Genomic DNA, 57,671 nt, shown 5'->3' with positions numbered 1-57,671 from the left:
ACCGAGGCCACCATTTGGTCAACGTGTAGTGCGCCGCTGGCGGCGGGGCAGCTGGTGAGCATCGGCGCTCCGATCCCGGGGGTATGCGCACTGGTGCTCGACGCGCGGCTGAACCCGGCTCCGACCGGGGTAGTGGGTGAGTTGTATCTGGGCGGGCCGGCGCTGGCGCACGGCTATGTAGGCCGGGTGGCGTTGACCGCGGAACGGTTCGTGGCAAATCCATTTGGGCGTTCCTGGGGCGCCACCGGCACGCGCGTCTACCGCACCGGGGACCTGGTGTGCTGGGGCGCTGATGGGCAGCTGCGTTACGTGGGGCGCGCTGATGAGCAGGTCAAGATCCGCGGGTCTCGCATCGAACTCGGGGAAGTTCAAACGGCTTTGAGTGCGCTGGACGGCGTCCAGCAGGCGGTGGCGGTCGCCCGTGAGGACCGCCCCGGCGACAAGCGCCTGGTCGGTTATGTCACCGGCGCAGCCGACCCGGCCGGGATACGCACCCAACTGGCCGACCGGCTCCCTGCCTACATGATTCCCGCGGCGGTAGTGGTGCTGGATGCTCTGCCGTTGACGCCCAACGGAAAACTCGACACCCGCGCCCTGCCGGCGCCCGAATACACCGCCGGTGAGTATCGCGCACCGGGCAACGCGGTTGAGGAGATTCTGGCCGACATCTACGCCGAGGTGTTGGCACTGGAACGGGTCGGCGTCGACGATTCATTCTTCGAACTGGGCGGGGACAGCATCTCGTCGATGCAGGTGGTGGCGCGTGCCCGCGCCGCGGGCCTGATTTGTCGGCCGCGCGATGTTTTCGTCGAACAGACCGTGGCCCGGTTGGCGGTCGTGGCCGCGGTGTCCGACGGTGAGGTTGGCCCGATCGATGAGGGCATCGGGCAGGTGGTGGCCACTCCGATTATCCGTTGGCTGGAAAGCGTGGATGGTCCGGTCGAGCAGTTCAACCAGACGATGGTGCTGCAGGCCCCCGCCGGAGCCGACGAGGCCGACGTGCTGATTGTGTTGCAGGCCTTGCTGGATCGCCATGCCATGTTGCGGCTGCGCGTCGACCGCGACGAGGCAGGTGGCTGGTCGTTGACGGTGCCTGAAGCGGGGTCGGTGGATGCTCGCAGGTGCCTGCAGGCGGTGCAGGAGTTGTCGGACGCGGCACTGATCGAGGCGCGGTCGCGGTTGAACCCGACCGCCGGGGTGATGCTCAGCGCGCTGTGGGTGGCCCCGGCATACCAGCTGGTGTTGGTCGTTCACCACTTAGCCGTCGATGCGGTGTCGTGGTGGATTCTGCTGGAGGACTTCAACACCGCCTGGGCTCAGCAGCACAGCGGGCAGCCAGTGGTGTTGCCGGCCACCGGCACCTCGTTTGCCCGGTGGGCATCGCTGTTGGCCGAGCACGCACAACGCCCGGATGTCGTAAATCAGGCGGACGCCTGGAAGCAGGTGGCCGCGACCACCACTGCACTGCCGGCCGTGCAGCCCGGAACCGACACGTATGCCAATGCCGGTCATCTGTCGGTATCGCTTGACGCCGCGACCACCCGAATGTTGCTCGGAGAGGTACCTGCTGCGTTTCACGCTGGGATACACGACATTCTGTTGACCGCACTCGGTTTGGCGGTCGTCGAGTTCGTGGGCAACGGCAGTGCCCCAATCGCTATCGACGTCGAGGGCCACGGCCGTCACGAGGAGTTGGACGCCGACATTGACCTGTCGCACACGGTGGGGTGGTTCACCACTAAATACCCGGTGTCGTTGAATCTCGGGAGGCTGTCCTGGGCACAGGTAGTTGCCGGTGAGGCGGCGCTGGGGCCGGTGCTTAAGGACGCCAAAGAGCAGTTCCGGGCGCTCCCGCACCCGCTGACGTATGGGGCGCTGCGGTATCTCAACACCGATGTCAGCCTGGCCGGGTCCGATCCACCGGTCGGGTTCAACTATCTGGGGCGCCTGGGTGTCCCGACAACCGATGCGGCTGATGGTGTTTGGCGGCTCGGGCAGGACAGCTTGGCGGTCACCGGCGCCGCCGCGGCGGTGCCCATACCGTTGGCACACACCGTGGAGCTCAACGCCGTCACGGTCGACACCGAGGCCGGGCCGCACCTGCATGCCAACTGGACCTGGGCGGCCTCGGTGCTCGACGAAGCACAGATCAGCCGGCTGAGCCGGTTGTGGTTCGAGGCCCTGGCCGGTATCTGCGCGCATGTGCGATCTGGTGGTGGCGGGCTGACACCTTCTGATATCGCGCCGGCCCGGCTCAGCCAGCAGCAGATCGACGAGCTGCAGCAGCGCCATGAGATCGCCGACATCTTGCCGTTGACGCCCTTGCAGCAAGGGCTGCTCTTCCACACCAGCACCGCGCAGGCGAGCGACGACATGTATGCCGTACAGCTGGATTTCACCGTCACCGGCCCGCTCGACGCCCGCCGGCTCCGCGATGCGATGCACACGGTGGTCAACCGCCATCCACATCTGGCGGCACGATTTTGCCAACAGTTCGACGAGCCGGTGCAAGTCATCCCGGCCGATCCGGTCGTCGAGTGGCAATACGTAGATCTTGGTGTCGCCGCTGCTGACAACGACGCCAAACCGGACGAGGCGATCGAGCAACTGTGCGCCGCCGAACGTGCCGCGGTCTGCGACTTGGCCGACCAGCCGGCATTTCGGGTTGCCTTGATCCGCACTGCAACAGACCGGCACCGGTTGGTGCTGACCAATCACCACATCGTGCTCGATGGCTGGTCGCTTCCCATCCTGCTGCGGGAATTGTTCGCCAGCTATTACGGGCAGCCGCTGCCCGCCGCCGGGTCCTACCGGACATTCCTTACCTGGCTGGCCGATCGAGACCTCGATACCGCGCGCGCCGCTTGGTGCGAGGTGCTGGCCGGCTTTGAAACCCCCACCCTGGCCGGCCCGAAGGATCGGTTGAGCCTGGGGCGGCGCGGCTTTGAACGAGGCTCTGCATCGTTCAAGGTGCCCGAGCACACCACACAGGCCCTCAGTGACCTGGCGCGCTCCTGCCACACCACCGTCAGCACCGTGTTGCAGGGCGCCTGGGCGCTGCTCCTGACCTCTCTGACCGGTCAGCGTGATGTCGTCTTCGGCACCCCGCGCTCTCGGGTAGGTCAGTTGGAAGTGGCTGGCGCGGAATCAATGGTGGGCCTCTTGATCAACACCGTGCCGGTGCGGGCAAGCATCACAGCGGCAACCACCGCCGCAGAGCTGCTGCGCCAGCTGCAGAACACCCACAACGACACGCTCGAGCACCAACACCTGGCGCTCAGCGAGATACATCGCGCTACCGGTCACGAAAGACTGTTCGACACGCTGTTCGTGTACGAAAACTATCCGATTGACGCCGACGTCCCGTTGGGCGCCGACGGATTGGTCATCACGGGATTCACCAACCGCGAATACAACCACTACCCGCTGACAGTGGAAGCGCTGCCGGGCCGTGAACTGGGTTTTCACGTCGAATACGACACCACCGTGTTCGACCCGGCCGGCATTGATGCGCTCATCGAGCGGTTGCGGCGAGTGCTGGCAGCGATAACCGCCGACCCCTCCCGTCGCCTGTCGTCGGTGGATCTGCTCGACACCAGCGAGCGAGACCTGTTGCTGTCCAAATGGTCTGGTGCCGGCGTAACAGCGCCGGTGAATGTAGCGCCGCAGTCATTGGCGGCGGCGGTGGCTGCCGACCCGGGCGCCGTGGCGGTCATCGACGGTGGCCGGCGGCTGTCGTATCGCGAACTCGATGTGTGGTCGACGCGGTTGGCGCGGGTGCTGATCGAGGCGGGGGTGGGTCCAGAGCGCGCGGTGGGCGTGGCGATGGACCGGTGTGTGGAATTGGTGGTGGCGTGGTGGGCAGTGGTGAAGGCCGGTGGGGTGTATGTGCCGGTGGATCGGGCCCATCCGATCGAGCGGATCGCTGCGGTGTTGGACGCGGCGGGGGCAGTGTGCGTATTAACCTGCGGCGCCGACGATCTCACGGCCGCTGGGCCGCGGCCGGTGCTGCGTGTCGACGGCCTGGACCTCCGCGGTCGCAGCGCGGATTCGATTGCCGACGCTGATCGGCTGGCGCCATTACACGTGGACAACACCGCGTATGTGATCTTCACGTCGGGTTCTACCGGGGTGCCCAAAGGGGTGGTGGTCAGCCACGCCGGTCTGTTGGGCTGGGCTGCGGCGCAACGCGAGAAGTCCCAATTTGGTGACGATGCGCGGGTATTGATGGTGGCCGCGCCGACCTTCGACGCGTCGATCGGCGAAATGTTGTGGGCGGCGGGGTCCGGCGCCGCAGTTGTCGTGGCACCGCCGGGCGTATATGCCGGCGAGGCGCTGACCGCGCTGCTGCAGGAGCAAGAGGTCGACGCGGCGTTTTTGACTCCGTCGGTACTGTCGTCGCTGGACCGGACCCGACTGGACGGGCTGGGCACGCTGATGGCCGGCGGGGAGGCCTGCCCGGCAGAGTTGGTCGGCGCCTGGGCGCCGGGCCGGCGCATGCTCAATGTCTACGGCCCCACCGAAACCACCATCTGGGTCACCGCCAGCGCGCCGCTGTCGCCGGACCAACCGATCAGCATCGGCACCCCGCTGCCCGGGGTCCACGCGCTGGTGCTCGATGCCTGGTTGAAGCCGGCCCCGGTGGGGGTGGTCGGTGAGCTCTATCTGGGCGGGCCCGTGCTGGCGCACGGCTACGTGGGCCGGGTCGAGTTGACCGCCGAACGGTTCGTCGCAAATCCCTTCGGGGCGGCCGGGTCTCGGATGTACCGCACCGGTGACCTGGTGCGCTGGACCTCCGCCGGCACCCTGGACTGCCTGGGGCGCGCCGACACCCAGATCAAACTACGCGGGCAGCGCATCGAACTGGGCGAAATCGAGAACACCTTGCTGACCTGCCCGCAGGTGGCCCAGGCCGCCGTCACCGTGCACGAAGGCGAGACCGGCGCACACCTGGTGGCCTACCTCATTCTCGATCCAGCCGCCACCGCCGACCACGACGTAGAGGTCGTCGACGAGTGGCAACACCTGTATGACGAGTTGTACGGCGCTGAATTGGAGGAGCCGGAATTCGGAATGGATTTCCGAGGCTGGAACAGCAGCTACACCGGTGACCCGATTCCGCTCGAGGAAATGGTGGAGTGGCGTTCGGCCACCGTGGACCGGATCCGCGGATTGAGTCCGGAGCGGGTGTTGGAGATCGGGGTCGGTTCGGGGCTGTTGCTGACGCAGGTGGCCCCGACCTGTGCCGAGTATTGGGCCACCGACTTCTCCGCGCCGACCATCAAGACCCTGCAGGAACAGGTGGCCGCACAGTCATGGGGCGACCGGGTGCGGTTGCGGGTGCAGCCGGCAGATGTGGCAGATGGGTTGCCCGACGGGCATTTCGATGTCGTGGTGCTGAACTCGGTGGTCCAGTACTTCCCGAGCGCGGGCTATCTGCTCGATGTGCTGGCAGCCGCGATGCGATTGCTGGCCCCGGGCGGGGCGGTGTTCATCGGCGATGTGCGCAACCATAGCTTGCAAGGTGCGTTCCAAACCGCGATCGCGCTGGCCCGCACGGACAGCGCCGACGCCGCCGAGATCCGCCAGCGAGTCCAACACGCACTGCGTGGTGAACCCGAATTGCTGCTGGCCCCAGAGTTTTTCACCACATGGGCCGCTGACCACTCGTCGGTGGCCGGCGTCGACGTGCAAGTCAAACGCGGATGGGCCGATAATGAGCTGACCCGGTATCGCTACGACGTCGTCGCCTACAAAACCCCCGCACCGGTGCACTCTTTGGCTACCGCGGTCACATGGACCTGGGCCCAATGCACCGACCTGCCCGGTCTGCAAACCAGGCTGGCAGCCCAACGCCCGGCCACTGTTCGCGTCACCGGTATCCCGCGCACCGGAGTGATCGCCGACGTCCATCTCGACACCACCTTGTCCGCCGGACAATCGCTGGGCGACGCGCTGGCCCAAGCTCCCGCCGACGCGGCTGTCCCGGAGGAACTGCATCGCCTCGGCGAAGCCAGCGGATACCACGTCGCGGTGACGTGGGACGCCCAACCGGGCACCCTGAACGCGGTTTTCATCGCCGCGGTCGGCCCGCATCGCGAGCACACCCCACCCCTGACCGACGTGTACCTGCCGCCCGCGGGGGCTCAGCAACGCGCGACCTACGCCAACGATCCACAGACCAACACCAAAGTCAGCGCGGTCCGTCGGCGGTTGAGCGCATGGTTGCCCGAATACATGGTGCCGCAGCACATTCTGGCCCTCGAGGAGTTCCCGTTGACCTCCTCGGGCAAGCTCGACCGAAAAGCCCTGCCGGCACCCGAGTATCAAGATGCCGATCGTTACCGCGCCCCGGTCGGTGCGGTCGAGGAGATTCTGGCCGGCATCTACGCCCAGGTGCTGGGACTGGAACGCGTTGGCGCGAATGACTCATTCTTCGATCTGGGCGGCGATTCACTCTCGGCGATGCGGTTGATCGCCGCGGTCAACACCACGCTGGACACCGACCTGTCGGTGCGCATTTTGTTCGAGGCGCCAACGGTGGCCGAGTTGGCACCCCGGATCGGCGGAGACGCAGGACGGTTGGAGCCGCTGGTAGCCAGCGAGCGGCCCGCGGCGATTCCGTTGTCCTTTGCCCAGAGTCGGTTGTGGTTCATCGACCAGTTGCAGGGGCCCTCACCGACCTACAACATTGCGGTGGCATTGCGGCTGCGCGGACACCTTGATGCCGAGGCCTTACGTGCTGCCCTAGGCGATGTAGTGGCTCGTCACGAAAGCCTCCGCACACTGTTTGCGGCACCCGAAGGGATCCCTCAGCAGGTGGTCATGCCGGCCGAGCAGGCTGGATTCGGTTGCGAGATCGTCGATGCGGCCGGATGGCCGGAAAGCCGGCTGAGTAAGGCCATCGGTGCGGCAGCACGTTACGCATTTGACTTGGGAACCGAGATCCCTTTGCGCGCACCGCTGTTTCGGGTCTCAGAGGACGAACACGTGTTGGTGGCGGTGGTGCACCACATCGCCGCCGATGGCTGGTCGATCAGGCCGCTGGCCCGCGATCTCGCGGTGGCGTATGCCAGCCGGTGCGCAGGTCAAGCCCCGGACTGCGAGCCGTTGGCCGTGCAGTACGTCGATTACACCTTGTGGCAGCGCACGCAGTTCGGCGATCTCGATGACAGCGACAGCCCGATCGCCGCGCAGGTGGCCTACTGGGAGAAAGCTTTGGCCGGCATGCCCGAGCGCTTGCAGCTGCCCACTGACCGGCCCTATCCGCCAGTGGCCGACCACCGTGGCGCCCGAGTGGCCATCGACTGGCCGGCCGAGTTGCAGCAACAGGTTCGCCGGGTGGCCCGCGAACACAACTCCACCAGTTTCATGGTGATCCAGGCCGCCTTTGCCGCGCTGCTGTCGACCATCACCGGTAGCAGCGATGTGGCGGTGGGCTTCCCGATCGCCGGGCGCCGCCTCCCGGTGCTCGACGAGCTGGTGGGCTTTTTCGTCAATACCTTGGTGTTGCGCGTCGACGTGTCGGGTGACCCCACCTTCGCCGAACTGCTGGCGCAGGTGCGGCGGCGCAGCCTGGCGGCCTACGAGCACCAGGATGTGCCCTTCGAGGTCCTGGTGGAGCGACTCAATCCCCCTCGGAGCCTCACCCATCACCCGCTGATCCAGGTCGTGTTGGGCTGGCAGAACTTCCAGGACCATGACCCCGCTGCCGGACTGGCGCTGGGTGATGTGCACGTCACGCCGGTGTCCGTCGACACCCAAACCGCCCGAATGGATCTGGCGTTTTCGATGTCAGAACGCTGGAGCGAGGCCGGGGTGCCCGCCGGGATCGGCGGGGAAGTTGAATTTCGGACGGACGTGTTCGACGCCGCCGGCATCGGGGCGCTCGTCGGGCGGCTAGAGCGGATGCTGGTGGCGATGACCGCCGACCCCGCACAGCGAGTTTCGTCGGTGAACGTGCTCGATGAGCGCGAGTACGCCCGGCTGGACAACTGGGGTAACCGGGCGGTGTTGACCCAGCCGGCAGCCCCGGTGACGGTACCGGCACTGTTCGCCGCGCAGGTGGCCCGCACCCCCGACGCGGCAGCGGTGACCTTCGAGGGCCGGTCACTGACCTACCAGGAGCTTGACGAGGCGGCTAACCGGTTGGCGCACCGGCTGGCTGCGCATGGCGCAGGCCCGGGTGCCTTTGTGGCGCTGCTGTTTTCCCGCTCCGCCGAGGCGATCACGGCGATCTTGGCGGTGCTCAAGAGCGGGGCGGCCTATCTGCCGATCGACCCTGCGCTGCCGTCGGCGCGTATCGGCTTCATGCTCACCGACGCCGAGCCGATCGCCGTGATCACCACAACGGATCTGGTCGACCGGCTCGACGGCCATGACCTCGTCGTCGTCGACGTCAACGACCCCGCTGTCGCCGCCCAGCCCGGCACTGGGTTGCCGATGCCCGCGCCGGACGACATGGCTCACCTCATCTACACCTCGGGCACCACCGGTGTTCCCAAGGGCGTGGCCGTCACTCACCACAACGTCACTCAGCTGTTCGACTCTCTGGACGCCGGCGTGCAATTGGCGCCGGGACAAGTCTGGACACAGTTCCATTCCTATGCGTTCGACTTCTCGGTGTGGGAGATCTGGGGAGCACTGCTGCACGGCGGGCGGTTGGTAATAGTGCCCGACGTGGTGGCGCGTTCACCGCACGACTTCCACGCCTTGTTGGTTGGTGAGCACGTCAGCGTGCTCACCCAGACCCCTTCGGCAGTAGGCGTGCTCTCACCCGAAGGGCTGGAGTCAGCGGCGTTGGTGATCGGTGCTGAGCCGTGCCCGCCCGAGTTGGTCGACCGGTGGGCGGCCGGGCGGCTGATGGTCAACGTCTACGGTCCGACCGAGACGACAATGTGGGCGTCGAAGAGCACCCCGTTGGCCCCGGGGACGGGGGCCCCGCCGGTCGGCTCGCCGGTGACGGGCGCGGCTTTTTTCGTGCTGGATGCTTGGTTGCGGCCGGTGCCGGCGGGCGTGGTCGGAGAGTTGTATCTGGCCGGCCGCGGTGTGGCGGTGGGGTATTGGCGGCGACCCGGGTTGGCGGCGTCGCGGTTTGTGGCCTGCCCGTTCGGGGGTGCTGGGACGCGCATGTATCGCACCGGGGATCTGGTGTGCTGGGGTCCCGATGGGCAGCTGCGCTACTTGGGCCGCGCCGACGAGCAGGTCAAAATCCGCGGATATCGCATCGAACCCGGTGAAGTGCGCTCGGCCCTGTCCGGGCTACCCGGGGTCGAGCAGGCGGTGGTGATCGCCCGCGAGGACAGACCCGGCGACAACCGACTGGTCGGTTACATCACCGGGACAACCGATCCCGCGGAGGCACGCGCCGCGCTGGCTCAGCGGCTACCGGCCTACATGGTGCCGTCGACGGTGGTCGTGCTGGATGTCCTGCCCATCACGGTCAACGGCAAACTGGACACCCGCGCGCTACCCGCACCGGAGTACCAGGACACCGGTCAGTACCGCGCGCCGGCCAGCCCCACGGAGGAGATCCTGGCCGGCATCTATGCCGAACTACTCGGAATCGAGCGGGTCGGGGCCGACGACTCGTTCTTCGAACTGGGCGGGGATTCGCTGTCCACGATGCGCCTGATCGCGGCGATCAATACCGCGCTGGACGCCGATCTTTCGGTTCGCACCGTCTTCGAAGCGCCCACAGTCGCCCAATTGGCACCGCATATCGGTCAGGGCGCTGGTCGGCTGGAGCTCATGGCGGCTGGCGAACGACCGGCGACAATTCCGTTGTCGTTCGCCCAGAGTCGGTTGTGGTTCATCGACCAGTTGCAAGGCCCGTCACCGATTTACAACATCGCGGCCGCGTTGCGCCTGCGCGGGCCGCTGGATGTCGATGCGCTGCGGGCGGCGTTGGCCGACGTCGTCGAGCGCCACGAAAGCCTGCGCACCCTGTTCCCGGCACCGCAAGGCACACCTGAGCAAGTGGTCATCCCCACCGAGCGGGTTCACCCCGGGTGTGACGTCGTTGACGCCACCGGATGGTCGGGGAGCCGGCTGGATCAGGCCGTTGACGCGGCAGCACGCTACACGTTCGACTTGGCAACTGAAATCCCGTTGCAGGCACGGCTTTTCCGCATCGCCGAGGGCGAGCACGTGCTGCTGATCGTGGTGCACCATATCGCCGCCGACGGCTGGTCGCTGAGGCCATTGGCCGCCGATTTGGGGGTGGCTTATGCCAGCCGGTGCGCCGGGCGCGCCCCGGGGTGGGCTGCGTTGGCGGTGCAGTATGTCGATTACACACTGTGGCAGCGCAGTTGGCTTGGCGACCTCGACGACAGTGACAGCCGCGTCGCTGCCGAGCTCGAGTTCTGGACGCAGGCGCTGGCTGGAATGCCCGAACGCCTCGACCTGCCCACCGATCGGCCTTACCCGCCGGTCGCGGATCATCAGGGCGCCACCGTGGCCGTGGATTGGCCGGCGGAGCTGCAGCAGCAGGTTCAGCGGGTGGCCCGCGAGCACAACGCGACCACCTTCATGGTGATGCAGGCCGCCCTGGCGATACTGCTCTCCAAGCTCAGCGCCAGTTCTGATGTGGCGGTGGGCTTTCCGATCGCCGGGCGCCGTGACCGCGCGCTCGACGAGCTGGTCGGCTTTTTCGTCAACACCTTGGTGCTGCGGATCGATCTGTCCGGTGATCCCAGCTTCGCCCAGCTGCTGGACCAGGTGCGGGCGCGCAGCCTGGAAGCCTACGAGCACCAAGACGTGCCCTTCGAAGTACTGGTGGAGCGGCTCAACCCCACCCGAAGCCTGACCCATCACCCGCTGGTCCAGGTGATGTTGGCCTGGCAGAACCTCCCTTGGCAAGACGATGACCCCGCCGCCGGGCTGACATTGGGCGACCTGGAAGTCACGCCGCTGCCGGTGGAGAGCCACACCGCCCGCATGGATCTGGTCTTTGCACTGGCCGAACGGTGGAGCCAAGCCGGTGAGCCTGCCGGAATCGGCGGCAAAGTGGAATTTCGCACCGACGTGTTCGACGCGGACAGCATCCAGGCGGTCATTGAGCGATTGCAGCGGGTGCTGCTGGCCGCGGCGGCCGATCCGACCCGGCCGCTGTCGTCGGTGGATCTGCTCGATGCGACCGAGCATGTCCGGCTGGATGAGGTGGGGAACCGAGCGGTGTTGACCGGGCCGGTGCCCGCACCGGTGTCGATTCCGACGTTGTTCGCGCAGCAGGTGGCCCGCGCACCGGAGGCAGTGGCGCTGGTAAGCGACGGTCGGTCACTGACCTACCGGGAGCTCGATGAGGCGGCGAATCGGCTGGCGCACTTGCTGGTCGGTCACGGCGCCGGCCCAGGCGAGTGCGTGGCGCTGCTGTTACCGCGGTCGGCTGAGGCGGTCATCGCGATTGTGGCGGTGCTGAAAGCCGCGGCAGCCTACCTGCCGGTCGACCCGGCGGTGCCGTCGGCGCGGATCGAGTTCATGCTTGCCGATGCCGCGCCGGTCGCCGCGATCACCACCGCCGATCTGGCCGATTTGCTCGACGGCAGTGATGTGCTGGTCGTCGACGTCAATGACCGCGCTGTCAGTGCCCAACCCAGCACCGCGCCGGGGGAACCAAGCCCGGCCGATGTCGCCTACCTCATCTACACATCCGGCACCACCGGCACTCCAAAGGGTGTGGCAATCACCCACCACAACGTGACCCAGTTGCTGGCGTCGCTGGCGGCCGGGCTACCGGCGTCGGGGGTCTGGAGCCAGAGTCATTCGCTGGCCTTCGACGTCTCGGTGTGGGAGATCTTCGGTGCGCTGTTACGCGGTGGGCGGCTGGTGGTGGTGCCCGACTCGGTGGTGCGCTCTCCGAAAGACTTGCACGACTTGCTGATCGGTGAACAGATCAGCGTCATGACCCAGACCCCGTCGGCGGTGATGGCGTTATCACCTGAAGGGCTGGAATCAACGGCGTTGGTGATGGCCGGTGAGGCATGCCCGGCCGAGGTGGTGGATCGCTGGGCGTCGGGGCGGGTGATGGTCAACGCCTATGGCCCGACCGAGACCACGATGTGTGTGGCGATCAGCGCGCCGCTGACCCCAGCGCCGGGTGTGGTGCCGATCGGGTCGCCGGTGGCCGGTGCTGCGCTGTTCGTGTTGGACGGCTCGTTGCGCCCAGTGCCTGCGGGCGTGGTCGGGGAGTTGTATGTCGCCGGCACCGGTCTGGGATACGGGTATGTGCGACGCGCGGGGTTGACCGCGTCGCGGTTCGTGGCCTGCCCCTTCGGGGCGCCTGCGACGCGCATGTATCGCACCGGTGATCTGGTGTGTTGGCGCCGCGATGGCCAGCTGCAGTATCTGGGGCGCGCGGATGAGCAGGTCAAAATTCGTGGCCACCGCATCGAACTCGGCGAAGTCCAGGCTGGCCTGAACGCGCTCGACGGGGTGGAGCAGGCGGTGGTAATCGCCCGCGACGACGGTCCCGGCGACAAACGCTTGGTCGGATACGTGACCGGCACCGCCGATCCGGCCGGGCTGCGCGCGGCGCTGGCCGACCGGTTACCGGCCTACATGGTTCCGGCCGCGGTGGTGGTACTCGACGCGCTGCCGCTGACACCCAACGGCAAACTCGACACCCGCGGCCTACCCGCACCCGAGTACGCCACCGGCGAATACCGGCCGCCCAGCACTGCAGTCGAGGAGATCCTGGCCGGCATCTACGCCCAGGTGCTCGACGTCCAGCGCGTCGGAGTCGACGACTCGTTCTTCGATCTGGGCGGAGACAGCATTTCGGCGATGCGTCTGGTCGCGGTGATCAACACGAATTTGAATGCCGCGCTTGCGGTTCGCACTGTTTTCGAGGCGCCCACCGTTGCCCAGTTAGCGCCCCGGATCGGGGAGGTCGCGGATCGGTTCGATCCGCTGACGGCGGGCGAGCGACCGGCGGTGGTCCCACTGTCGTTCGCGCAGAGCCGACTGTGGTTCTTGGATCAGTTGCAGGGGCCCTCGCCGGTTTACAACATGGCGACAGCGTTGCGGTTGGACGGACGGCTTGACGTCGAGGCGTTGGGTGCGGCACTGACGGATGTGGTGAGACGTCACGAGAGCCTGCGCACACTGTTCGTGGCATCCGACGGGATACCTCAGCAGGTGGTGGTGCCCGCCGACCGGGCCGAGCTGGATTGGCAGGTCGTCGATGCCACGGATTGGCCGACGACGCAGCTGGACGAGGCGATCGACACGGCGGCGCGTTACGCGTTTGATCTTGCCGCCGAAATTCCGCTGCGGGCAACTATTTTCCGGGTGGCCGAGCACGACCATGTGTTGGTGGCCGCAGTGCACCACATCGCCGCCGACGGCTCGTCGATCACTCCGCTGGTGCGTGATCTGGGTGTGGCGTACGCCAGCCGCTGCGCCGGGCACGCGCCGGAGTGGGCCGATTTGGCGGTGCAGTATGTCGATTACACGCTGTGGCAGCGTGCGCAGTTGGGGGACCTCGACGACAGCAGCAGTCCCATCGCCGCCCAGCTGGGCTACTGGGAAGAGGCGCTGGCCGAGATGCCCGAGCGGGTGCAACTGCCCACCGACCGGCCCTACCCACTGGTGGCCGACCAGCGCGGCGCCACCGTGACCGTAGATTGGCCCGCCGAACTGCAGCAGCAGGTTGCCCAGCTAGCCCGCGAACACAACGCGACCAGCTTCATGGTGATGCAGGCCGCCTTGGCGGTACTGCTGGCCAAGCTCAGCGCCAGTTCTGATGTGCCGGTGGGCTTCCCGATCGCCGGACGTCGCGATCCGGCACTCGATGAGCTGGTCGGCTTTTTCGTCAACACCTTGGTGCTGCGGGTCGATCTGACCGGTGATCCCAGCTTCACCGAGCTGCTGGCGCAGGTGCGCGCCCGTAGTCTGGCCGCCTACGAGCATCAAGATGTGCCCTTCGAGGTGCTGGTGGAGCGGCTCAACCCGACTCGATCGCTGACTCACCATCCGCTCGTGCAGGTGATGTTGGCCTGGCAGAACCTGCCGGGGCACACCAGCGATCCCGCCGCCGGGCTGGCCTTGGGTGATGTTCACATCGCGCCGATCCCGGTGGACACCCACACCGCCCGCATGGATTTGGTGTTCTCACTGGCCGAACGGTGGAGCGAAAACGGTGAGCCCGCGGGGATCGGCGGAACAGTCGAATTTCGCACCGATGTGTTCGACACCGCCAGCATCGCAACCCTCACCGAGCGGTTGCGCCGGGTCCTGATAGCGATGACGGCAGACCCGGCACGGTCGTTGTCATCGATGGATCTGCTCGACGAGCGCGAGCACGCCACGCTTGACGACCTCGGGAACCGGACTGCGTTAGCCGCGAATTCGCCGCTGTCCGTATCGGTTCCGACGTTGTTCGCACAGCAGGTGGCTCGCACTCCGGAGGCGGTAGCGGTGACCTGCGGGGGCCGGTCACTGACCTACCGAGAGCTGGACGAGGCCGCCAACCGGTTGGCGCAGCTGCTGGCCGGTCACGGAGCGGGCCCGGGGACGTATGTGGCGCTGCTGTTTTCGCGATCGGCTGAAGCGATCGTGGCGATCATGGCGGTACTCAAGAGCGGAGCGGCCTATCTGCCGATCGACCCGGCGCTGCCGGCGACGCGGATCGGGTTCATGCTCGAAGATGCCGCGCCGGTCGCGGTGATCACCACCGCTGACCTCGCGGCACGGCTGTCCGGTAGTGACGTGAGGGTCATTGATGTCCATGACACCGCCGTCGATGCCCAGCCCAACACCGCGCTGCCGGCGCCGGCCGCCGCAGATATCGCCTATCTCATCTACACCTCGGGGACCACCGGAGTTCCCAAAGGCGTTGCGGTTACCCATCACAACGTCACCGGGTTGTTGGCCACACTCGACGCCGGCCTGCCCAGTGTGGCGGTTTGGAGCCAATGGCATTCGTTGGCCTTCGACGTCTCGGTGTGGGAGATCCTCGGTGCGCTGCTGCATGGCGGGCGGCTGGTCGTGGTGCCCGAATCGGTAGCGGGCTCGCCGGAAGACCTGCACGCTTTGCTGGTCGCTGAACAGGTCAGCGTGCTGAGTCAGACCCCGTCGGCGGTGGGGATGCTCTCGGCTGAGGGTTTGGAGTCGACGGCGCTGGTGGTGGCCGGTGAAGCCTGCCCGGCTGAGCTGGTGGACCGCTGGGCGCCGGGGCGGGTGATGATCAACGCCTACGGTCCGACCGAGGCCACCGTGTACGCGGCGATCAGCGCGCCGCTGACGGCAGGATCGGGTGTCGTGCCGATCGGTTCGCCGGTGTCCGGCGCGGCACTGTTCGTGCTCGACGAGTGGTTGCGGCCGGCGCCTCACGGTGTGGTCGGCGAGTTGTACGTCGCCGGTGCCGGGTTGGCGTGCGGGTACGTGCGACGCGCGGGGTTGACTGCGTCGCGGTTTGTGGCCTGCCCGTTCGGCGGGGCCGGCGAACGGATGTATCGGACCGGGGATTCGGCGCGGTGGGGCACCGATGGGCAGCTGCAGTATCTGGGACGCACCGATGCGCAGGTCAAGATCCGCGGCTACCGCATCGAACTCGGCGAAGTTCAAACGGCATTGAGTGCGCTCGACGGCGTACGGCAGGCGGTGGTGATCGCCCGCGAAGACCGCCCTGGCGACAAACGGCTGGTGGGCTATGTGACCGGGACCGCCGATCCGGTCCAGGTTCGCTCCCGGCTGGCCGACCGATTGCCGGCCTATATGGTCCCGGCGGCGGTGGTGGTGCTGCAGGAGCTGCCCCTGACGCCCAACGGCAAACTCGACACCCGCGCCCTGCCGGCACCGGAATACGCCGCCGGTGAGTACCGTGCCCCGGGCACCGCGATCGAGGAGATCCTGGCCGGCATCTACGCGCAGGTACTGGGGTTGGAGCAAGTCGGAATCGACGACTCATTCTTCGACTCGGGCGGGGACAGCATCTTGGCGATGCAGGTGGTGGCGCGGGCCCGCGCCGCGGGCCTGACGTGTCGGCCGCGCGACGTCTTCGTCGAGCAGACCGTTGCCCGGCTGGCCCGAGTGGCCGAAGTGGCCGACAGCCACATCGACGACGGTGACGACGGCGTCGGCGAGGTGGTGGCCACCCCGATCCTCCGTTGGCTGGAAAGCGTGGACGGTCCGGTGGACCAGTTCAACCAGACGATGGTGCTGCAGGCGCCCGCCGGGGCCGACGAGGCCGACGTACTGATTGTGTTGCAGGCCTTGCTCGATCGCCACGCCATGTTGCGGCTGCGCGTCGACCACGACGACGCCGGTGGCTGGTCGCTGACGGCGCCCGAGCCCGGGACGGTGGCCGCCCGCGAGTGTCTGCGGTCGGTGCAGGAGTTGTCGGATGGGGTGCTGATTGAGGCGCGGTCGCGGTTGAACCCGAGCGCCGGGGTGATGCTCAGCGCACTGTGGGTAGCCGGCAGCGGTCAGCTGGCGTTGATCGTTCACCACCTGGCCGTTGATGCGGTCTCCTGGTGGATTCTGTTGGAAGACCTCAACACCGCTTGGGCTCAGCACCGCGACGGCCGTGAGGTGGTGCTGCCGGCGACCGGCACATCGTTTGCCCGGTGGGCGACGCTCCTGAGTGAACATGCTTGGGCGCCGGAAGTGGTTGAACAGCAGCAGAGTTGGCGGCAGGTGATGGCGGCGCCGGCGGCTTTGCCTGCCGTGCAGCCCGAAACCGACACGTTTGCCACCGCTGGGCATCTGTCGGTGCCGGTGGACGCCGAGATCACCCGCATGCTGCTCGGGGAGGTGCCGGCAGCGTTTCACGCCGCAGCGCACGACATTCTGCTGATCGCGTTCGGGTTGGCGGTAGCCGAGTTCGTCGGCAACGGCAGCGCCCCGATCGGTATCGACGTCGAAGGCCATGGGCGTCACGAGGAGCTGAACCCGAATGCGGACCTGTCCCACACTGTGGGCTGGTTCACCACCAAATATCCCGTCGCGCTCACCCTTGGCGGGCTGTCCTGGGCGCAGGTCGTCACAGGCGAGGCGGCGCTGGGGGCGGTGATCAAACACGCCAAAGAGCAGCTTCGCGCGCTGCCCGACAGCCTGACGTACGGTCTGTTGCGGTACCTGAACACCGACGTTGATCTTGGCGAGTACGAGCCGCCGATCGGATTCAATTATCTGGGCCGCGTGGGTATCCCGGCAGCTGACGCGTCCGGTGAGCTGTGGCGGATCGGCCCGGACGGCCTGTCGGTTGCCGGCGCGGCTACGGCAATACCCATGCCGCTGATGCACACCGTGGAGCTCAACGCTGCCGCCGTCGACACCGAATCCGGACCGCAGCTGCATGCCAATTGGACGTGGGCGCCGTCGGCGCTCGATGAAGCGCAGATCAGCCGGCTCAGCCGGTTGTGGTCCGAGGCGCTGGCCGGGATCTGCGCGCATGTACAAGACGGTGGCGGGGGATTGACGCCGTCCGATATCACTCCGGCCCGGCTCAGCCAGCACCAGATCGACGAGCTGCAGGCGCAATGCCGGATCGCCGACGTGCTACCGCTGACAGCGGTGCAGGAGGGTCTGCTCTTCCACGCAGATACTGTGCGGGGCAACGACGACCTGTACGCCGGGCAATTGGACATCAGCCTCACCGGCGCCCTCGATCCCCACCGGCTGCGCGATGCCATGCATACGGTAGTCAACCGGCACCCCAACCTGGTAGCCCGGTTCTGCCCACAGTTCGACGAGCCAGTACAGGTCATCCCGGCTGATCCGGTATTGGCGTGGCGCTACGTCGAACTCACCGAGGACGACATCGTCCACGATGAGCAGATCCAGCGGCTCTGCGCCGCTGAGCGCGCCGCGGTCTGCGACCTCGCCAAGCAACCGGCGTTTCGGGCCGTCCTGATCCGCACCGCAGCAGACCGCCACCGATTGGTGCTGACTAACCACCACATCGTGCTCGATGGCTGGTCGATGCCCATCCTGTTGGGCGAACTCTTCACCGGCTATTACGGGCAACGACTGCCCGTGGCTGCTGAGTACCGCAGCTTCGTCGCCTGGCTTGCCGCCCGCGACGCCGAGGCCGCCCGCGACGCCTGGCGCGAGGTGTTCGCCGGCTTTGACGCTCCGACGTTGGTCGGGCCTCAGGATCGGTTGGAGCCGGGACCGCGAAGCGTGAAAGCCTTTGGGCTGGCTGCTGAAATCACGCAAGCCGTCTCCGAACTGGCCCGCTCGCGTCATACCACGGTCAACATCGTGTTGCAGGGCGCATGGGCTCAGCTGTTGAGTTCGCTGACCGGCCAACAGGATGTGGCGTTCGGCACCACGGTCTCGGGACGGCCGGCCGACGTCGCCGGTGCGGAATCGATGGTGGGACTGTTGATCAACACGGTGGGAGTGCGCGCGCGCATCACCGCATCGACGACCACCGCCGACCTGCTGGACCAGCTGCAGGGCGCCTACAACAACACGCTTGAGCACCAGCACGTGGCGCTCAGCGAGATCCACCGGATCACCGGTCAGGACACGCTGTTCGACACGCTTTTCGCGTTCGAGAACTACCCGATCGACAGCGGCGCGTTACTGGGTGACCACGAGTTCGCCATCACCGATGTCACCAGCCGCGAATCCACCCACTACCCGTTGACGATGCAAGCCCAGCCGGGCCACGAACTACGCCTACGCGTCGAATACGACGCCGATGTGTTCGACGCCGCCAGTATCGAGGCATTGGCCGGGCGGTTGCAGCGAGTGTTGGTGGCGATGATTGCCGATCCGGCACAGCCGTTGTCGTCGATGGATCTGCTCGACGAGCGCGAGCATGCCCGGCTTGATGCGCTCGGCAACCGGGCGGTGTTGACCCGACCGGTGGTGCCGGTGTCGATTCCGGCATTGTTCGCACAGCAGGCGGCCCGCACCCCCGAGGCGGTGGCGGTGACGTGCGAGGGCCGGTCACTGACCTACCGGGAGCTGGACGAGGCAGCCAACAGGTTGGCGCAGCTGCTGGCTGGGCGCGGGGTGGGCCCGGGTGAGTCTGTGGCGCTGCTGTTTTCGCGTTCCGCTGAGGCGATCGTGGCGATTCTGGCGGCGCTGAAGAGCGGGGCGGCCTATCTGCCGGTCGACCCGGCCCTGCCGGCGGCCCGGATCGAATTCATGCTCGCCGACGCGGCGCCGATCGCAGCGATCACCACCGCTGAGTTGGCTGATCGGTTCGACGGGCACGAGCTGGAGATCATCGATGTCCATGACCCCGCCGTCGCCATCCAACCCAGCACGGCGCCGTCGGCGCCGAACCCGGACGACATCGCCTACTTCATCTACACCTCCGGTACCACGGGAGTCCCCAAAGGCGTGGCGGTCACCCATCACAACGTGACACGGCTGTTCGACTCACTGGAGGCGGGGCCAGAACTCGGGCCGGGACAGGTGTGGACGCAGTGCCACTCCTACGCCTTCGACTACTCGGTGTGGGAGATCTGGGGTGCACTGCTGCACGGCGGCCGGCTGGTGGTCGTTCCCGAAACGGTGGCCCGCTCCCCGGAGAACCTCCACGATCTGCTGGTCGCCGAACAGGTCACCGTGTTGAGTCAAACCCCTTCTGCGATAGGCATGTTGTCGCCCGAGGGACTGGATTCGGCGGCGCTGGTGATCGCCGCGGAGGCGTGCCCGACCGAGTTGGTGGACCGGTGGGCGCCCGGTCGGGTGATGATCAACGGCTATGGCCCGACCGAGACGACGGTGTATGCGTCGGTCAGCTCGTTGACCGCGGGGTCGGGTGTGGTGCCGATCGGTTCGCCGGTGCCGGGGGCGGCGTTGTTCGTGTTGGACGGCTGGTTGCGCCCGGTACCCCCCGGGGTGGCCGGTGAGTTGTATGTGGCCGGCGCCGGGGTGGCATGTGGGTACGTGCGCCGCGGGGGATTGACCGCGTCGCGCTTTGTGGCCTGTCCGTTCGGGGATGCCGCAGCGCCGGGGACCCGCATGTATCGCACCGGCGATCTGGTGTGTTGGGCCACTGATGGGCAGTTGCTGTATCTGGGCCGCGCCGATGAGCAAGTCAAGATTCGTGGCTACCGCATCGAACTCGGCGAAGTCCAGGCAGCCCTGAATGCTCTCGACGGCGTGGATCAGGCGGTGGTGATCGCCCGCGAGGACCGCCCCGGTGACAAACGCCTGGTCGGTTATCTCACCGGCACCGCCGACCCGGCCGAGGCGCGCGGCCACCTAGCGCAGCGGCTCCCGGCCTATATGGTGCCGGTCGCGGTAGTGGCGTTAGACGCACTGCCGTTGACGGTCAACGGCAAACTCGACACCAGGGCCCTACCGGCGCCGGAATACCGGGGCACCGATCATTACCGCGCCCCGGCCAACCCCACCGAGGAGACGCTGGCCGGCATCTATGCCGAGGTACTCGGACTCAACCGCGTTGGGGTCGACGACTCGTTCTTCGATCTGGGCGGGGACAGCATTTCGGCGATGCGCCTGATCGCGGCGATCAATGCCGCTCTGGACGGCGATCTTTCGGTACGTGCCGTGTTCGAGGCGCCCACGGTCGCCCTGTTGGCGCGCAGCGTCGGTGAGGGCGCGGGGCGGCTGCCGCACATAGCTGCGGGTGAGCGTCCCGCGGTGGTCCCGTTGTCGTTTGCCCAAACCCGGTTGTGGCTCCTAGACCAGTTGCAGGGGCCCTCACCGGTGTACAACATCCCGGTGTCATTGCGGCTGCGCGGCCAGCTTGATGCCCAGGCGTTGCGTGCGGCATTGGCCGATGTGGTCGGCCGTCACGAAAGCCTGCGAACGCTGTTCCCAGCGCCGCAGGGTACGCCTCAGCAGGTGGTTATCCCGGTTGAGCGGGCCGACTTCGGCTGGCAGCACGTCGATGCCAGCACGTGGACGGCCAGCCGGCTGGCTGAGGCCATCAGCGAGACGGCACGTCACACGTTTGACCTGGCCACTGAGATTCCGTTGCGGGCCAGGCTTTTCCAGATAGCCGACGACGAACATGTGCTGGCGGCAGTAGTCCACCACATCGCCGCCGACGGCTCGTCGATCACTCCGCTGGTGCGTGATCTGGGTGTGGCGTACGCCAGTCGGTGTGCGGGCCAAGCCCCGGGCTGGGCCGATTTGGCGGTGCAGTATGTCGATTACACGCTGTGGCAGCGCGCCCAGCTTGGCGAACTCGATGACAGCAGCAGTCCCATTGCCGCCCAGCTGGGCTACTGGGAAGAGGCATTGGCCGGGATGCCCGAACGGCTGCAGTTGCCCACCGACCGGCCCTACCCATTGGTGGCTGATCAGCGCGGCGCGACTGTGGCGGTGGATTGGCCGGCGGAGTTGCAGCAGAATGTTGCTCGGGTGGCCCGTGAGCATAACGCCACCAGCTTCATGGTGATGCAGGCTGCTTTGGCGGCGCTGTTGTCCAACGTCAGCATGAATTCTGATGTGGCGGTTGGCTTCCCGATCGCTGGCCGTCGTGATCCGGCACTCGATGAGCTGGTGGGCTTTTTCGTCAATACGTTGGTGCTGCGGGTCGATGTGACCGGTGATCCCAGCTTCGCCGAGCTGCTGGCGCAGGTGCGGTCGCGCAGTCTGGCCGCCTACGAGCATCAAGACGTGCCCTTCGAGGTGCTGGTGGAGCGGCTCAACCCGACTCGGTCCCTGGCCCATCATCCGCTCGTGCAGGTGATGTTGGCCTGGCAGAACTTCGGCGGGCGCAGCGATGATGCCGCCGCCGCGCCGGCCCTGGGCGACCTGCGCGTCACGTCGATGCCGACCGATACCCAGTCGGCTCGCATGGATTTGGTGTTTTCACTGGCCGAGCGGTGGAGCGAGGCCGGTGAGCCCGCCGGGATCGGCGGCAGGGTGGAATTCCGCACCGATGTGTTCGACGCTCCCAGCATCGAGATGCTCGCGGAGCGGTTGCGCCGTGTGTTGATGGCCATGACGGCCGATCCGACACGGTCGTTGTCGTCGATGGACCTGCTCGACCAGGCTGAGCATGCCCGGCTTGACGACCTCGGGAACCGGGCTGCGTTGACCGCGAATTCGCCGGCACCGGTGTCGATTCCGATGTTGTTCGCACAGCAGGTGGCTCGGGCTCCGGAGGCGGTGGCGGTGACGTGCCAGGGCCGGTCATTGACGTACCGCGAACTCGATGAGGCCGCCAGCCGGTTAGCGCAGCTGTTGGTCGGTCACGGAGCCGGTCCGGGACAGTGCGTGGCGCTGCTGTTTTCGCGTTCGGCTGAGGCGATCGTGGCGATCATGGCGGTGCTGAAGAGCGGGGCGGCCTACCTGCCGATCGACTCGGCGCTGCCGGCGGCGCGGATCGGGTTCATGCTCGAGGATGCCGCGCCGGTCGCTGCGGTTACCACCGCTGAACTTGCTGGGCGATTCGATGGGTTCGTTGACATTGCGGTGATCGATGTCGATGAGCTCGCTATCGACGCCCAGCTCAACACAGCACTACCGGTGCCGGACCCACGGGACATCGCCTACATCATCTACACCTCAGGCACTACCGGGGTGCCCAAAGGGGTCGCGATCGCTCACCACAACGTCGTCCAACTGTTGGCGACGCTGGACGCCGGCCTGCCGGTGACCGGTGTGTGGTCGCAGTGTCATTCGCTGGTCTTCGACGTTTCGGCATGGGAGATCTTCGGCGCACTTTTACACGGCGGGCGCCTCGTGGTGGCGCCCGAGGAGGTGGCACGCTCACCGAAAGACCTCTCCGAGTTACTGGTTGCCGAGCAGGTCACCATGATCACCCAAACCCCTTCTGCCGTAGGAATGTTGGCGCCTGATGGGCTGGACGCGGCGACGCTCATGGTGGCCGGGGAGCCCTGCCCGGCCGAGGTGGTGGAACGGTGGGCGCCGGGCCGGGTGATGGTCAACGCCTACGGCCCGACCGAGACGACGATGTGCGTGGCGATCAGTGCGCCGTTGACCGCGGGGTCGGCGGTGGTGCCGATCGGTTCACCGGTGCCGGGCGCCGCCTTGTTTGTGTTGGACAACTGGTTGCGGCCAGTGGCCTCCGGTGTGGTCGGCGAGTTGTATGTGGCCGGTGCGGGGGTCGGCTGCGGGTACGTGCGGCGGGGTCCGTTGACGGCGTCGCGCTTTGTGGCCTGCCCGTTCGGGGAGTCCGGCGAACGGATGTATCGCACCGGGGATTTGGCGCGGTGGGGCAGCGATGGGCAGCTGCAGTATTTGGGGCGCGCCGACGAGCAGGTCAAGGTTCGCGGCTACCGCATCGAACTCGGCGAAGTCCAGGCAGCCTTGTACGCGGTAGACGGCGTGCAGCAGGCGGTGGTGATCGCGCGCGAGGACCGGCCCGGCGACAAGCGCCTGGTGGGTTATGTGACCGGGGCTGCCGACCCGGCCCAGGCGCGCCGTGCGCTGGCGCAGCGGTTGCCGGCCTACATGGTGCCGGTCGCTGTGGTGGTGTTGGATGCTCTGCCGTTGACGCCCAACGGCAAACTCGACGCCCGCGCGCTGCCCGCCCCGGAGTATCGCGACGTTGACCGGTATCGCGCTCCGGGCAATGCAATTGAGGAGATTCTGGCCGGCATCTACGCCCAGGTGTTGGGGCTGGAGCGAGTCGGCGTCGACGACTCGTTCTTCGAGCTGGGTGGGGACAGCATTTTGTCGATGCAGGTGGTGACGCTGGCCCGCGCCGCAGGCCTGACGTGTCGGCCGCGCGATGTTTTCGTCGAGCAAACGGTGGCAAGGCTGGCGGTAGTGGCCGCGGTGTCCGACGGCGGCATTGACGACGGTGATGACGGCGTCGGCGAGGTGGCGGCCACTCCGATCATCCGGTGGCTGGAAAGCGTGGATGGTCCCGTCGAGCAGTTCAACCAGACGATGGCGCTGCTGGCTCCCGCCGGCGTCGACGAGGCCGACGTACTGATTGCGTTGCAGGTCTTGCTGGATCGCCATGCCATGTTGCGGCTGCGCGTCGACCGCGACGAGGCCGGTCGCTGGTCACTGACGGTGCCTGAGCCCGGGGCGGTCGATGCTCGCAGCTGCCTGCAGTCGGTGCAGGAGCTGTCGGATGCGGCAGTGATTGACGCGCGGTCGCGGTTGAACCCGACCGCCGGGGTGATGCTCAGCGCGCTGTGGGTAGCCGACAGCGGTCAGCTGGTGTTGACTGTTCACCACTTGGCCGTCGATGCGGTGTCGTGGTGGATCCTGTTGGAGGACCTCAATATCGCCTGGGCTCAGCAGCACAGCGGACAGCCGGTGGCATTGCGGGCGACCGGCACATCGTTTGCCCGGTGGGCGGCGATTCTGCGTGAGTACGCTCGGACACCGAAAGTAGTGGCCGCAGAGCAGATGTGGCGGCAGGTGGCGGCGACGCCGACAGTCTTGCCCGCTGTGCGGCCCGAAACCGACACGTATGCCACCGCGGGGCACCTGTCGGTGTCGCTGGATGACGTTGAGACCACCAGGATGCTGCTGGCCGAGGTGCCCGTGGCGTTTCGCGCCGGGATACACGACATTCTGCTGATTGCGTTCGGGTTGGCGGTGGCCGAGTTTTCCGGCAGCGGCAACGCCCCGATCGGTATTGACGTCGAGAGTCACGGCCGCCGTGAGGAATTGGGCTCCAATATCGACTTGTCTCACACGGTGGGGTGGTTCACCGCGAAATATCCGGTGTCGCTGGCCCTTGGCGGGCTGTCCTGGGCACAGGTGGTCGCCGGCGAAGCGGCGCTGGGAGCGGTGATCAAAGACGCCAAAGAGCAGCTTCGCGCCCTGCCCGACGGACTGACTTACGGTGTGCTGCGCTATGTGAACGCCGATGTCGATCTGGGCGGCTCCGACCCGCTGATCGGGTTCAACTACTTCGGGCGTTCGGGTGCGGCGGCCGGCGAGACTGGGGACGGCTGGCGAATCTGTCCGGACGGCTCCTCGATCACCGGCGCCGCGACGGCGACATCGATGCCGCTGATGCACACGGTGGAACTCAACGCCGGCACCGTCGACACCCAGGCGGGTCCGCATCTCCACGCCGACTGGGCATGGGCGGTCTCGGCGCTCGATGAAGCGCAGATCAGCCGGTTGAGCCAACTGTGGTTTGAGGCTTTGACCGGTATCTGCGCGCATGTGCGAGCCGGTGGCGGCGGGCTGACCCCGTCGGATATCGCGCCGGCGCGGCTCAGCCAACGCGAGATCGACGAGTTGCAACACAACTATGACGTCGCCGATATCTTGCCGTTGACACCGTTGCAGCAGGGCCTGCTGTTCCATGCCACCGCACAGGACAGTGAGGACGACCTCTATGCGGTACAGCTGAACGTCGCGCTGAGCGGTCGGCTCGACAGCAACCGTCTACGCGATGCGATGGACACCGCGGCTAAGCGGCACCCGAACCTGGTGGCCCGGTTCTGCCGACACTTCGACGCGCCGGTGCAGATCCTCCCGGATGATCCCGCGGTGGGGTGGCGCTACGTCGAACTCGACGACGAGGACCTCGACGGCGATGAGCAGATCCAACAGCTTTGCGCCGCAGAGCGTGCCGCGGTTTACGACCTCGCCGACCAACCGGCCATGCGCGCGGCTGTGATTCGCACCGCAGCCAACCGGCACCGATTGGTGCTGACAATTCACCACGTCGTGCTCGACGGCTGGTCGCTGCCGATCCTGTTGGGCGAGATATTCGCGAGCTTCACCGGGCAGCCGCTGCCTGCGACGGTCTCGTATCGGACATTCCTTACCTGGCTGGCCGGCCGGGACCTCGATGCCGCCCGCACCGCCTGGGCCGAGGCGTTCGCCGGCTTTGACGCCCCCACATTGGTCGGCCCCCCGCACCCACGGCGACTGGGTGCCCGCGGCGTCATCGCCGGTCGGGTGTCCGCCGAGACCACCCACGCGCTCAGCGAGTTGGCGCGGTCGCGTCAAACCACTGTCAACGTCGTACTGCAGAGCGCCTGGGCGCTGCTGCTCGCGTCATTGACCGGTCAGCACGATGTCGCGTTCGGCACCACGGTCTCGGGTCGGCCGGCCGAGTTGGCCGGTGTCGAATCGATGGTCGGGTTGTTGATCAACACGGTGCCGGTACGGGCTCGCATCACGTCGACAACGACCACCGCAGATCTGCTGGATCAGTTGCAAGGCGCGTACAACGACACGTTCGAGCATCATCATCTGGCGCTCAGCGAGATCCACCGCGTCACCGGTCAGGAGAAGCTGTTCGACACGCTTTTCGCCTACGAGAACTATCCGATCGACACCGGTGCGTTGTTGGGCGACAGCGAGTTAGCCGTCACCGACTCCACCATCTCCGAATACAACCATTACCCGTTGACGGTGCAGGCCCAGCCGGGTCGGGAACTGGGGCTGCGCGTCGAATACGACACCGAGGTGTTCGACGCCTCCGGCATCGACGCGTTGATCGGGCGGTTGCAGCGGGTGTTGACGGCCATGACGGCCGATCCGACCCGCCCGTTGGCGTCGGTGGATGTACTCGATGCGGCCGAGCATGCCCGGCTGGATGAGATCGGGAACCGGGCGGTGTTGGCTCACTCGACGAGCGCGCCGATGTCGATTCCGGAGTTGTTGGCCGAGCAGCTGGCCCGCACCGCCGATGCGGTCGCAGTGACGTGCCAGGGGGAGTCGATCACGTATCGAAAGCTCGCCGAGGCGTCGAACCGGCTGGCGCACGTGTTGGCCAGTCGCGGCGCGGGCCCGGGAGAGTGCGTGGGGTTGCTGTTGTCGCGCTCAGTCGACGCGATCGTGGCGATGTTGGCGGTGCTCGAAAGCGGGGCGGCGTATCTGCCGATCGATCCGACGCTGCCCGCGGCGCGGGTCGGGTTCATGCTCGGCGATGCTGCGCCGGTGGCGGTGATCACCACCGCCGAGTTGGCTGACCGACTCGACGAATTCGGCGTCGTGGTCGTGGATGTCGATGATGCTGTTGACACCCCGCCGGGCACGGCATTGCCGGTGCCGGACCCTGATGACGCCGCGTATGTGATCTACACCTCGGGCACCACCGGGGTGCCCAAGGGCGTCGCGGTCACCCATCGCAATGTGATGCAACTGTTGGCGTCGTTGGATGCCGGCTTGCCGGCGGCCAGGGTGTGGTCGCAGTGTCATTCGCTGGCCTTCGATGTTTCGGTGTGGGAGATCTTCGGTGCGCTGTTGGGTGGCGGGCGGCTGGTGATCGTGCCCGACGCGGTAGCGCGCTCGCCGCACGAGTTGCACGATGTGCTGGTTGCCGAGCATGTCAGTGTGCTGACCCAGACTCCGTCGGCGGTTGCGGCGTTGCCGCAGCAGGGACTGGACTCCACGGCGCTGGTGATGGCCGGTGAGCCCTGTCCGGTCGAGGTGGTGGATCAGTGGGCGCCGGGCCGGGTGATGGTCAATGCTTACGGCCCCACCGAGACCACGATGTGTGTGGCGATCAGCGCGCCGTTGACCGCGGGGTTGGACATGGTGCCGATCGGTTCGCCGGTGCCGGAGGCGGCGTTGTTTGTCTTGGATGGGTGGTTGCGGCCGGTGCCGGCCGGTGTGGTCGGCGAGTTGTATGTGGCCGGCGCCGGGGTGGCGCGCGGCTACGTGGGCCGGAATTCGTTGACCGCGAATCGGTTTGTGGCGTGCCCGTTCGGGGAGTCCGGGGAACGGATGTATCGCACCGGGGATCTGGTGCGTTGGGGTGCGGATAGGCAGCTGCAGTATGCGGGGCGTGCCGACGAGCAGGTCAAGGTCCGCGGCTACCGCATCGAACTCGGCGAAGTCCAAGCGGCCCTCAACGCACTCGATGGGGTGGATCAGGCGGTGGTGGTCGCCCGTGAGGACCGCCCCGGCGACAAACGGCTGGTCGGTTATGTGACCGGCAACGCCGACCCGGCCGAGGCGCGCGGTCAACTGTCGCAACGGCTACCGGCCTACATGGTGCCGGCGGCGGTGGTGGCGTTGCAGGCGCTGCCGCTGACCCCGAACGGCAAACTCGACAGCCGTGCGCTGCCGGCACCCGAATACACCGCGACGACGTATCGCGCTCCGGCTAACCGGACCGAAGAAATCCTGGCCGCCACCTATGCCCAGGTACTCGGCCTCGAGCGGGTCGGGGTCGACGACTCATTCTTCGACCTGGGTGGCGACAGCATTTCAGCGATGCGCCTGATCGCGGCGATCAATCTTGCGCTGGATACCGACGTCGCGGTGCGCATGTTGTTCGACGCGCCCTCGGTGAGAAGTTTGAGCCGGCAGATGGGCAGCCGGGCCAGGTCGGTGGAAGTGGCACCAGTTCAGATCCTCCGGAAAGGTACCGGCGTTCCGCTGTGCTGTATCCATGACGGTCTCGGGCTGAGCTGGCGGTATCGGGCGCTGGGCGATTATCTGGACTGCCCGATCATCGGCATTCAACAAGCCCAGCAAAATGGCGAGCCTGATGCCGGATCGATTCGTGAGATGGCGCAAAACTATGCCGACCGGCTCCAAGCGGTTTATCCGACCGGGCCCTATAACATCCTCGGCTGGTCTTTTGGCGGCGTGGTCGCCCACGAGCTTGCCATCGAGCTCCGTCGACGCGGATGCGTAGTCCGACGTCTTGTCCTGCTCGATGCCGCATCGAACGGGAGCGGAAAAGCCACCAGCAATGGGGCCGTAGACGAGAGTCGCCTGCTGGACCGCATCTTGCGGAGCAATCGGATACCTATTCCGGCCCAGCCTGAACCGCTGACCTATCGACAAGTAGAGGAATTAATTCACCAACAGGAAGTGGCTGAATATCCTCTTCCGCCCAGACCGCTGCTGAAGTTCATCGTCGAAAGTGCTAACGCCAACCGGATGCATCTGTTGGAGCATGTGCCTGCCGTGTTTGACGGCGATATGTTCCTCTTTTCCGCTTCCCGAAACGGAAATGGGAACGGTTCATCCAAGCTGCAAAGCTGGCGCCCGTATGTGGCCGGGGACATCACCGAGCAGTCGGTTGACTGTGCGCATCACGAGATGTTGGATAGCGAACCGCTCAACGCGTATGCCAAACGACTCAAGCTGTTGCTGCAAACCTAACTAACTCATCTATCTGGGTCCCGCGGCGCTAGAACCGGAACGACGGCGTCGGGAAGTTGAAGTGTGGCATCGCGGGCATCCGCGGGAATTGCGGAGCGGGCATCCGAGGAAATTGCGGAGCGGGCAGGGTGGGCAGCCGGGGCGCCTGCGGAGCCGGCATCCGAGGGAATTGCGGTGCCTGTGGAAACGGCAAGCGCATCGGCGGCTCTGGCGCAGGCATGTTCACCGGCGCCGTCGGCAGGTGTATCGGGGGCGCAGGGTTGTCCTGCAGGGGCGGCGTCGGTAGTTGCCACCGCGGCGGCGTCGGTACCTGCGCGGGCGGTTTCGGAAATTGGATGGGCAGGGTGGGTGCCTGCGCTGGTGGCGTCGGAATGTGTACCGGCGGTGTCGGCGGGTTGGCGGGCGGTGTGGGCAGATGTAGCGGGGGTGTCGGCAGATGGACAGGTGGTAGCGGCGCCTTGACCGGTGGCTGGGCAATCGGCGCCTGGATCGGCCGCGGAACCGCCACGTGAATCGGCGGCGCGGGTAGCGGGACCCGGACCGGTACCGGCACCGGCACCGGGACCGGAGCGGGAACCGGCACGGGCGCGGCGTCCGGAAGTGGCGGAGGCGCAGGCGCCGGCACCGCGAGCGGTTGCGGCGCGACGACGGGATCAACCGGAGCGGGTGGTGCCGCCGGAGCGGGCGGTGCGGTCATGTGAACCGCCTGCGGTTGCGGCTGCGTAGCCGTCGGCGCGGGCGGCGCAGGTGGCTGCTCGGTGGGCACAATGAGTTGTTGCACCGGGTTGGGCAGTAGCGCGACGGTCGGCCGGATGCCAAGTGCCAGCGCGACTTCGAGCGCCAAGGCCGCGATAACGAAGACGACGGCCAATCCGCTACCGACCAGCAGCAGCGGCCGCCGCCCCGACCGGGGTTCGTCGAGACCGCCGTCCTCGGGCAGCACAGTGGTATCGGCATCGCCGTCGTCGTCGGCCACCGCACTGTAGGCAATGTCCTCTTCGCCGAGCTCGGCACCGGGCCGGGCAACCGGCAGGTCGAGGTAACCGGGGGCGACGGCGTAGGGGTCCACCCGGCCAGTACCGGGATCCTGCGCATACGCCAAAGCCGCGGTCGACGACGCGAACAACGGCGCGTTGGCAGACGCCAGCGCCGCCCCGCGGGCCAGCGCCGTGCCGGGCTCCTCGGGTGCGCTTACCGGAAGCCAGGTCGCCGTCTCCAACACCGGTTTGATCGGTGCGATGTCGACGCCACAGCCCACCACGAACAGGCCCTCCGGACGGGTCGCCGATCCGTCCAGATCGGCGACCATTGCCGCGAGCTCGCCGGCCATGTCGGTGCTACGCAGCGGCCGCCGGTACACGTCGGTGACCGAACCGTCGGAGGCATCAACAACGGCCAGCGTCGCGGTCTGCGGTTCGACGAACAGCATCGCGGTGTGCTGGTAACCGATCGCCTGGCCGACCGTTTGAGTCAGTGCGGCCGCGGCCAGAAACGCCGAGACCAACATGACGTTTTCGATCTTGCGAGCGGCCAGTGCCTCGCGCAGTGCGGCCGCGTCGACAGGGTTGGTCCAGGTGACGCCCGTCGAGGTCAACTGGTAACCGCCTGCGGTCGCGGCCTCGCGCGTGCCCAGAATGGCCGAGATCACCTGGTCAGAGCTGCTGAGCGTGGCGGCGGCCGCGACATCGAAGTGGTCTTCCTCGACCGTGACACCGTCGGCATTGTCACCCTCGACCAGCACCATGCGGATTGTGCTGGGTGCCATCGATACCCCGAGGACAATGTCCACTTCTCCTCCAAATTCTTCGCCACCGAGCCACGGTCTGGGCGGAGGAGCGCACCGCACGGGCCGCCATCTACATACTTTGTCGAACTAACAACGTGTGACGTTACGCCGCCCAGATGAGTGCAAGCTGTGAACTGGCTATGAGCCGGAAGGCTGAACCCCGGCGGGTGTCAGGCCACGCGGTACTGCTGCAGGTCGGCCTCTTTGACGGTCAACCCGTGGCCGGGGGCAGTCCGGTCCGGATGTAGGGCCCCGTCCGGCTCAGGGTCGATCGTGCCGTCGAACGCCATGCCTTCGATCCGCACATGATCGTGGAAGTACTCCAGATGCCGCAGGTGCCATATCGCCGTTCCGACGTGGGCGCTGATCTGCGGCGCGCAATGCAGCGACAGGTCCATGCCGCGTGCGTCGCACAGCGCGGCGACCTTGAGCACGCCGGTGATTCCCAGCGCGCGCGTGACGTCGGCCTGTAAACAGTCCACGGCGCCCGCTGCCAGCATCTGGTGGAAATACGGCAGGTGGTAGCCGTATTCGCCGGCGGTGATGTCCATACCGCCGGGGCCCTGCTCACAGAGCTGCCGCAGGCCGTCGAGATCATCGGAGGTCAGCGGCTCTTCGAACCAGCGCACGTCGTATTCGGCGAAGCGTTGCGCCCACAGCAGTGCTTGCTTGCGGTTGTAGGCCCCGTTGGCGTCGACAAAAAGTTCCGCCGAGTCGCCGATCGCCGAGCGGGCCGCGGCCACCCTGCCGGTGTCGGCGCCTGGGTCGCGGCCGACCTTCATCTTGACCCGCGGTATTCCGGCGTCGACCCATCCGGACAGCTGCTCGCGAAGGGTGTCGTTGTCGTAGGAGGTGAATCCGCCGCTGCCGTAGACCGGCGTGGCGTCGTGCACGGCGCCGAGCGCCACCGCGAGTGGCTCGTCGAGTAGCCGGGACCGCAAGTCCCACAGCGCGACGTCGACCGCTGAGATGGCCCCGGCGACCACGCCCGGTTTACCCAAATTGCGCACCGCGTGCTGCATCTCGGCCCACCGGGCCGGCGGCTGCAGCGCGTCTCCGCCCTTGACGACATCGGCCAGCTTGGACTGGACCACGGTCACCACGGCTGTGCCGCCGTAGGTGTAGCCGGTGCCGACTTGGCCGCCGGCCCGCACTGTCACCAGTACGAAAGTCGTCGAATCCCACCTCAGGGTGCCATCCGATTCCGGGGCGTCGGTGGGAATCGAGTAGGCCGCGACGTCGACAGACTCGACAGGGATTGCTGAACCGGCTCGCGAAGGCATGCCCGGTGACTACCCCCAACGCAAACCGGGTATGCCCGACGTGGCGAAATGAAAAGGAACCATGGCAAACAAACCACTACTGGCTGAACAGCTTGCGCCGCATGTACTTCGGGAATACGCGTTGCTGGCCGACGGAGAACGCGGGATTGTTGTCGGGCCGCGCGGTGATTGTTGCTGGATGTGTCTGCCGCGCTGGGACAGTCCCGCGGTGTTCAGCTCATTGCTGGGCGGTGACGGCGTCTACGCTGTCTCGCCGGATCACCCACGCTACGTCTGGGGCGGACGCTACGAGCACCGTTCGTTGATCTGGCGGTCACGTTGGGTGACCACGGATGGAATCGTCGAATGCCGCGAGGCGCTGGCATTTCCCGGCGACCCGCACACCGCGGTGGTACTTCGGCGCATTCGCGCCCTCGACAAGCCCATGCGGATGCGGATCAGGCTCGATCTGCGCGCGGAGTTCGGCGCAAAGGGCATCAGCGACTTGTCCTGTAGCGACGGAGTATGGACCGGTCGATCGGGGCCGCACCGCTTCCGCTGGGTTGGTGCCGCTGGCGCCCGGCGCAGCGACGACGGGGCGCTGGAGGCGGTGGTCGAAGCCAGTCCCGGTACGGACCACGACCTGGTGCTGGAACTGTCCGACCAGGAGTTGCCATCCGATGTGGTGCGGCCCAACGACGCCTGGCACGATACCGAACACGCCTGGATGCAAGCCGTTCCGGAGTTTTCCGGCACCATCGCCGACCTCGACACCCGCACCGCGTACGCGGTGCTGCGCGGCATGACCGGCAGCGGGGGAGGGATGGTCGCCGCGGCGACGATGTCGCTGCCCGAGCGAGCTGAACACGGCCGCAACTATGACTACCGCTATTGCTGGATCCGCGATCAGTGCTACGCGGGGCAGGCCGTCGCCGCCGCCGGCGGCTACCAGTTGCTCGATGACGCCGTTCGATTCGTCAGCGAGCGCATCCTTGACGACGGCCCAGGGTTGAAGCCGGCCTATTGCATCACCGGTGACGCCGTGCCGCGGGAGCAGGACCTCGACCTGCCGGGATACCCGGGTGCGGCAGTCAAGTCCGGCAATTGGGTGACCGATCAATTTCAGCTGGACGCTTACGGCGAAGCGTTACTCCTCTTGGCTGCTGCCGCACGTCTGGACCGGCTGGACAAGGGGCATTGGCGCGCCGTGCACACCATGGTCGAGGCCATCGAAAAGCGTTGGCGTGAGGCCGATGCTGGAATCTGGGAAATTGACGACCGGCGGTGGGCGCACTCGCGGCTGATCTGTGCGGCCGGCTTGCGACGGGCCGGCGAAGTCGCACCGAGACAGCAGGGCTCCGAGTGGCAGCGGCTGGCCGATCTGTTGATCGCCGATGCCGATTCGGACTGTCTGCACCCGTCGGGTAGATGGCAACGGGCGCCGGATGATTCGCGGGTCGACTCGGCATTGCTGCTTCCGGCGATCCGCGGGGCGATACCGCCCCACGACCCGCGCAGCGTTGCCACCCTCGACGCAGTGCGCAACGACCTGGGCCGGCACGGGTTCGTGTACCGCTTCAAACCTGACGAGCGTCCGCTCGGCGAGGCCGAAGGGGCCTTTTTGCTCTGCGGATTCCTGATGGCACTGGCCGATCACCAGCAAGGCAACGACTTGGCGGCGGCGCGATGGTTCGAGCGCAATCGCACCGCCTGCGGACCACCGGGCTTACTCACCGAGGAGTTCGACGTCGACCAACGCCAGCTGCGGGGCAACCTTCCGCAGGCGTTTGTGCATGCACTGTTGTTCGAGTCCTCGCACCGGCTTGCCGATTCGGTAGGGCCGTCGGTCGGCACCGGAACAGGCAGGTAGCGATGGTTTGCCGTCAATCGTCGCGGGGTACGCAGCCGCCGTGGGTCTTGTCGTGCGCGTTTTGCAGCGCAGTCGGCTGTACCGGATGTTGCGACTGGGTGGCTATGTCGCTTTCGACCTGCCGCGCACGGTGACGGCACTGGGTGGAGTGCTGATGCTGGGCATTGTCGCGGCCCACATCTATGCCCTGACCCGAGAGACGTCGCCGCCGGTCTACTTCATCATCTACGCCGCCGTGCTGATTGCCGGCTGTCTACTGACCGCTGGTGTCATGTGGCTGGGGCTGAATCCCCGTCTGCCGCAGCTGGGTTGGTTGCTGGGCGACCTGGTGTCGGTGGTGTTTCTCGGCCTGTATCTGGCCAGCCGGGCGGCCAGCCTGCCGGGGCTGGTGGCGTTGACCGGCCGTTGGGATGTCGCACCCGGCACGTGGGCGCTGGTTTGCGCGGGCGGCTTCATCGCGGTTCACATGACGGTGCTCTTGGGCATCAACGTGGCCTACCCGCAACGACAGAATTGGCACGACTGATGACCTTCGACTACCCGGTGTGGCTCCGGATCGACCACTGGCTCAACGTGCTTTTCCTGACGTTGCTGTTGCGCAGCGGGATCGAGATCCTCGGCACCCATCCCAAGTTGTATTGGCGCGAGGACAGCAGACCCGGCACCGAGTGGGCGCGCTTCACCACCAAGGAAATGCCGACCAATAAGTTGTACGACACGCTCGACGAGGAGGAGTCCTACAGCTCGATCGTCGCGTTGCCCGGCCACAAGAAACTCGGCCTCGGCCGCCACTGGCACTTCTTCGCGGTGATCGGGTGGATTCTGGTCGGTCTGTCCTACTACATCCTGCTGTTCGCCACCGGGCAGTGGCATCGGTACTGGCCCTATTCGTGGTCGATATTTTCCGAGGCCTGGAACGACATTGTCGCCTACATGACGTTCAACTTGCCGTCGCTGTTGCCCAGCGAACCGCTGGATGCCATCCAGAAATTGGCGTACGCCGGCGTCATCTTCGTTCTTGCCCCGTTCCAGATCCTGACCGGCGCGGCGCAGTCACCGGCGGTCGAGGCGCGCTTCCCGTGGTACGTCCGGTTGTGGGGCGGCCGGCAACGGGCGCGCAGTCTGCACTTCTTTGGTCTGGTCGCGTTTTTGGTCTTCATCGTGATCCACCTGTCGATGATCTTCTTCTGGGGCTGGGGCCAGCTCACCGCGGCGATGATCTTCGGCGCGGTGCGCAACATCAACTGGGCGACGTTCTGGTCGTTCGTGATCATCGGCGCGATCGTCGCCGTGCACGTCGCCGCGACGACATGGAGTCTTCGCCGGCCAACACAGGTCCACAAAATCTTGGGCGTGATCAATACCCGCGCCAAACTCATGTTGTTGCGGCCGCTGAACTCGCGGCAGGACTACCCGGTGCACAAGCTCTCCAAAGAGCACCGAGTCAACGGCAAGCCGCCATGCTCGAGCGAGTACAAGGTGATGGCGGTGCACAACTTCGTCGACTGGCGACTGCGGGTCGGCGGCCTGGTCGAGAACCCGGTGACCCTCGACTTGGCGGGGCTACGCGCGTTGGGCGAACCGGAAACGCAGCGGGTGCTGCACAACTGCGTGCAGGGTTGGACGAGCATCGGTCAATGGAGCGGGATTCATCTGAGCCGGCTGCTCGAAGAAGTCAAGCCGCTGCCACAGGCCCGCTACATCTGCTTTTTGACCATGCAGGACAACAGCCGCGACGAGCCCAGCTCCGACGGGTTGGGCCAGTTCTATGAGGTGATGGATATGGAACTGGCTTACAAGCCGCAAACCATCCTGGCCTACGAGATGAACGGCCAGCCGTTGCCGATCAAACATGGTGCGCCGCTGCGGTTACGGGTCGAGACCCAAGTCGGCTTCAAGATGGCCAAGTGGATCAACCAGATCGAGTTCGTCGACGACCACCGCGGTATCGGCATGGGCTTGGGCGGTTGGCGCGAGGACAACATCCATTACGACAAGGATGTGGAGATCTGATGCGCGCCGGCGACGATGCAGAGCAAGAGAGCGATGCGGGGGCACCTCCCGCTTGCGGGGGAGAGGAGCGGCGCCAGATGACGGAAGTGCGTCCCGAGTTGGTCAGCTTGAATCTGACCGAGTGCGAGCGGGTGCTGGACCAGGTCAAGGCCAAAGGAGGGCACTGCGACGGCTGTGGCGCAACCGAATTCGATGTCGGCGATGCGCTCTACCTGGGTTTCCTGTTTCTCGACGAGGACCAGGATGCCTACATGGTGGCGTTGACGTGCCGCAACTCGGAGTGCACGCAGCCGAGAACCGGAATCACCTTGCGGGAGAATGACTTCCTCACCCGCGATGCAAACGGGGCCCGCGCCGCGAGCTGGTCCGTCGAGGTCCCCGATGCCGTTTAGCGGTGGCGGGGGCGGGAGCGGTGAACACCGGCGCAGCCAGCTCGAATCGATCGATCAGCTCGGATAGGCCGCGCAACTCCTCGCACAGCGATTGGAATCGGGCCTCGTCGGCCGCACTGAGGATGCCTTCGGAGCTGTAGAGCACCAGCCGTCGCAGCCGCCCAGCCAGTGCAGCGCCCCATCGGATGCTGAAGTCGTAGCGTTCACCGTCGGCGAGTTCTTGCTTTTGCCCGAGTTCCTTTAGGGCAGCAATCTGCTCGTTGATCAACTCGAAATCGTCGTCGATGCCGATCGGCGCAGTCACCGGTTCTCCTTCAGTCATAAATGCGGCTTCGCGACGCCGACCACATACGGTGCTCCGCGCAGCGTGAGAAACACCTGGTGTGGACCAACCGCCATGCCGGACAGCGGCGCTGACTTCGCCTGTGCGGCGGGCAGACTCGAGCGGTAATCGACGACGTGGATCACATGCATGGCGTAGTTCGGATAACCGCCGTAGTCGGCGATCTGGAGGGTCACCAGTTGCCGGTCGGTTGCCGCGTAGATCCGGGTGTCGTCGGTCCCGAGGTAGCGGATCGGCGACGATGGCAGTTCCGCACGGCCGACCACTTCCAATCCCTCGCCGCCGCGGCGGGAGTCGACGGCGTAGAGGACGCTGTGATCGCGGTCGGCGACATAGGTACGGGTCACCTTCGCGCTGTTGCCTGCCGACACCGCGACGTTTATGGCCAGCGCGCCGCGTTCTTTCGGTGGCGAGGAGGGGCCTTTGTAGTAGCGGATTCCCGACGGCGCGTACACGTGATAGTCGATCGCACGCCCGCGGTTGGAACCGTCAATGGAATCCGCGCGATCGCCGGTGATCGTGGCAGCCGGCAGTTTGCGGTAGCCGTATTGATCCACCGGCGTCACGGTCGTTCCATCAGCGGACAGCGCGAGCAATATCCGCATGCCGGCGTCTTCGGAGAGGTAGTTAGGAGCCGGACCGGCATCGAACTGGCCGACCGACTTTAGGCTGCCGATGTCGACGATGCCCACGGACCCGCGCTGCGGTTGCGGCACGAAGACGTTGCGGTCGTCCATCTGGCTGATCTGAAGGTTGCGGCCGGCGCCGAGCGGCTCCGACAGCGTGGTTCGTGCGGTCTCCGGCTTCTCGGCGCCGCTGACCTTCGCCAGCCGACGGTCATCGGTGAGTCCGAGCAGAGTGTGCGTGCCGTATGACCACACCGGGCTGTGCAGCGCCGCGTCGACATGCACCAGCGTCACTTCGGGTGAGCTCTCCGGCTGTTGAGGCGACGAACACCCCGCGACGATGAGAGCGCCGGCGGCTGCGGCGATAAACCAGCGCCAAAATGCGGTACGCATGTTCGCTCGCCAACCTTTCGCATGTTTCGACCAAGCAGTACCCGGGCGGGGGCCTGACTACACCTCACGCATTTGCCGATTGCAGATATCCAGACGCCGGACAAGTGTCCGTGACGATGCTGACCGCCTAGCACATCGGTTCTCGAGTATGACCAGACTTCAACGGATTTCCTCACCGCTGGGAGGCGACTTGGGGCCGCTCGGGTCCGGGCCATCCTGCTGTGGTGGCGCCGTGCGGCGCGGTTCGGCTTTCGCGAAAACCGAGACTGTTCCTTTGGACTCGAACAACGCCAGATCGACCTCCGTGGCTGTTCGGAGGCCGTGTTCGCGCAGGATCGCATCCAGGTCCGCACAGGTTAGCCTGCACCGTTTCAGGCTCGCGTGCTGCAACTGCCCATCTCGGATCAGCACTCGCACCGGTGGATCGACCAGGCGGCGTATCCACGGGATGAAGCGCAATCGCGCGACGACCGCGTGCGCGGCGATCAGTGTCGACAGCGCGGCGGTCCCGGTCAGCCACGATGTGTCCGCTGCCGTGGCAGTGCGCCCAATGATGGCGCCGACGGCGACCGCGGTGACCCAGTCGAACGGTGTGAACTCGGAGATGGTACGGCGTAGTGTCACCCGGAAAGCCGTTGCAGCAGTGAGGAATAGAGCAAACGCCTTGAGGGCCGCGTACGCTGCGGGTTGCCAGCCGTCGACCAGCTGCGGCAGCACTGCGCTCATAACGGGCACCGTCCTACCAGGATCGGTTGAGACTTGGGAGGCGTCACCGCCGGCACCTTGCCGTTCACAATCATCACCACCTGTCCGTTCCGTTGGAACTTTGGTCGATATCGGGAATTCGCAACGTCACGTCACACCCTGTTCACAGACCGCTGGTTTCGGCGGCGGGGACCGGTGCACTGATAGCCTTCACGACCGCCGAGATCGTGTCAGTCGGCTATCCGGCATAGTCGGGCAATGCGATGTCGTCGCGAAATTCGCGTCGAATCACCCAGTCCGCCAGCTGCGGGATGCCGAGCAGTTTAGTCGCGCGATTGCGGGTCCACAGGCCCAGCGACGTTTTCGGCGCAAACATCGAAGCAAACGCGCGTGCCCCCCGCTGCCTGGTCTCGACGACCGGACGTAGCCGACGCTCGTAGCGCCGAAACGCGTCGCGGTGATCTCCAGCTGTACGGCTCAGTTCGCCAGCCAGTACATACGCCTGTACCATCGCCAGGCCCGCTCCTTCGCCCGCGAGCAACGAAACCGCCGCGGCCGCATCGCCGATGAGCACTGCCCGCCCCTGCGACCAACTGTCCATGACGATTTGGCTCGCGCGGTCGAAGTAGACGTCGCACACAGTGTCGAGTTCGCTTAGGATCGTCGGGCATTCCCACCCGGCGTCACCGAAGACCTGACGCAAAGTGATCTTGGCTTCCGCCGCGGTCTGCGGATCGGGTCCGCTCATCTGGTCGGCGGTGAAAACGAAGAGAAACAGCGTCCGGTCGTCGCGCATGGCGAATCGCGATACCATCCGCCCGGGAGTGGTGTAGGCGAGGTAGACGAGTTCATCGCGTGGTTGATAGCCATCGGCTTGGAACGCGGCGACTCGGTAGCCGAGATCGGTCGCGAATCGACCTTCGGGCCCGAACACCAGGCCGCGCACCGGTGAATGGATCCCACCGGCACCAATGACCAAGTCGAACAGGCGCGGCCGTGCATGTTCGAAGGTGAGCTGGACGCCCGAGTCATGTTGTGCGATGGCCGAAACGCTCTCACCGAATAAGGTTTCGACACGGTTGTCGATGGAGCGGTAGATCATGGCCGCCAGATCACCGCGCGGCAGGGTGACGAACCGGCCGTCGACGTTCCGCCTGAATACCTCTGCGGAAAAGCCGCCTACTGGCCGTGTGCTCCGGTCCACCAGTCGCACCTCCTGAACTGCATACCCGGTGGCGTGCAATTCGGCGGTGAGTCCCATTCGCTGGGCGACGGCATATCCGCCACCCCAGAAGTCGATGACGTGGCCACCGGTGCGGAGTTGTGGTGCTTTCTCTATCAGTGTCGGCACGTGACCGTAGCGCTGTAGCCAGTACGCCAGCGTCGGACCGGCGATACCAGCACCGACGATTGCGACCTTCATGCGCATACCTCCTGCGCGTGGCGCCCAACCATATCCTAGCGTTAGGCGATAGTTGCCCTAGGTACGGAATTGGGGATTCCGTCTGGTCTCGCATCAAATGTGCGTTGCTAACATCCGAAAAGTGAGCGCGGCGACAAATTGCGGTACAGAAGACTCCGGTGGAAGGCTGGGGGCATTCATCCGGAACTCCGACTACGTGCGTAAGTGGCTCTTCCTGGGTATCGCCATTGGCGTCATCGCCGGCGTGGGGGCAGTGGTCTTTTACCTGTTGCTGAAATATGCCGGCGAGTTGCTGCTGGGCGAATTGGCCGGCTACCACATCCCCACTCCGGTTGGCGAGGGCAGCGGTCATGCATCCTCCGGCTTCCGCCGACCGTGGGTGATCCCGCTGGTGACGATGGGCGGTGCATTGTTGTCAGCAGTCATCGTCGCCTGGCTTGCCCCGGAAGCCGAAGGTCACGGCACCGACGAGGCGATCGAAGCGGTTCACAGCTATCCCCGCAACATCCGCAGCCGAGTGGTGCTGGTGAAGATGGTGGCAAGCGCACTGACCATTGGCTCTGGCGGATCGGGTGGTCGTGAGGGTCCCACGGCGCAGATTTCGGCAGGCTTCGGATCGCTGCTGACCCGTAAGCTCGACCTGTCTGACGAGGACGGCAGGATCGCCGTTGCCGTGGGAATCGGCTCCGGCATCGGCGCCATTTTCGGCGCACCGCTGGGCGGGGCGGTACTGGCCACATCGATCATCTACCGCGAAGACCTTGAATACCGCTCACTGGTGCCCGGTTTCATCGCTTCAGCGACGGCCTACGCAGTGCTCGGTTCGATTTTGGGTTTTGAGCCGCTGTTCGGCTTCGTCGACGCGGAATACCGCTTCGAGGCAGCCTGGCCTTTGCTGTGGTTCGCGGTAATCGGTGTTGCCGCCGCCGCGATCGGCGATCTATACGCCCGCACCTTCTACTGGACTGTGGCGCTGAGCGATCGACTGCCCGGCGGGGTGCTCAAACCCGCGATCGGCGGACTGCTGGTCGGGCTGCTGGGATTGCTGATTCCTCAGATCCTCAGCAGCGGTTACGGCTGGATTCAAGAATCCATCACCAGGCAAACGCTGCTCACGATTCCGTTGTGGATCGTCATCGTTCTGCCAATCGCCAAAATCCTCGCCACCTCACTGTCGATCGGCACTGGCGGATCGGGGGGAATCTTCGGGCCCGGGATTGTCATTGGCGCGTTTGTCGGGGCAGCGATTTGGCGGGTGGCCGATCTCTTCAGCCTCCCCGGAGTGCCTGACGACCCCGGCATCTTCGTGGTGGTGGGGATGATGACGTGCTTCGGCAGCGTCGGGCACGCACCGCTGGCCATCATGATCATGGTCGCCGAGATGACTGGATCATTCTCGGCGATACCGGGAGCGATAATCGCGGTCGGTATCGCGTCACTGCTGATGTCCCGCAGCGATGTAAGCATCTACCGCTCGCAGCGCCTTAATCGCGAGGCCGCCGAAGCCGAACGTGCGCAGGCCGCGATGGGCGATCGCCTTACTCCCGGCTTCCCAAGCCATTGAATCTCCAATTCTCCTAGCGCGTCCGCTTCACCGCTTGCGGGCGGTGGGGACCAGATATCCCCACTCCATCACGCCGTCGATTAGGTGTCGCCGGGCCAGTTCGACGAGCTGGTTGTCCAATGCAGCGGCCAGCACACCGTTGCGGCCGATCTGGCGGTAGGCATTGATCGTCGGGCCGTAGTGATTCTTGAAGTACTCGTGCGCCACCTCGGCGCTCTCAAACTGGTTGACCGGCAACGTGCTTCGCCGCGTGCTGATATCGCCGACCCGGTCACCCAGCAGTCCGGCGACATAACCCTCGCGCCCCCACAACGCCGCGGGAGGCACACCCGGCGCCAGCGTCGGCCGATACGGTCGAATGGCGGCCAGCAGCTGGCCGAAGAAACCATCCGGCGTCCAGCTGACGAGGCCTACCGTGCCGCCGGATCGGCAGACTCGAACCAGCTCGTCGGCCGCCCGCTGATGATGCGGCGCGCCGCTCCAGCAGCTCCGGTGTCAGGTCACTCGAAACCACGTTGGCACCCACCTGGGCAGCGGGGATCGAAACGTTGCCGGATCCGGCGGCGACGTCGAGCACACGTTCGCCCGGCCCGATACCGGCGGAGCTGACCAGCACCGGGCCGAGCGGGGCCATTACCTGCTCAGCCATCCGGGCGTAGTCGCCCATCGCCCACACTGCCCGGGGTGTGGTTGCCACCTGGCCCGTTGCGGTCAGGATCTTGATGCTCATAAAAATCTCCTGACGAGTAACCGGGAAGAGTTTGGGACGCCGTCGTCCCGGTCCGCACACCGTGGCCCCCGATAATGCGTTACGGTTACAGTCTTACCTGGAAACAGTTTGCGTCCGCCATAGTAGCTAGCTGCTAAGCTACTGGACGATAGCTGTGGGGATCGCGACTGCTGCTCCACCACAAAGACGAACGAGATCGGTCGGAGTGGAGACGCTGAACAATGGCTACTAAACGCGGTACGGCAACGCCGGAGTCGGTGGATGCGATCACTGCTGCGTTGCTGACCGCATCGCGTTTGCTGGTGGCGATCTCGGCCCACTCGATCGCACTGGTCGACGAGTCCATCACTATTCCGCAATTTCGAACCCTGGTGATCTTGTTTCACCGGGGCCCGATCAATCTCGCCACCCTGGCAGCTCAGTTGGGCGTGAAACCTTCCGCCGCCGGGCGGATGGTCGACCGGCTCGCCAGCACCGGACTGATCGACCGCAAACCGCACCCGACCTCACGCCGTGAACTTTTGGCCGCGTTGACCGTGCGCGGACGAAAGGTGGTCGGGCAAGTCACCTCGCATCGGCGCACCGAAATCGCCCGCATCGTCGAAAAAATGCCACCGACCGAACGCCACGGCTTGGTGCGCGCATTGACCGCGTTTACCAGCGCCGGGGGAGAGCCGGCCGGCTACCTCGACGACGACGTCTGAGAGTCGACCGGCAAGCGTGGTTGTTGCTCGTTTGGTGGACGAATCGACCGGGTAGGCGTGCAATGCACGCAAACGACGGCCCGACGCGTGCCTAATTCCCGTATTTTGGGAGGGAATCCATGGTTGCCACCCCGCCATCGGCCGATGTCGTCGAATTCCTCGTCGCCCGGCACGAAACGGTTGGCGCGCAGACCGCCCACCAGTCGTGGCCGGACGAGGTGGCGCAGCCACTGTCCACGTCATTGCCATGGGGGCCGGGCCCCAAGCCGTACATCGACGGTATCGGCGCGGGGTATGCCGAGGTCGACATCCAGCAGATCGGTCCGGAACGAGACCGGTTCTTTCACCTGTGGATGTCGAAGATCGCGCTCGAGTTCGCGGCCTGATGGCCGCACCGGCCGGGGCGGCACGCTATCTGCCCGAGGATCGCAGCTTGGCTTCGCTCGAGGCCGCCGCAAGTGTTTGTCACGGCTGCACGCTGTATCAGAATGCGTCGCAAACCGTCTTCGGGCACGGCCACCCGGACGCGCCGATCATGCTCGTGGGCGAGCAGCCCGGCGATCGCGAAGACATCGAAGGTCTGCCGTTCGTCGGTCCTGCCGGCCGGTTGCTGGCGCGTGCGCTCGGCGATGCGGGCATCGATCCGGATCTGACGTATCAAACCAATGCGGTCAAGCATTTCAAATTCACGCGCAAGAATGGCAAACGACGGATCCACCAGAAACCCAGCCGAACCGAAGTCGTCGCCTGCCGACCATGGCTGATCGCCGAAATCGAGGCTCTGCAACCGGAATTGATCGTTTTGCTCGGTGCGACCGCGGCCCAGGCGTTGATGGGCAAGGCATTCCGAGTCTCCGCGCAGCGTGGTGAGCTGTTACAGCTGCCCGAGGACTTCACGTTACGAGCCGACCCGGACCCACAGCTGGTGGCTACCGTGCACCCCTCGGCGGTACTTCGTGACCGCACCGATCGCGAGCGGGCCTTCGCGTCGTTCGTCGATGATCTGCGAAACGCACGCTGCGGCTTGTCGACTGATGGCGCTCATCGGCGGTCAGCGCCAAGCCGGGGTGGCGCGGAGGTCTGAGCGAATGACTCAAATCGTGCCCGCCCGTCCCGGTCCCCGGACCAACGCTGTGAATGTCGCCGGTTTGGAGAGCCAATTACGCCGGCACGTCAGCGGTGAGGTGCGATTCGACCCGGCCACCAAGGCGATGTACGCCAACGACGCGTCGAACTTCCGCCAGGTGCCCATCGGTGTGGTTGTGCCCAAGACGATCGACGACGTCGTCCAGACCGTGCGGGCCTGTCACACCTACGGTGCCCCGGTACTGTGCCGGGGCGGTGGGACCAGTTTGTCCGGTGAGACGGTGAATGTGGCCGTCGTGATCGACTTTTCGAAGTACCTCACCGACATTCTCGACATCGACGCGCAGCACCGACTGGCGACCGTGCAAACCGGGGTGATCAACGAGCAGCTCAACAGGGCCACCGGCGAGTACGGACTAGTGTTCGGCCCGGACCCGTCGTCACACTCGAGATGCACATTGGGCGGCAATATCGGCAACAACTCCTGCGGGGTGCACTCGATCCAGTCGCATCTCTACGGGCCGGGGCCGCGGACATCCGACAACACACATTCAATGGACGTCATCACCTACGACGGCGCGCGGTTCACCGTCGGCGTCAATGAGGAGAAGGATCTCGACGCCATCATCGCCGCCGGCGGACGCAAGGGTGAAATCTATGCCGCCCTGCGGGATTTGCGCGACGAGTATGCCGACGACATCCGCACGGGATATCCATCGGTGGACGAGCTGCCGCGGCGGGTGTCCGGATACAACCTCGACGAATTGCTCCCGGAGAAGGGTTTCAACGTAGCCCGCGCGCTCGTCGGCACCGAGAGCACCTGCGCGGTGGCGCTGACCGCGACAGTGATGCTGACACCGGCGATGATTCACCGCACGCTGGTGGTGATTCAATACGACTCGCTGGGCGAGGCCGGCGACGCGGTACGGGACCTGATGGCCTGGAAACCAATTGGTCTGGAGGCCGTCGACCACCTGCTGGTCCACGACCAGGAACTGACCGGAACCAATGCGGCCGGCCGGGCGGCGCTGCCCCGGCCCGAATCCAGCGGTGCCTGGCTGTTCATGCAGTTTGGATCCGACGAGCCCGGCGAATCACTGCGCCGGGCTGAGGAATTCGTCCAGTGGCTCCGGAAGAGGAAGGACTACGACGACGACCGCATCGTGCTGGCCCGCAGTAAGCAGGACGGCGGCAACAGCGACCAGTTGTGGTCGATTCGCGAGGCCGGGCTGGGATCGACGGCGTTTCCGGCAGACAGTGGCGATCACTGGCCGGGCTGGGAAGATTCGGCTGTGCCGCCGGCGCGAGTTGGCGACTACTTGCGGGATCTGCAGCAGCTCTACGCCGACCACAGTCTGCACGGTGCCATGTATGGCCACCTGGGCGAAGGCTGCATCCATTCCCGGATCAATTTCGACCTGCGTCACCGCGACGGGTTGGCCACCTACCGGCACTTCATGGAGGCGGCCGGCGACCTGGTGGCGCGCTACAACGGCTCGATGTCCGGCGAGCACGGCGACGGGCAGCAGCGCGCCGAACTGCTCGGCAAGCAGTACGGTCCCCGCCTGCTCGAAGCGATGCGCAAGTTCAAGCTGATCTGGGATCCGGAGTGGAAGATGAACCCCGGCAAGGTCATCGACCCATATCGCTTCGACGAGAATCTCAAGCTGGGCACTGACTACAACCCACTGCGGCCGAAGGTGAAGTTCGCCTACCCGGACGACGGCGGGGATTTCTCGCACGCGGCGTTGCGCTGCGTCGGTGTCGGCAAATGCCGGGTGCCCGATGCGCAGACCACGATGTGCCCGAGCTATCAGGTGACCAAGGAGGAGAAGCACTCCACCCGCGGGCGTGCACGGCTGCTGTTCGAGATGCTGCGCGGTGAAGTGATCACCGACGGCTGGCAGTCGGCCGAGGTGGCCGATGCGCTGGATCTGTGCCTGGCGTGCAAGGGCTGCACCAGCGACTGCCCGGTCGACGTGGATATCCCGACCTACAAAGCGGAGTTCTTGTACCACCATTTCAAGTCGGTGCGCCGGTGGCGACCGCGCTTTGCCTACGCGTTCGGGTTCATCGACCAGGCGGCCCGGTTGGCGAGTGCCATCCCCGAGCTGGCGAACTTCGCGATCCAGACACCTGGCCTGGCGCGAATCGCCAAGGCGGTAGGTGGGATCGATCGGCACCGGCCGCTACCGACGTTTGCGCCGATGACACTGCAACAGTGGTTTTCGGGGCGCCCGGTGGTCAATGACGGCGGGCCGCGCGTCATCCTGTTTCCGGATACGTTCAACAACCGGCTGCACACTGAGGTCGGGGTGGCCTGCGTGGAGGCGATCGAGGCGGCCGGCTGGCAGGTGGTGATGCCGACCAAGCACATCTGTTGTGGCCGACCGCTGTACGACTACGGCTTCCTGGATATGGCCGAGCGCTACCTGCAGGATGTGCTGTCCCAGTTGCGTGACGACGTCCGGGCCGGCACACCGATCGTGGGGATGGAGCCCAGCTGTCTGGCCGTGTTCAAAGGCGAGCTGCCCAAGCTCTTGCCGCATGACGACGACGCAGACCGCCTGGTACGCAACAGCTATCACTTTGCCGAGTTCTTCACGAAGTTCGACGTCGAGCTTCCGAAAGTGTCCGGGGCGCGGGCGCTGCTGTGGGGGCACTGCCACCAGCGGGCAACCGGCGGAGTGGATGCGGATCAGCAGGTCTTGGAGAAGATGGGACTCGACGTGGAACCGGTGTCCGGCGGCTGCTGCGGATTGGCCGGTTCCTGGGGTTTCGAGCAAGGCAAGTACCAACTTTCGATGGACTGTGGCGAGCAAGCACTATTGCCGAAGATTCGCGACAACCCCGACACCCTGGTGGTGGCCGACGGATTCTCCTGCCAGACCCAGATCAGGGATGCGGGCGCAGCGACGCCGCTGCATCTGGCGCAGGTAATGGTCGGCGGTCGGCCGACTCGCCCGGAGCCTTCGACACGCGTTCGAGCGGCCCGGGTGGCTGGTCCACTGGCCGCGATCGCGGTGGCGGGCGCCGGGGTGTCCTGGGCGCTGGCAGCTGCGCTCCGTAAGCGTTGAGCCGCTAGGGCACCTCGTCGTCGTCTGCTCGGAGCAGGCGTTCGGGGTGGTGGTAGTTGTTGGTTCTTGGTTGGCCGTGGTCGAGGTGTGGGGGTGGGATCCATTGGGTGTCGCCATTGTTGAGCTTGCGGGTTTTCCAGCCGCCGGAGGTGACCAGTTTGTGGTGCGGCCCGCAGCCCAGGGTGAGCTCGTCGATGTCGGTTTCGCGGCATTGGGCGTAGTCGGTGACGTGATGGACCTCGGTGAGGTAGCCGGGCACATCGCAGTTGGGGAACGTACAGCCGCGGTCCTTGGCGTAGAGCACGATGCGCTGCCCGGGGCAGGCCAGCCGCTTGGTGTGGTAGAGCCCGATGGCTTTGCCGTGGTCGAAAATCGACAGGTAATGATGGGCGTGGGAGGCCAGCCGGATCACATCGGTCATGGGTAGCAGGGTGCCGCCGCCGGTCAGCGCTTTGCCGGTGCCGGCTTCGAGTTCGGCCAGGGTGGTGGAGACGATGATGGTGGCCGGTAGGCCGTTGTGCTGACCCAACTTTTCGGAGGCGAGCAGGGCGCGAAGCGCGGCGTTGAGCGCGTCGTGGTTGCGTTGGCCGGTGCTGCGGGGGTCGCCCTGGGCGGTGGGCTGCGATGGTGTGCCATCGAGGCAGGGGGTCAGGTCCTCGGGGTTGCACATGCCCGGGGCGGCCAGCTTGGCCAGCACGGCGTCGAGGGTGGCGCGGGCTTCGGGCGTCAGCAGCCCGCTGATCTTTGACATGCCGTCGAGGTCTTGTTTGCCCAGGATCAGGCTGCGCCGCCGGGCGCGATCGTTGTCGGTGAAATCACCGTCGGGGTTGAGACAGTCGGTGAGTCGATCGGCCAGTTTGGCCAGTTGGTCGGGGCGAAACTGGCCGCCGTCGCGGGCCAGTTGGGCTTCGGCGTGCGCGGCGGTGTCGATGTCGACGGCGTCGGGCAGCCGGTGATAGAAATTGCGGATCACGCTCACGTGGCCGGGCCCGATGGTCCCGGCGCGTTGCGCGGCAGCCGTGGCGCCCAACAGCGGCTCGAGCGGCTCGCCGCTCATCGCCCGGCGCGCCCCGAGGTCGGCGGCCTCCCCGATGCGCCGGGCGGCCTCGGCGCGGGTGATGCGCAACCGCTCGGCCAACGCAAACGAGAGCGTGCCGCCCAGCTCGGTGTCGGTGGCCTGCTCGGCGAGCTGGTTGATCAGCGGGTGCTCGACGGCAGGCAGCTGGCGGCGCAGCGTTTCGCAGCACTCCAGCATCGCCAGGCGCTCAGGGGTGGTCAACACCTCGAACGACAGATCCAAGACGCGCTTCATGTCGGTCTTGAGCGCATCGACGACCTCGACGATCTCTTCCCGACTGCTAGAACGCATGTTCGAAAGGATATCGGCCGGGTACGACAGCAACGGCCCGCCGTGAGACTAGCGAAGCGGATGTGGCAGAAGTGATTTCAGCGAAGCTGGCGCTGACCCCAACTCGATGCGGCCAGCAAGCTTGCCATTAGTCCGGCGCCGAGCAACGAACGTCGATGCCGGGTGGCCCAGAATTGCGGACTGTGGCCGTGGGCCTGGTCGTCGAACACACCATGCGCGCCGTGATCTTTACCCCCCGGCCCGTCGACGGGCTCCCAGAGATTGGCCGGCCGATCCGGCCCGACTTTCTGATCGGTTTGTTGCGAGTCATATCCAGTCCGGGCCAGATAGCGGTCGAGCAGCGCAGGCGCGAACCGTTGTCCGATGATCGTTCCGACCGTGCTCGCCCCGACCCAGTACTGCTTGCGGCGTGGATGGTCGAGCGCATGCAGGACGCCGCGCGCGGCGACTTCGGGTTGGTATATCGGCGGCACCGGCTGCGGGTGCCGATCCAAACGCGAAAGCACCCAGGAGAACTGCGGGGTGTTGACCGCAGGCATCTGCACGACGGTGATCCGCACCTTGCTCTTCTCATGCATCAATTCGGTTCGTAGCGATTCGGTAAAGCCGTTGATGGCATGTTTGGCGCCGCAGTACGCCGACTGAAGCGGAATTGCGCGGGCGCCCAGTGCAGATCCCACTTGCACGATGACTCCGGAGTTCCGCGGACGCATCCGCTGCAACGCGACCATGGTGCCGTACACGAAGCCGAGGTAGCTGATCTCGGTGACCCGGCGGAATTCCTCCGGCTTGATCTCGGCGAAGGGCGCGAAGACCGAGCTGAAGGCGACATTGATCCAGGCATCGATGGGGCCGAACCGTTCCTCGACGCGTTGCGCGGCCTGTTGCACCGCGTCGTAGTCGGACACGTCGGTCGGGATCGCCAGCGCCTCACCGCCTTCCGCGCGCACCTCGGATGCCGCGCCGTCCAGCCCGGCCTCACCCCGTGCCAGCAGTCCGATGCGTGCTCCTCGCTTCGCGAGCAGTTGCACAGTCGCTCGGCCGATACCGGCGCTCGCGCCGGTCACCACGACGACGGGTGAGTTTTTGATTCCCATGGTCTTACGCTGTTCCGATCTTGTAGGACGAATCGTCTCCACAAGCACGCTTACCCCGGCCCGGGATCGGTAAACCAACTAAGGTCGTACTGCAATGACCGACGTGAGCACAATGCAGATGGCGTGCGAGGAACGCGACGAATTCGCCGACCTGCTCGCGGGGCTATCGCCGACGCAATGGGAGCAACCCAGCTTGTGCGCTCAATGGCGGGTCCGTGAGGTCGTTGCCCACGTGCTCAGCTATGACGAGCTGAATCGCTGGGAGTTGTTGCGGCGCTTCGTCAAAGGCCGCCTGCTGGTCAACCGCATCAACGCGATCGGCGTCGCTGAGTATGCGCGCCGCTCGCCCGAACAGCTCACCGAATTGATGCGCGCCTGCATCCCGCCGCGGGGCTTCACGTCGATGTTCGGTGGCATGGTCGCGCTCGTTGACGGCATGATCCATCAGCAGGACATCCGCCGGCCACTCGGTATCGCGCGCGCCATCGATTCCACGCGGATGCAAGCCGTGTTGGACTACGCCTTGCGCGCTCCCGCTACTCGTGGTGTGTGGCGGGCCCGAGGAATCCGGCTGGCCGCCACCGACCTGGACTGGTCGCACGGCAGCGGGGCTGAGGTAAAAGGCCCAGGCGAAGCTCTGCTGATGGCGATGGCCGCCCGCCCGGATGCCCTCGATCAACTAGCCGGACCAGGAAAAGAGCTGCTCGCTCAGCGCATACGTCGCTGACTCGCCCAGTGGTTTACCAGTCGGAGGACTCGCCAGGCGAGTTCGCCAGTGCCGTGTCCACGCTCTCGTCGACGGCTATCAGTTCGCCGAGCCCGCAGGCGACGACCAGTCGCGCAACCACTGGCTGGTTGCTGACCAGGCGGATCTCGACGCCACGCTCCCGGCTGCGCTCCGCTTCCTCGGCCAGCACTGCGAACGCGCAGCAGCCCATGAAGTCCAGGCCGCTGGTGTCGACCACAAGAGCACCTGGAGAACTGGCAGCAGCCGCCGCCTCGTTCAGCAGGTGCCGCCAGGTGTCTTCGTTGGAGGCGTCGACTTCGCCTCCGGCATGGACAATCACCGCGGATCCGCTGCGTTCGCTGGTGGTCCGCAATGTGCTCCGTGCACCGGCCAGTTCCGAGACCAGACGGCTGCTCAACATCAAATGACTGGACGATGCTTCTGCCGTGGCAAAACTCATGGTGAACTCCTCAAATCGGCGCTTCGCGCCGCGAAGGATGCCCGCCCTACGTGCCTGAAGACAGACCTCGTATTTTCTAGATTTCATTTTTATAACAGAGATTGCTCGGCATGTCTATGTGGGGTTGGTAAGAATCGGCTGGATTCGACCTGGATGACCCGACGTTCCGCAAATAAGGATCAATGTCCGGGTTCCCGGACGAATCTCGTCATCCGCGCGCGATGTAAATGTCGATTACATCTGTTACCAACAGCTCTCATTCGATAGCGACCATGCGGGGCGCGGGGCAGCATTGAGCGCCAACGGCCTGTTGCGGCTTGGTAGCAAACTGTCCGCCGGCAAGCTTAGACGCCTGTCACGGCGCAGGTGTCAGCGGCGCTCAGCATTGACAACGGAGTTTGCCAACGGACCGGGCGAAACCGTCGCCTCAAGCCGCCGTCTGGTCCGATTCTCGAGGGTTCTCGGCCTCGAATTCGGCGATTGCCCGGGCAGTGCGTTTGCGGAACAGAATCGCGGCTATGCCGCCAATCACGACCGCGACGACCAGAGCGATCCAGGAAAACCGCTGCAGCCAGCGCTCGGCTGCGACTCCGGCGTAGTAGATCAGCGCGGTGGTACCGCCGGCCCAGCACACGGCACCGGAAACATTGGCGACGAGAAAACGCGGATAGGGCATCTTCAAAGCGCCGGCAAGCGGCCCGGCGAAGATCCGCAATAACGCGATGAACCGCCCGAAGAAGACCGCGTGCGAACCCCATCGGGTGAATATCCGTTCGGCCAGGCCGACGTGTCCGGGGCCGAAATGGTGCGGAAACCGCCGGCCCAGCCAATCGAACAGGGGCATGCCGAACCGTCGGCCAATGGAATAGCCGATCGTGTCGCCGATCACCGCTCCGATCACCGCGGCCGCCCCGACGCCGATTGGGCTGACGGCCAATTCGTGGCGTGATGACATCAGCGCCGCGGTGACGAGCACGATCTCGCCGGGAAGTGGAATCCCCAGGCTCTCGATCCCGACCACGACGCCGACGATCAGGTACACCGTCAGCGGTGGGATCGAGTGCAGCAGGACATCCACCGTCATGCGATAAGGATGCCTGACCGGGGTGGTCAGCGGGCGCGGTGACGCGCTGTGACGTCATCGAGGTATGGACGTTTGGGTTGCCGTCCGTCGCCGGTAGAGCGACCGCGCAGCTGGCGCCAAAGCCAGGGCAGGAGCATGTTCTGTGTCCATCGCACTTGCGCACCGGCGCGCGCTGACAGCGACGAGCGCACCGCCATGCCGTCTGAGTTCGCCCAATCATGATTGCTCGAGGGCAGATTCAGGGCCTCTGCCGCGGCGGCCGCAAACAAGATATGGCCCTTGGTCGAGGCGTGAATGCGGTCCGCGCTCCAGGTGTCGAGGTTGTGCATGGAGGGGGCGGTGTACAGATCGACGAGCCCGAATCCATGGCTTTGGGCAGCGCTGCGGATGACGTCGTTGATGCGGGCCACTCGTGCGGCAAGCAGCCGGCCGACCGGCACGAGTTTGCCGACATCGGGGAAGGTCGTCGTCAGCACGGTAGCTCCCGACCCGGCCAACCCCGTATACAGCAGGCCCAGTTCGGCTAAGGCTTGATCAAAGGATCGTCCCGGCCGGGTGACGTCATTCATCCCAGCGCACACGGTGATCAGATCCGGCCGCATCGCCAGCGCGTGCGGTAGTTGGTCGTGCAGCACGTCACGGATCCGCCTGCCCCGCACCGCCAGATTGGCGTACTGCAATCCGGGATACAGGACGTCGATCCGGTAGGCCAGCCGGTCGGCGAACCCGCTGAGGCCAACCGTGTCGTCGCCGTCCCACAGTCCCTCGGTCTGGCTGTCGCCGATAGCCACGTACCGGCGGTAGCCGATGCCCGACATCACCCCATTGCTTCGGGCAAGACGAAGCGCTCGACGGCCTTGGCGAAGCCGTCGTTGTCGTTGCTGTCGGTGACCTCTTTGGCTGCCGTCTTCACCTTCTCGTCAGCGTTGCCCATGGCGATGGTCAGGCGCGAGTGCTCGAACATCAGGATGTCGTTGGGCATGTCACCGATTGTGGCGATCTGTCCGGGTGACAACTTGTACTGTGCGGCAAGGTATTTGGCGACCGATCCTTTATTGGCCTCGGGATGGGTGACGTCGAGGTAATAGGGCTGCGACGGCGACGCCGCGACGTGGTTGCCAAACCGGTCCCGGACCGCTTCGGTTGCCTTGTTGACTGCGTCGTGGTCGTCGCTGACCCCGACGAGCTTGGCGACCGACTCGGTGTGGTCCTTCGGGCCTTTCATCACCTTCGGCTCGAACTGGACCGTCTTGGATTCCCGATCGACATGCGAGCCATCGAGATCGGGAACATACCAATCGGCACCCTGATAGATCCACACGTCGAGGTCGAACGAGTTGATCACCTCCGCGATCGGTACCACGAGGTTTTCGGGGAGGACCTTTTGTTCGATGACGCTCATATCGCGCTTGACGAAGATGCCGCCGTTGAAGCCGGCGATGGGCGTTTTCAAGTCGAGCGGATCGATCAGCATCGCCATACCCTTGGGCGGTCGCCCGCTGGTGACGGCGAACAACACGTCGGCGTCGTATAGCTTGCGCACCGCGTCCACGGCCGCGTCGGTGAGTTGCTTCTGCTGATCTACTAGCGTGCCGTCCACATCGGCGAGCAGCAGACGGATCCGGTCAGTCGCCACGCGTCCCCATGATAGTCAGGATCGGCGTTATCGCAGGTACCGTCTCTGACATGCCGAAGAAGGCGAAGCCGACCGCCGATTCACTTGCGCCGCAGTATCCGATCGAGTCGGTGGACAACGCGCTCAAATTATTGCTGCTACTAGGGGACCAACCCCAGATCCGGCTGACCGACGCGACCCGGTATCTGGGAGTGGCATCCTCGACCGCACACCGGCTGCTGGCGATGTTGACCTACCGCGGATTTGTGCGCCAGGACCCGGTGTCGAAGGCCTACCTGCCGGGTCCGGCGCTGACCGGTGTGGCATTCGCGATCTTCGGCCGCATCGATATCGCCGGAACCGCCATGCCAATCATGCGCGGGCTCAGCGAACGATTGCGCGAGACAATCCATATCGGGATGCTCGACGGTGCAGTGGTGCGCTTCGTCGCCGCGATCGAAGGGCCGACGGCGGTGCGGGTTGCCTCTCGGTTGGGCCGCACCATGCCGGCGCACTGCACGTCGACCGGCAAGGCCATGCTGGCCCAGCTGTCACAACCGGAATTGCATCAGCTGCTGCCCGGCGAGAACCTGGAACGGATTACCCAGCGGTCGATCGCCAAGCGCACTGCGCTGGAAGCCGAGCTGTCCCGGATCCGCGATCAGGGCTACGCCGTCAACCAGGAGGAGAGCGAGGAAGGCGTTGCCTCGGTTGCGGTGGTAATACCGACTCGGGCGCCGGGTTTACGGCTGGCGCTCAACGCCGCAGCACCGCAGCATCGGCTGAGTAAACCGCAGTATGCATCGGTGGCGGCCACACTTGCCCAGGCGGCCAAGGAGATCGGCGAGCAACTCTGACCCGTCGAGCGTCGACTTGTTGCGGGCATTTGGCCAAAATTGCCCAACAACTCGACGTTCGGCGCCGACAAGGGTGCTTACCCGAGCCGCGCGACTTCGTGCCGCCAGGCCGCCTCGACGGTGAAGCCGGAACCCAGGTCGGGCAGCTCAGCCCAATCCCGGTCGTCGATGTCGTGCACGGTGCCGCCGGCGGAGCGCACGCGTAACGCCATCCGGGCCAGCGCGTCGACGCTGATCGCCTGCAGCACCGCCTGCTGCACGCTGGCGGCGGCACTGGTGATCCCGTGGCCGCGGCAGATCACCACACGCCGGCCGCGCATCGCGGCCACCATTTCCTTGCCCAACTGAGGGTTTCGGATCAGCACCGACCGTTCGTAGACGGGCACGCCACCGCGTGCGAGCCACGCGCCGGCAATGTCGTAAGCACCCCAGATCGGCCGGAGAACGATGCCGGCCAGATCGGCGGCGACGACGGCGGGCGGATGCAGATGGGCAACCGCTCGATGCCGCGCGTCGGACAGCAGGGTTTCGACGTGGATCGGAAGCTCGTTGGGCACTCGGTAACCGTCGAGTTCGGCTGCGGCGCCGGCGCTGCCGTCGAAGTGGATCAGCCGAATATCCTCCGGCCGGGTGAACGCCACCCCGATATCGGTGTCACTGCGGCAGCGGATCAGCAGGTGCTCGTCGTCGACGCGCAGGCTGAGATGGCCGAGGATGCCGTCGACCAAGCCGCGCGCCGCGGCCACCCGGCAGGCCTGCGCCACCAACGCGCGTTGCTCGTCGAGCGTCACGATGCCCCCAGACCCGATCCACCGTCCGGGTGGATCGTGTCGCCGGTGATGCCGCGGGAGCGGTCGGAGGCCAAGAACACGAAACTCCACGCGTGGTCGTGGCCGGAGAGTGCGACGTTCAGCGGTGTGCGCGCCGCCAAGTCGTCGGCTCGGCCAGGTGTGTCGTCGAGGCGGACATCCTGCAACCCGAGGCTGGCCGCCCCGCGGAGATCGGTGTTCAGCGTGCCGCCCGGCGCCACACCGTTGACTCGGATGTCCGGCGCCAGTTCGTGGGCGAGCGTGCTGACCAGTCCACGCACCGCGAATTTCGACGACACGTAGAGCACGCCACCACGGCCGGGATAGAACGACGATGCGGATTCGGCCAGCACGATCGACGACCCGGCGCCGGCTTTCAGCGCCGGCACGGCGGCCTTGACCGATTGCAGGTGGCTGAGCACGTTGGCCCGGAAGATCTCGTCGAACGCGGCGGGCAGGTCATCGGCGTCGAGGTCTGAGATTCCCCGGTAGAAGTCGAAAATTCCCACACAGTTGACCAGGGTGTCGAGTCCGCCGAACGCATCGACCGCGGCGGCGACCGCGCGTTCGTTGGCGGCACGCTCGATCGCGTCGCCTTCGACCACCGGCACCTCCGGGCACTCCTGGCGCAGGGCCTCGCACTTGCCGTGATCGCGTTCCAGCACAGCGACTTTGGCACCCTCGGCACGGAAAGCGTCGACGACGGCTCGTCCGATGCCCGATCCGGCGCCGACGACCAGGGCACGCTTGCCGTCCAACCATCCCGTCATGGTGTCGGCCCCTCGTCCGGAAGCAGCGGTCCATGCGTCGTGCCGACCATTGCCTCTAACGTGCGGGTGTTCTGGCGCGTCAGGGCTTCCAGTTCAAGTGCATCCAGGCTGATCGACTGCCCGGATTTGGGTGCGGTGACCAACAGCCGTGACCCGTTGCGGGTATCGACGCGACGCACCTGCACTTCGGTGAATTCGTTTGCGATGGTGAGGGGTTCATCGGTCACAGGAACACCGCCAGATTCTGCATCCGCAACACCGACTCGTCGACCATGATGGTGCGCCGTGCCAGTTTCCAGCGCTCGCCGTCGCGGCGCAGTACGTCCGTGCGGCCGCAGGACACCAGCGCCGCTTCGTTGGCATCACCGCGGCTGCGGAACAGCAGCTCGGCGGATTCGACGACCACATGATCATCATCCTCGCAGGCGAACGTGCGAACGTTGGTGATGTAGTGCCGCAGCCGTGACGGCGGATCCTCGGTCCAGGCGTGCTCGGTGTGGAACCGGGCCACCCGACGGCTCAGTGAGTATTTGTCCTCGTCGAAGTGCGCCATGCCGGGCGAGGTGTCGAACCCGGCGCCCAGCGCGGTGGTTACCCGCACCGGCATCAGGTAGACAATGTCGTCGGCCAAGGTGTCCAGCCATGCCTCGTACTGTTGCGCGTCGAGCAGGTAGGCTTCGTCAACCAGGAACTGGTGGGCCTGCAGGTGCCGAAGGTCGTTGAACGGCAGGGGATGTCGGGCGGTCATACCGTCTCCAGGTGATCGGCCCACAGTTGCAGTAATGCGCGTTGGTTGTTCTCGTTGTAGCCGACTTGGGCGCGGCCCGGCCCGTGAAACGCAGCGGCGGGCAGTGTGTCGACCACGGGGCGGTCATCGGAGAGCAGACCCATCCGGCTGTTCAGCAGCAACCGGCGCGCCATCGTGCCGCCCGCAGTGGTGGTCAGCGACACCCAGTTCTCCACGTCGTCCTGTTCGAACATGCCCGACGACCCGAAGCACATCAGGTAGGCCTTGTAGGAATTCTTCTTGTACTCCGGCGGCGCCGCCGAGTCCACCGCGAACCACGAGTACACCTCGGTTTGGTTCGCGCTGATCGGCTGCCAGAGCCGAATCGAGATGAACGGCAACACCGATTCGCCATCTTCGACTTTGGGCCAGTTGTGCACGAAACTCAGGTTGGGAAAACACGAAGCGGCCGAGATCATGAACCCGTCCTCGCCGACGACCTGTTGGTGGCGCGACGACCACACGTCTTTGATCCGGCCGATCATCTCGTCGGGGTATCCGACGTAGCGCATCCGTTCGTCGAAAGGGCCCGGCGGGAGTTTGTAGGTGGTTCCACCGCCCCGGCCGGCCCAGTAGGTGGCGCCGTCCTTACGCTTTTGAGCTTTGGGCTCACGGAACAGTCCGATCTCGACGATCGAGGCATGGGTCTGCGGGGTGTGATACATGTCGCCGGCGAAATTCTCCGCCCCGATCTTCCAGTTCGCGTTGATCCGCCAGCGTTGCGGGCCCCGCAGTTCCAAGCCGTGGCGGCTCTGCTTAGTGTAGAAGTCCAAGTAGAACCGGAAGTCACCCAGGAAGTCCTCCAGCGGTTCGGCGTTGGGATCAAGGTTGATGAAGATCAAACCGTTGTAGCTCGCCAGATTCGGTGCCGGTAACAGGGTTTGACCGCTCTTGAGGAACCCGTCGTCGCCGCCGTAGGCCTCGCGGTGGAACGGCAGACCGGTGAGCCGGCCGTCGTTGCGGTAGACCCAACCGTGATACGGGCAACGGAAATTCGAGGCATTGCCCATCTCGGCGCGGCACACCTGCATCCCGCGGTGTAAGCACATATTAAACAAGGCCCGCACATCGCCATCGGAACCACGGGCGATGATGAATGAGTCTCCCAGCACCCGCCGTACCACGTAGTCGCCGTCCTGGGGGATCTCCGACTCGTGGCCGACGAA

The 57,671-nt window shown here is 65.8% G+C and carries 29 protein-coding genes and 1 pseudogene (2 of these 30 running past the window's edge); 12 read left to right on the top strand and 18 right to left on the bottom strand.

The features are described 5' to 3' along the window. A protein-coding gene (locus tag AC5Y5W_RS12695) for a non-ribosomal peptide synthase/polyketide synthase (protein ID WP_500022320.1) crosses the window boundary here: on the top strand, positions 1-28,956 show its 3' portion. 2,229 nt of this gene lie to the left of the window's left edge; only the last 28,956 of its 31,185 coding nucleotides appear in the window; the start codon falls outside the window, past its left edge; its stop codon occupies positions 28,954-28,956. Between the two features lie 28 nt (positions 28,957-28,984). Here AC5Y5W_RS12695 and AC5Y5W_RS12690 read toward each other — a convergent pair whose 3' ends face one another. Further along, positions 28,985-30,745: a DUF7159 family protein gene (locus tag AC5Y5W_RS12690; RefSeq protein WP_500022319.1), complete on the bottom strand. Its 1,761-nt coding sequence runs from the start codon at positions 30,743-30,745 to the stop codon at positions 28,985-28,987. 167 nt (positions 30,746-30,912) lie between these two features. Next, positions 30,913-32,025, bottom strand: coding sequence for an enolase C-terminal domain-like protein (locus AC5Y5W_RS12685; protein WP_500022318.1), 1,113 nt, complete (start codon positions 32,023-32,025; stop codon positions 30,913-30,915). A gap of 61 nt (positions 32,026-32,086) precedes the next feature. Between AC5Y5W_RS12685 and AC5Y5W_RS12680 the strand changes: the two genes are divergently transcribed. The 4 genes from AC5Y5W_RS12680 to AC5Y5W_RS12665 all read left to right on the top strand — a co-directional run bounded on the left by AC5Y5W_RS12680 (position 32,087) and on the right by AC5Y5W_RS12665 (position 36,279). Next, positions 32,087-33,874, top strand: coding sequence for a glycoside hydrolase family 15 protein (locus AC5Y5W_RS12680; RefSeq protein ID WP_500009585.1), 1,788 nt, complete (start codon positions 32,087-32,089; stop codon positions 33,872-33,874). A gap of 85 nt (positions 33,875-33,959) precedes the next feature. Further along, complete coding sequence (locus tag AC5Y5W_RS12675; protein WP_500009761.1) at positions 33,960-34,400, top strand: oxidoreductase; 441 nt, start codon at positions 33,960-33,962, stop codon at positions 34,398-34,400. After that, the gene (locus tag AC5Y5W_RS12670; RefSeq protein WP_500009762.1) at positions 34,397-35,887 is read left to right on the top strand and encodes a molybdopterin-dependent oxidoreductase; all 1,491 of its coding nucleotides are present in this window, start codon (positions 34,397-34,399) and stop codon (positions 35,885-35,887) included. The genes AC5Y5W_RS12675 and AC5Y5W_RS12670 overlap by 4 nt, the downstream gene beginning before the upstream one ends. A 77-nt stretch (positions 35,888-35,964) precedes the next feature. Then, on the top strand, positions 35,965-36,279 hold the full coding sequence (locus AC5Y5W_RS12665) for a hypothetical protein (protein WP_500022317.1): 315 nt from the start codon (positions 35,965-35,967) through the stop codon (positions 36,277-36,279). Here the strand turns inward: AC5Y5W_RS12665 and AC5Y5W_RS12660 are convergent. The 4 genes from AC5Y5W_RS12660 to AC5Y5W_RS12645 form a co-directional block, all read right to left on the bottom strand. Further along, entirely contained in the window at positions 36,215-36,583 is a 369-nt protein-coding gene (locus AC5Y5W_RS12660; RefSeq protein ID WP_500009587.1) for a hypothetical protein, read from the bottom strand. The two genes, AC5Y5W_RS12665 and AC5Y5W_RS12660, sit on opposite strands and share 65 nt — an antisense overlap. 14 nt (positions 36,584-36,597) lie before the next feature. Then, positions 36,598-37,641 carry a hypothetical protein gene (locus AC5Y5W_RS12655; protein ID WP_500022316.1) on the bottom strand — a complete coding sequence of 348 codons (1,044 nt, stop codon included), beginning with the start codon at positions 37,639-37,641 and terminating at the stop codon, positions 36,598-36,600. Between the two features lie 159 nt (positions 37,642-37,800). Next, on the bottom strand, positions 37,801-38,367 hold the full coding sequence (locus tag AC5Y5W_RS12650) for a DUF421 domain-containing protein (protein WP_500009590.1): 567 nt from the start codon (positions 38,365-38,367) through the stop codon (positions 37,801-37,803). Between the two features lie 217 nt (positions 38,368-38,584). Then, positions 38,585-39,769 carry an FAD-binding domain gene (locus tag AC5Y5W_RS12645; protein WP_500022315.1) on the bottom strand — a complete coding sequence of 395 codons (1,185 nt, stop codon included), beginning with the start codon at positions 39,767-39,769 and terminating at the stop codon, positions 38,585-38,587. Between the two features lie 121 nt (positions 39,770-39,890). Between AC5Y5W_RS12645 and AC5Y5W_RS12640 the strand changes: the two genes are divergently transcribed. Further along, a complete protein-coding gene (locus tag AC5Y5W_RS12640) occupies positions 39,891-41,333 on the top strand; it encodes a chloride channel protein (protein ID WP_500022314.1) in 1,443 nt (480 codons plus the stop codon). A gap of 27 nt (positions 41,334-41,360) precedes the next feature. Here AC5Y5W_RS12640 and AC5Y5W_RS12635 read toward each other — a convergent pair. Beyond that, positions 41,361-42,063: pseudogene (locus AC5Y5W_RS12635) on the bottom strand (class I SAM-dependent methyltransferase). Between the two features lie 221 nt (positions 42,064-42,284). Here AC5Y5W_RS12635 and AC5Y5W_RS12630 point away from each other — a divergent pair. The 4 genes from AC5Y5W_RS12630 to AC5Y5W_RS12615 all read left to right on the top strand — a co-directional run bounded on the left by AC5Y5W_RS12630 (position 42,285) and on the right by AC5Y5W_RS12615 (position 46,930). Next, complete coding sequence (locus tag AC5Y5W_RS12630; RefSeq protein WP_500009595.1) at positions 42,285-42,767, top strand: MarR family winged helix-turn-helix transcriptional regulator; 483 nt, start codon at positions 42,285-42,287, stop codon at positions 42,765-42,767. Positions 42,768-42,886: 119 nt separating this feature from the next. Continuing rightward, positions 42,887-43,153 (top strand): hypothetical protein, encoded by a 267-nt coding sequence (locus tag AC5Y5W_RS12625; protein WP_500009596.1) that lies wholly within the window; start codon positions 42,887-42,889, stop codon positions 43,151-43,153. After that, positions 43,153-43,851: a UdgX family uracil-DNA binding protein gene (locus tag AC5Y5W_RS12620; RefSeq protein ID WP_500009597.1), complete on the top strand. Its 699-nt coding sequence runs from the start codon at positions 43,153-43,155 to the stop codon at positions 43,849-43,851. The genes AC5Y5W_RS12625 and AC5Y5W_RS12620 overlap by 1 nt, the downstream gene beginning before the upstream one ends. Positions 43,852-43,855: 4 nt before the next feature. Beyond that, positions 43,856-46,930: an FAD-binding and (Fe-S)-binding domain-containing protein gene (locus tag AC5Y5W_RS12615; protein WP_500022313.1), complete on the top strand. Its 3,075-nt coding sequence runs from the start codon at positions 43,856-43,858 to the stop codon at positions 46,928-46,930. 4 nt (positions 46,931-46,934) lie between these two features. On the opposite strand, the gene AC5Y5W_RS12610 is transcribed toward AC5Y5W_RS12615, so the two are convergent. Then, positions 46,935-48,299, bottom strand: coding sequence for an HNH endonuclease signature motif containing protein (locus AC5Y5W_RS12610; protein ID WP_500022312.1), 1,365 nt, complete (start codon positions 48,297-48,299; stop codon positions 46,935-46,937). Positions 48,300-48,376: 77 nt separating this feature from the next. Beyond that, positions 48,377-49,396 carry an SDR family oxidoreductase gene (locus AC5Y5W_RS12605; RefSeq protein ID WP_500009600.1) on the bottom strand — a complete coding sequence of 340 codons (1,020 nt, stop codon included), beginning with the start codon at positions 49,394-49,396 and terminating at the stop codon, positions 48,377-48,379. A 112-nt stretch (positions 49,397-49,508) separates the two neighbouring features. Between AC5Y5W_RS12605 and AC5Y5W_RS12600 the strand changes: the two genes are divergently transcribed. Beyond that, complete coding sequence (locus AC5Y5W_RS12600) at positions 49,509-50,123, top strand: maleylpyruvate isomerase family mycothiol-dependent enzyme (RefSeq protein WP_500009764.1); 615 nt, start codon at positions 49,509-49,511, stop codon at positions 50,121-50,123. A 13-nt stretch (positions 50,124-50,136) separates the two neighbouring features. Here AC5Y5W_RS12600 and AC5Y5W_RS12595 read toward each other — a convergent pair whose 3' ends face one another. From AC5Y5W_RS12595 to AC5Y5W_RS12580, 4 genes are all read right to left on the bottom strand, one after another. Then, the gene (locus tag AC5Y5W_RS12595) at positions 50,137-50,583 is read right to left on the bottom strand and encodes an anti-sigma factor antagonist (protein WP_500009601.1); all 447 of its coding nucleotides are present in this window, start codon (positions 50,581-50,583) and stop codon (positions 50,137-50,139) included. 427 nt (positions 50,584-51,010) lie between these two features. Further along, positions 51,011-51,667 carry a DedA family protein gene (locus AC5Y5W_RS12590; RefSeq protein ID WP_500022311.1) on the bottom strand — a complete coding sequence of 219 codons (657 nt, stop codon included), beginning with the start codon at positions 51,665-51,667 and terminating at the stop codon, positions 51,011-51,013. 26 nt (positions 51,668-51,693) lie between these two features. Then, a complete protein-coding gene (locus AC5Y5W_RS12585) occupies positions 51,694-52,485 on the bottom strand; it encodes an SGNH/GDSL hydrolase family protein (protein ID WP_500022310.1) in 792 nt (263 codons plus the stop codon). Continuing rightward, the gene (locus tag AC5Y5W_RS12580; protein WP_500022309.1) at positions 52,485-53,303 is read right to left on the bottom strand and encodes a Cof-type HAD-IIB family hydrolase; all 819 of its coding nucleotides are present in this window, start codon (positions 53,301-53,303) and stop codon (positions 52,485-52,487) included. Before AC5Y5W_RS12580 ends, AC5Y5W_RS12585 begins: the two co-directional genes overlap by 1 nt. Before the next feature lie 50 nt (positions 53,304-53,353). Here AC5Y5W_RS12580 and AC5Y5W_RS12575 point away from each other — a divergent pair, with 50 nt between their 5' ends. Further along, positions 53,354-54,139: an IclR family transcriptional regulator gene (locus tag AC5Y5W_RS12575; RefSeq protein WP_500022308.1), complete on the top strand. Its 786-nt coding sequence runs from the start codon at positions 53,354-53,356 to the stop codon at positions 54,137-54,139. Between the two features lie 77 nt (positions 54,140-54,216). Here the strand turns inward: AC5Y5W_RS12575 and phtC are convergent, their stop codons facing one another. The 5 genes in view from phtC to AC5Y5W_RS12550 are tightly spaced (each overlapping or abutting the next) and all read right to left on the bottom strand, a layout consistent with a single transcriptional unit that may run on beyond the window. Next, complete coding sequence (gene phtC / locus AC5Y5W_RS12570; protein WP_500022325.1) at positions 54,217-54,933, bottom strand: 3,4-dihydroxyphthalate decarboxylase; 717 nt, start codon at positions 54,931-54,933, stop codon at positions 54,217-54,219. Next, on the bottom strand, positions 54,927-55,718 hold the full coding sequence (hcaB, locus tag AC5Y5W_RS12565; protein ID WP_500009606.1) for a 3-(cis-5,6-dihydroxycyclohexa-1,3-dien-1-yl)propanoate dehydrogenase: 792 nt from the start codon (positions 55,716-55,718) through the stop codon (positions 54,927-54,929). The genes phtC and hcaB overlap by 7 nt, the downstream gene beginning before the upstream one ends. After that, complete coding sequence (locus AC5Y5W_RS12560; RefSeq protein WP_499885983.1) at positions 55,715-55,945, bottom strand: dihydrodiol dehydrogenase; 231 nt, start codon at positions 55,943-55,945, stop codon at positions 55,715-55,717. The genes hcaB and AC5Y5W_RS12560 overlap by 4 nt, the downstream gene beginning before the upstream one ends. Then, entirely contained in the window at positions 55,942-56,466 is a 525-nt protein-coding gene (locus AC5Y5W_RS12555; protein WP_500009608.1) for a 3-phenylpropionate/cinnamic acid dioxygenase subunit beta, read from the bottom strand. Before AC5Y5W_RS12555 ends, AC5Y5W_RS12560 begins: the two co-directional genes overlap by 4 nt. Next, a protein-coding gene (locus tag AC5Y5W_RS12550) for an aromatic ring-hydroxylating dioxygenase subunit alpha (RefSeq protein WP_500022324.1) crosses the window boundary here: on the bottom strand, positions 56,463-57,671 show its 3' portion. It continues 78 nt past the right edge of the window; the window shows 1,209 of its 1,287 coding nt (coding positions 79-1,287); its start codon lies beyond the right edge, outside the window; the stop codon is at positions 56,463-56,465. Before AC5Y5W_RS12550 ends, AC5Y5W_RS12555 begins: the two co-directional genes overlap by 4 nt.

Source organism: Mycobacterium sp. NGS51 (assembly GCF_059812525.1).
The sequence above is the reverse complement of the archived record's forward strand: the minus strand, read 5'-3'. Positions and strand labels throughout refer to the sequence as shown.

Bases quoted from the DNA above. Each gene is read 5' to 3' on its own strand.
- AC5Y5W_RS12685 (WP_500022318.1), bottom strand. From the start codon at position 32,025: ATGCCTTCGCGAGCCGGTTCAGCAATCCCTGTCGAGTCTGTCGACGTC.
- AC5Y5W_RS12680 (WP_500009585.1), top strand. From the start codon at position 32,087: ATGGCAAACAAACCACTACTGGCTGAACAGCTTGCGCCGCATGTACTT.
- AC5Y5W_RS12675 (WP_500009761.1), top strand. From the start codon at position 33,960: ATGTTGCGACTGGGTGGCTATGTCGCTTTCGACCTGCCGCGCACGGTG.
- AC5Y5W_RS12665 (WP_500022317.1), top strand. From the start codon at position 35,965: ATGACGGAAGTGCGTCCCGAGTTGGTCAGCTTGAATCTGACCGAGTGC.
- AC5Y5W_RS12655 (WP_500022316.1), bottom strand. From the start codon at position 37,641: ATGCGTACCGCATTTTGGCGCTGGTTTATCGCCGCAGCCGCCGGCGCT.
- AC5Y5W_RS12650 (WP_500009590.1), bottom strand. From the start codon at position 38,367: ATGAGCGCAGTGCTGCCGCAGCTGGTCGACGGCTGGCAACCCGCAGCG.
- AC5Y5W_RS12645 (WP_500022315.1), bottom strand. From the start codon at position 39,769: ATGAAGGTCGCAATCGTCGGTGCTGGTATCGCCGGTCCGACGCTGGCG.
- AC5Y5W_RS12630 (WP_500009595.1), top strand. From the start codon at position 42,285: ATGGCTACTAAACGCGGTACGGCAACGCCGGAGTCGGTGGATGCGATC.
- AC5Y5W_RS12625 (WP_500009596.1), top strand. From the start codon at position 42,887: ATGGTTGCCACCCCGCCATCGGCCGATGTCGTCGAATTCCTCGTCGCC.
- AC5Y5W_RS12620 (WP_500009597.1), top strand. From the start codon at position 43,153: ATGGCCGCACCGGCCGGGGCGGCACGCTATCTGCCCGAGGATCGCAGC.
- AC5Y5W_RS12615 (WP_500022313.1), top strand. From the start codon at position 43,856: ATGACTCAAATCGTGCCCGCCCGTCCCGGTCCCCGGACCAACGCTGTG.
- AC5Y5W_RS12610 (WP_500022312.1), bottom strand. From the start codon at position 48,299: ATGCGTTCTAGCAGTCGGGAAGAGATCGTCGAGGTCGTCGATGCGCTC.
- AC5Y5W_RS12605 (WP_500009600.1), bottom strand. From the start codon at position 49,396: ATGGGAATCAAAAACTCACCCGTCGTCGTGGTGACCGGCGCGAGCGCC.
- AC5Y5W_RS12600 (WP_500009764.1), top strand. From the start codon at position 49,509: ATGCAGATGGCGTGCGAGGAACGCGACGAATTCGCCGACCTGCTCGCG.
- AC5Y5W_RS12595 (WP_500009601.1), bottom strand. From the start codon at position 50,583: ATGAGTTTTGCCACGGCAGAAGCATCGTCCAGTCATTTGATGTTGAGC.
- AC5Y5W_RS12590 (WP_500022311.1), bottom strand. From the start codon at position 51,667: ATGACGGTGGATGTCCTGCTGCACTCGATCCCACCGCTGACGGTGTAC.
- AC5Y5W_RS12585 (WP_500022310.1), bottom strand. From the start codon at position 52,485: ATGTCGGGCATCGGCTACCGCCGGTACGTGGCTATCGGCGACAGCCAG.
- AC5Y5W_RS12575 (WP_500022308.1), top strand. From the start codon at position 53,354: ATGCCGAAGAAGGCGAAGCCGACCGCCGATTCACTTGCGCCGCAGTAT.
- hcaB (WP_500009606.1), bottom strand. From the start codon at position 55,718: ATGACGGGATGGTTGGACGGCAAGCGTGCCCTGGTCGTCGGCGCCGGA.
- AC5Y5W_RS12555 (WP_500009608.1), bottom strand. From the start codon at position 56,466: ATGACCGCCCGACATCCCCTGCCGTTCAACGACCTTCGGCACCTGCAG.